Below are 57,671 nucleotides of genomic sequence, written 5' to 3' on the forward strand. Positions count from 1 at the left end.
AAACTATATAGCAGCAATCCAAATTGCCGCTATATTCTATACTTTGAGGCATTTATGAATTTTGGGATAGGTTCTTAATAATAATTGTAAATTTAACATATTTTTAGAAGGACTGCGCACAATTTCTAATGTATTTTTATCAACACGTTTTTTGTAAGTTTCTGCCCTTACAATTCCTTGCGCCAGTTGAATTATCTTGTTTATTGGAAACTTGTAAATATGCTTGAAATTATATTTTTGATATTTCAAGTAATTTCTTTGAGATCTCAACTTAAAAAATAAATAACCGGAATCAATCAATGCTAAAGCACCGATACCAGCAGTCGTTTTTCCTGGATTCTCCCTCATCCACTCAAAAATATATCGCCCTTGATTCAAAATACGTTGAAAACTTGGTAGGCTATAGCCACTAAACCAACCACCGCCAGTTGACTGTTGCTGCGCTTGTAATACTGAACTAAAAAGTAAAATAATTACCAAAATTGCTGATGTAATACGTTTTTTCATCATCTCACTCCATATAAATTGGCACACAATAAATTGTTTCAATCTAATTATAACATATGCGCAACAACACCAGTCAATATGTTAATACAAATAGAATAATATCGCATTAGGTAGGTACCATCTACCGATGCTTTTTTTATATATTTTTAAAAAAAGTAAAAATCACGTATAGTTATTTTTAGGTATAGGTTCAACAAATAATAAAAGATAACGTATTGATTTGCTATGTCACTATTACTAAACAATATTCTTGCTCTATCTATAGGATTGTTCTCAGGTTTTTTATATGCTGTACTTTTTTTATTTCAAAAACGTACAACTATGATTGCATCAGTATTATTTACAAGTATTCGCTTGATAAGTTTATCCGCATTATGGTGGTATCTATTGCAGCACACACAAATACCTCTTATACTGATGATATTATTTTTCTTACCAACATTTTGGGTAACTGTTTCTTGGTATAGGGGAATTGCATATGGAAGGTCTTGATATCCTTTCCGTTCACAAGTTAAAGCCACTCGAATATTTTGGCATTAAGCATCATTTTTTTCATATTAATACAGATACAGTTGTATACACATGGATAGTATTAGGCATTATTTTAGCATGCGTGTTACCAATCAGATGGTTATTACTGAAAAAAAACTCTATTATTTATCATGTGTTGACCACATATATCCGTTCATTTTATGGCATGACGCAACAAACGTTGGGAGAATACTTCACTTTTGGTCATTTTGCATTTATTACTGCAATATTTACATTTATCGCAACGGCAAATGCAATAGGCGCAGTGCCATGGTTGGAGGAACCAACTAAAGATTTAAATACTACACTTTCTCTTGGACTTACCTCATTTTTGTATACACAATTTTATGCAATCAAAATGCATGGTTTTTTGGCGTATATAAAAGAATATTTTGCGCCATTCTTTATCATGTTGCCACTTAATATTATTGGAAAAGTTGCTACTGTTATTTCAATATCATTTCGTTTATTTGGAAATATTTTTGGTGGTACCATGATTACTGGTATTTATACAAGCGCAATAAAGGGTTCATTAATTTTTGAAACTCTCGGTATGATTACCGGCCTCAATCTGGTTATCATACTCTTTTTTGGTTTGTTTGAAGCATTTTTACAAGCATTTGTATTTGCTATGCTTGCTCTTACGTATCTCTCTATTGGTATCAAAGGTGAGGAACCTGAAGAAGATTAGAACACGTTTTGGTAAGGAAATAATTTATGGCAGAGCTTGCAGAATTACTGCATTATTTAACGGTTGCATTAGCAGTCGCAGTCAGCTCAATTGGAGCTGGAATCGGTGAGGGATTGGCAAGTCATGCCGCAATAAAAGCAATTAACAAACAACCTGGCGCGCGAAGTGATATTTCCAAAACAATGATTTTGGGAACTGCACTCATTGAAACTGCCGCAATTATGGGATTACTTATTTCCGCAATTATGTTGTGGGGCTCAGAAAGCATTGAACGTACCACATACACAGGTATTGCTACATTGGGCATTGCACTTGCTATTTGTATCTCTGGGTTTGTCATTGGTATTGTTTCTGCATTTCCTGCACAACAAGCATGTTTAGCAATTGCACGACAACCATTCTTTGCTCAAAAAATTGTTCGCTTTATGCTTATCACACAATCAATTATTCAAACACCAATTGTATTTAGTTTTATTATCGCGATGCTCATAAAAGCGCAACTTACAACTATTGATAGCCTTGCTGATAGTTTTCGGTTACTTGGTGCTGGTATATGTATTGGTTTTGGTAGCATTGGCCCTTCAATTGGTCTCGCACAGTTTGCACGAACGGCATGCTCTGGGCTTGGTATAAATCGCGATGCATACAACAAGTTGCTTCCTTTCACTTTTTTGAGTGAAGCAATTATTGAAACACCTATTATCTTTGCATTGGTTGTGTCTATTTTACTACTAGTTACCGGTATACCAAATGGGAATCTACTAGTTGGTATCGCTATGCTTTTTGCTGGTTTTTGTACAGGATTTGGTACTATCGGCGCTGGTATTAGTTCCGGGAAAACATCTTCTGCCGCATGCCACCAAATTGCACTTGCTCCAGAAAAGTATTCATTACTTGCACGTGTAAGTATGTTTAGCCAAGGTTTGATTGATACATGTGCAATTTATGCATTGCTCATATCTTTACTTTTAATTATCACTAGTCGTTATATGGTTTAAAAAACATCTTGTAGTATGAAGCATAAAAAAAAATTACACGTTTTGTATATCATCACCAAGTTAGAACTGGGTGGTGCACAAAAAGTATGTCTTAATCTGGCGAAAGGCTTAAAAAAGTTAGGACACGAACCACTATTGCTTTCTGGTCCAACTGGTCCACTAAAAGAGGAGGCAAAAACAATTTGCCAAACAATTTTTTTAAATGATCTGACACGAGAAATCAACTCATCATGTGTATTTTTTAAAGAATTCATTTGTTTTTTTACATTAGTTGGCACAATAAAAAAACTTAAAAAAAAATATCCTGATTTAATTATACATACACACAGCACAAAAGCTGGAATCCTTGGCCGATGGGCCGCCTTTTTTGCTAATGTTAAAAAACGTATTCATACAGTGCATGGCTACGCATTCCATAAACACCAGCGTTGGTTTGTATGGCTACCCATTTATTTTTTGGAGTTGATTACAAGCTTTGTTACTACTCACTTTATATGCGTTTCTTCTGAAGATGTAAAAACAGGAATCAAACTATTTCCATACTTTACCCCTAAACATTCAATCATTCGCGCAGCAGTTGATCATAATACATTGTATATTCCTGCAACAAAAACCAATATTAATCCCGATACTGCACAAACATTTGTCTTTGGAACTATCTCTTGCTTTAAACCACAAAAAAATCTAATTGATCTATTACGTGCTTTTGCATATGTATACCAAAAAGACAATCGTGCAAAACTAGAAATTATTGGCGATGGTGTGCAACGCAAACACATAGAAATTTTCATCAAAACACACAACTTACATCAACAGATTATTCTTCATGGTTGGAAACAAAACATTACGCCCATTATGCTAACCTGGCATGCATTTGTCCTCAGCTCTCTGTGGGAAGGATTACCATGTGCAGTAGTCGAAGCGCGCTTGCTTAAGTTACCGGTTCTTGCATATAACACTGGTGGGATCAAAGATATTATTGAAAATGGCAAGAATGGTTTTTTATATCCACAAAAAAAGTGGAAACAACTTGCCAATGGCATGTTACAACTTATGAATAATAAAAAATTATACTCAAAATTATACTACAATAAAGACAATTTAATTCAATTTGACACTGATGTCATGATACAAGAACATATACAATTATATCAAACAGGTTATATAAGAATAGATACCCTTACAGATAAAAAAAGGAATAATGTATGAAAGTAGTTAGTACAAAAAAATGGTTATCAGTCATATGTATAATATTATGCGGAATAAGTTTTATTCTTACGCTACTCTTCACGTATTCATACTGGAAAACACAATCAGCAATTTTGCACTTTACTCGACAAGAAGCACACGAAAAAACCGAGCAAGCAGCAAAACACTTGGATAGTTTTATTAATATACTACAAGTAATGGTTACTACGCTCACAAAAAAACTTGAGAAAAACAATATTAAAAAAAGCACAATTATTGAACAATTGCGAGAAAAACCAGTAGAAGTTACCGGGTTTGGAGTCGCCTTCACATCTCAAGATAGTGATGAAAAAAAATCTCATTACGTTGTAGAATATGAAGATAAACAACAACTTATACAACTAGAAAAATCTCACTTCGCTCAAGCTACAAAAGACGGAAAATATGATTATACACAAGAAATATGGTATAAAAAAGCACTAAAAGGACAATCCGGTTTCTTGGGGCCAATTAATGATCCGGTTACCAAACAACCGGTCATTTTTTTTTACAAACCATTTTTTAATGGTGATATCATTGCTGGTGTTGTATTTGCAACACAATCGGTTGCTCACCTTAAACACGTACTTTCAACATTATATCTTGGGCAAGCTGGCTATTGGATTGTAACAGACAAAGATGGCACAGTACTTATTCATCCAACAACCAGTTTAATACAGACTAAAGAAAATATAATTAACAAGACACATATGCAACAGAATAATGCGATAATAACTCTTTTGTCCAAAGATGAAAATAGAACAAGAAGTGTTTTATACAAAAATCCTAAAACTAACAATGATGCCTGGCTTTCAGTTGCAGAAACATCCACAACACCTTTAAAAATCATATCAGTTTTTGATATCTATCAAGTTTTTGTAAATAATGATTTTGTTCGCCACCAATTGATTCACATTGTTCTGGCACTTTTGTGCGCGTTTCTGTTTTGTATAGCTTTTTTCATTTCTCGATCACAACTTAATGTGTCACTTTTGTGGACTTTTTCTGCCGTAACAGCGATCATACTTGCGTTAACCGTTGGCACACTATGGGCAATCACTGCTGCATATCCTGATTACAAAGAAAACATAGTACCTGTGTACAACAAGATTAGTCTATATCAATTTTTAGACAAAATAACTAACGCAAAACAAGATATCATCCCTGCAGAACCCTCACAAAGCTTAGACTATTATTTGCGCTATCGATACAAAAAGGGAAAATACATACCAACAGGATTACTGATTCACGATATTGATTTTATTTCTAAAGATCAAATTGCATTTGTTGGTATTGTATGGCAGCGCTATTTTGACGGAATTCATGACGATATTTCTCGTGGTTTTATTTTTCAACAACTTTCTGGTAAACCAGACATTGTCGAGTTAAGCAGAACAAAAGAGGGTAAACGAGAAACAATTGTATGGTTAGTACACGCAAAATTAAATCAAGTTATGACGTATTACAATTTTCCATTTGACGTAAAAGATTTACACATACAACTTTCTCACAAAGATTTTGATAAAAATATTATTCTCGTTCCAGACTTAGATGCATACGCTATTCTAAATGCTGCAGCACTGCCAGGTATAAGTAGCGATGCACATTTAAGTGGCTGGCAACTGAGTGGTAGCTATTTTGGTTACAAAATTGTTGATTATCAATCTAATTTTGGAATGTACGCATACGGCCCATTTGGCATAACTAATCAAGTTGATAAGTCTCAAGTACCAGAATTACACTTTGCTATTGCCGCTAAACGAAATTTATTTGAAACACTGACTACACATGTTATTGTCCTGCTCGCTATTGCTTTTTTATTATTTGTTCTTTTTTTAACCTATCAAAAACACGATGTTGGAGGCGCATTTACTACAATACTTTTTAGCACCATTGTTGCACAACGTTATTTTAAATCACATATCCCATCAGACGAATTTGTATACTTTGAGTGGTTTCATTTTATTATGTATATCGCAATTGTATTTGTTATGACCGTTGTACTATTAGATTTTTTCAAATTCAATTTTTGGTTCATTCAATATAAAAAAAATGTAATCAGCCTAATCCTTTATTGGCCATGTCTGCTAATGGGAATTTTATTAGTTTCCATTATATACCTTTACTAGATTCTATTTACAGACTGTTATCTACAACATGACAAATCATGTACTTTACGTTATATTTCCAGCCATATAAAAAAATCTTTACTCAGCACTAATGGAGAATGATGTTGTATAAAAAATTAACCGATGCAATTGGCAATACACCATTGGTAAAAGTTCCCTTTGATTGTCTTGGAAATTGCTATGCAAAACTTGAGTATTTAAATCCTGGTGGAAGCGTAAAAGATCGTTCTGCATGCTATATGATCGAACAAGCAGAAAAAAATGGTATCCTAAACTCCGGCGGCGTTATTATTGACGCCTCTTCCGGCAATCATGGTATTGCAGTAGCCATGATTGGCGCAATTAAAGGCTACGAGGTTATTATTACAGTATCAGAAAAAATCAGCAAAGAAAAATTAGATACTATCAAGGCATATGGTGCAAAAATTATTATGTGCCCAGCAACAGAGTTTATTGATGATCCGCAAAGTTATCACTCTCAAGCAGTAGCTTTACACAAAAAAACACCTGGATCGTTTATGCCAAATCAATATTATAATCCCACCAATAGAGATGGGCACTATCATTCACTTGGCACAGAAATATGGCAACAGACTAACGGTACAATTACCCACTTTTTTGCAGCAGCAGGTACAACTGGTACAGTAAGTGGTGTTGGCAGGTATTTAAAAGAAAAAAATACTGATATCAAAGTATTTGCTATTGATTCTATTAATTCGTATCGCGCAACTGGTGGCTTTCCTAAACCATACAAAATTGAAGGTATGGGAATGGATTTTGATACACCCGTCTTTGATGAAAGTATTGTTGATGACATCATCTGTGTGAGTGATAATAATGCACTTACAATGCTTAAACTACTTGCACAAAAATATGGATTACTTGTCGGTCCAAGCAGTGGTGCAGTTGCATATGTAGTTGATCAATACGCAAAAAACTTACAACCAAATGATTTAGCTGTTATGATTTTTGGTGATTCTGGAAGAGCATATTTGACTAAACGTTTTTATTAACAAGAACAAGGAGCGTTACATGCCGTATACAAAACAATTATATGTAGTAAGCATTACACTATCTTTGCTTGTATTGTTTCGTATTTATGCTATGGAGGAAGAAAATAAACAAGACACTGAATTTACTATCAATCATAGCCTTAATCAACACGAACTAGAAACAACTTTTAGCAATATGCTAATCATAAAGCAGCCAGTAATTATCAACTATTCCAGTGAAATTTGTTTTGCAAGCCAGAATTACCATCGATTAAAAATTGGTATGGGAGAGGATCCTAACTACAACAATCAAAGAATCACCCAAAAGTATCTTCCACCACAACAATGTTGGTTGCAAAATAGCTATTCTGCAGAAGAATGCGATAATTACTGTAGAATAGATGATGATGAAAAGCAAATAAAAACATATATACAAGCCGCTACATACTTTCCACCAAGAGAAGATGGAAAATATGACGGCAAAAAAAATATATTTGATGGTGTCAATAAGCGCGGTTTTGCCATCCTTTGTTCAAGTAAAAAAATATCATCTATAGATAATACACCTATATCCACTGGTATTTTTAAAGAAAAAGAATTAATAAGTATACTTAATCTCATTAACATAAAAGCGCCTGCCAATAGAAAGGGTTGGTTTGATGAAAGTGTTTACGAAAAATTTCACGATACAAAAAAGTACAAAAATTGGTTCATAACTTCTTGTGCACTTTCTAACGCAAAAAAAAGAAATGATAGAATATTATTATGCAGAATAAACAATAATGAAAAAAACATTCTTGATTTATTTGAAATTACAAAAAAAAACAAACTTACCTCAATTATTTCTGACCAAGTTATAAAACCACGTTTTATACGAATGTCATTTTTGACTAAACACACCGCTATTGGCCTATCTGAACAAGGTACTATTTTTACCATTGCACTAATATCAACAGCAGAAACAATAAAAACACCATTTCCTGATGTACTCCTTTCAAAGCAATTCTTTTACACAAAAGAAAATGGAAAGAAAAAAGAGATGTTCTTCAAAGATATTGCAATAGATAAAAAACACCGTCCAAGTATGTTACTACTAACAACAGATAATAGATTTTTTCATTGTAATTTAATATCTAAAAAAACAGAATATCTTTTTTGCAAGCAAGAAAAAAATATAGAACAGATATGGCTATATAACCATAGAATTGGATTTAATACCAAAAACACACAAAACAAGACAACAATAACAATTATACCATTGGCATTTTTTTTATATAAAAATAATGCAAAAAAAATACTTTCTACTCCAAGTACTGATCAATAACATCAAGTTGAACAGCCAGTGGTTTGATACAAAATAATCCATTAATAATATCAGATCCAATATGACATTTGTTCAAGTTTGCCTCTTTAAATAATTTTGTTTTTGTTTGATACACCAATGCATACCCAGCTTTCTGCAATAATTCACTTGTTCGTCTAATGTGTGTACCACCGGCGAGAGCAACAACACGCTTTTTATCTTGTGATCGCAATACAACATTGAGCATTTTCACATCAAGCAAGTTACTATCGAGTGTAAGCATTTTTTTCAGAAAAACCAATCGATTCGTTGGCCACGTCCTAATAGCCAAATAATCACCAATCGTTTTTTGCGCGTAATCAGCGATCTTAAGCTTAGTTAATTCACTGGTTACTTCATCAATGTTTTTTTTTATCAACACAGCAAGTGATTTATTTTCATAACCATGTGCTTTGATTTCTTCTACTTCTCTATTAATCTCTTCCAAAATATCTTGTACGGTGATGTGTTGTGTTGAAACAATAATACGCGGATCTGCTTTTATATTATGCAATACTGGCCCAAGTGCAACAACTCTACAATAGCGATATTCTACATTTTCAACCTCAAAACCCCGCTTCTGACACTCTTGCGTCATACTCGCTAATAATCCAGTATTTGATTTTAAAAAAAACTTATTGCATCCAAAGCTTCCACCTGCATTACGAGAGCTTAAATCTTCTAATATGATTTTAGTATCTTTAGGGTTGCAGTAACTTAATTTATCAAGCGCCTGCGCTCGCTGTGAAATACTTTCTGGAACACTTCTATCGTGAAAATCACTTAATCCAATAAAATAATGATATTTTTTTTGTTGCGGAAGCCATTTACGCAACACCCATACTTCATAGATAAAAGCTTGTGCGCCAAAAAAATAAAATAACCAAGCCAGTATAAAAACCTTTTTACTCATGATACCCCCTCATGGTGTTACATATAAGTATTATATTGAAAAATAGAAATCAAAATCAATGAATATATTAATTAGCAAATAAAAAATCTTATAAATATTAAATTCTAAAAGAATGGTCTATTTAATGTTATATTTTGCCCAACTTTAGCAATATACAGCCGCTTATTGGTTAGTAAGTGGCTATTTTCTTGCCACCAACTTTGTATACGTTCAACAGGTGTTAAAAAATGATCAACACCAAATAAAAATGTACCCCAGTGCATAGGAATAAAGTTATTGGCATCTAAATCCAAAAATGCTTGGCCTGCTTGTACTGCACTAATATGTGAATGCTGCATTGTATCTTCTGGTTCACAGGGACCAATGGGCATTAATGCAGTATCAATAGTATTAAAGTATGATTTAATTTCATAAAAATGAGAATCCCACGCGGTATCGCCCGCAAAGTAAATCGTGCTGTTAGCACTTTGTATCATCCAACTGCCCCAGAGCGATCTATTTTTATCAAATAGCCCACGCTGAGACCAATGCGTTGCAGGTAAAAAGGTAAATGTAATATTTTTTATTTTGTACTGCTCCCACCAGCCAAGCTCAGAAACATGGCTAAAACCACGGAGATCAAACCATTGCTTGTCACCAACCGGAACTAACACATAAGCTTTTGGAAATTGTTTTTTGATAGCAACCAAACTGGCAGTATCCATATGATCTCGGTGATTGTGAGAAAGTAATATTACATCAATCAGCGGTAACTGATTAAGTGCAATACCAGGAGGAAGCACACGGCGATATAACAACGAAGCATCACCGAAAATAGGATCGGTAATAATATTAACATTTTCTATCTGTATCAAAAATGTTGCATGTCCAATCCAGGTAATAACTGGTTCAACAGCACATGTAGCAGGAATACTACAGGTATACCAATCAGAAAGAACCTTAGGCACCCGTTTTGCGCGATTGCGCAACGATTGCAATACTGTCAATGCTGTTTTGAACAGTAAACTTTCTGGATAATTATGATTATTATTATAGAACCGATTGTTAATTTTCAGTGGCTGGCGATACAATACTTCTTTTTTCATTACTATCCTTTTAGAGTAAAAAAGAAACCCCCATCCTGACAGAACGTCACGGATAGGGGAAATGGAGGTTATCTTAGACTAAAAATTCTCACTATAGTCATTAATTGATGATACATTAACTTATCAACAAAATCAAATTATATATCTACTCATTTTAACTAGTATATCGATTCCGTCAGCTTTTTGAAAAGAGTATGATAATTTTTTATCATACGTTGACTACTAAAGTTTTTTAAAACTGTTTGTTGACCTGCTAGTCCATACTTCCTTTTTAAATTTTCATTTTGAATAATTTTCAAAAGTGCCTGAGCTAATCTTTGTGCATTACCAGCCTCTACAAGCAATCCATTTTTTTTATTTTCTATAACCATGTGTTTGTTATCTTTATCAGTAACAATACTGGTAATAGCCAAAGACATTGCCTCAAGTAATGCTATAGAAATACCCTCTTTATCTGACGACTGCACAAAACAATCAAAAAATGGATAGTAACCATACGCTGATTGTCCAACAACAAAAGTAACCTTATCTGCAATGCCTTTTTCCATTACAAGCATTCTCAGCTTTTGTTCCTCTACACCAGAACCAACTAGCACTAATCGTACCTTATTACATGTTTGTAGAACAATAGAAAAACTTTCAATCAATAATGGATAATTTTTTATAGGTACAAATCTACCAACAGAACCGATAATAAAATTAGAATTTTGTTTAAAACAATTATTTTGCGAAAACTTAAACTGATACATTATATTTTTTAACCATTCACCTAATCCTGCATCATTTATACGCTGTTCGTATACATTGTTTTCTTTTTTTGCACGTTGCATAACATTGTATATATCAATACCATTAGCAATTATCTCAACTGCCGGCACATTTTTTTTGTTACGCTGCTGCAAACCATTTTTAATTTCGTCAGAAACTGCAACAACTGTGCTACCAAAAAACGTTTGCATTGTTGTATCCAAAAATACACGCAATACACCGTCTTGAAATACATTATTATGATATACCGTGGCAATAGGTATCTTTAACAGCCATGCCACAACTCTGCTAAAAACATTTGCTGCCCATAGCAAGCTGTGAATGGCATTTGGATCAATCTTTTTTATCAACATATAAAAAAAAAAAAAAAAAAAAGGATCGTATAATGTAAACAATCCTCGAACACCATAAATAGGTATGCCTAATTTTTTAAATTTCTCAACATACGGCCCATGACGAAAATAAATAATATGATGTTCATACTCTTTTTTGTCTAAACCACATATAAGATCGTAGAGCACTTTTTGAGCCCCACCCCTTTCTAGATTCGTGATGATATGTAAAAGCTTCACCTCACTCACTCTGTAACTTTTTCTTATTCACCTTACCTGTTGCAGTAACTGGTAGGTCTTTTACGGTAATTATAAATTGTTTTGGTACTTTGTATGCCGCTAGGTTTTGCAAACAAATTTTTTTGAGTTCTTGCTCAATACCTTCTTGTTCTTCACGCAGTTGAACGTAGGCAATAGGCACCTGTCCTACCTGTGGATCATTTCTACCAATAACGCCAGTGCGAATAACAGATGCATGACTCATAATAATATTTTCTATTTCTTGTGGATAAATATTAAAACCCTTGTGAATAATAAGATCTTTTACGCGTCCGGTAATAACAATCGTGTTGTTTTTATCGATATATGCTAAATCACCAGTATGCAACCAACCATCAGTCAAAACCTTTGCAGTCATTTCCGACTCATTGTAATACCCAAGCATAACATTATCACCCTTTACCCACAGCTCACCGATTTCACCATTTAGCAACACATTGCCTCTTTCATCACGAATTGAGGTGGTAATACCACACACAGCACGTCCAACATTACTTGTCAGTTCTGTTTGATCTCGCAAATCAACAGAAACTAACGGTGCAGTCTCAGTCAATCCATATCCATTACAAATTTTTCTACCATAAATGAGTGCAAAGGCTGCACGAATTTTGTCCGACAATGCATCACCACCAGAAACAAAACATTTTACTGAATCTAGTGGTGCTGTTTTTAACAAACACAGCAATCCATACAACGCAGGAACGCCACAAAAAAACGTTGGCTTTTGCTCTAATCCTTGCAAAATATCTCTCCGATTAATGTTTGGAACAACAATTACCGTACAACCGACGAACAATGTCGCCCATACACAAATACTTTGCGCAAAACTATGAAATAGTGGAAGTACGCCAAAAATACGTTCTCCTTGCCATAATCCAACTCGAGCAATCATTTGTACAACATTCGTCATACAATTTTTTGAGCTTAACATCACCCCTTTTGGCAAGCCCGTTGTACCCGATGTATATAATAATACAGACATATCTTGCTCATCTAAATCAATAATAGCAACGTCTTCTATGTTCTCAGGAACCAATGGTGTAAGCTGCATATCATCTTCTGTTAATATTTTTATGCCCGTGTTCCTCAAAAACTTTGATAATTTTTGGCTAGCAATTATAAGAGTCGGTTGCGCATCATTAACAATATGCTCTAATTCTCGCTCACATAAAAATGTGTTAAGTGGCGCCACTACAGCTCCTGCTTGCAAAATGCCGTAATACCCTATATAAAATTCTAGTGAATTTTCAAAAAATAACAGTACGCGGTCTTTTGGCTTTACGCCAGCTTGACGAACTTTTTTTGTCATAAGACCAGCGCGATAGTACAGCTCTTTATAGGTAATACGTTGTTCCTTATAAATCAGCGCTACATTGTCACAATATTTTTTATATGCATACTCAAGTAACCTGCCAATATGCATTAAACGTCCATCTCGGCTTAACTCTTTTTTCAGTTTTTCATACAATGTACATTCTTGACTTTTAGTATGGCCGTATCCATTTGGCATGATTGACCTTTTTACAGACAATTTTTTTTAATCAATTATACTTAAACTAAAAAATTAGCAGAAAAATATGAAAAAAGAAAAACAGGGCTTGCTTATTTCCGTTGAAGGCATCGACGGTGCCGGTAAAAGTACACTTACACATAATGTACATTCTCTTTTATTGCAGCGGAATTACCCGGTTTTGCTTACCAAAGAACCCGGAGCAACAGATTTAGGTAAAAAATTACGTGCTATTTTACAAGAAAGAGTCATACCGATTTGTAACAAAAGTGAGTATCTGCTTTTTGCTGCTGATAGAGCACAACACTTTGAAACAGTTGTATCACCATCATTAGAAAAAAACATGATAGTAATTTCCGATCGTATGGCTGATTCTTCGTTGGTATATCAAGGATACGGACGCGGGCTTAATATTGCTCTTATCGAGATTATTAATCAATGGGCAATGAACAATATAAAACCTCATCTGACAATGTACATTCGCCTATCTAAAGAAGAGGCATTCAAGCGTTTGGCACAACGAGACAGACTCAGTACTTTTGAGAAAAAAGAATTAATAAAAAAAGTATTTACTGGATTTGAAGAAATCTACAAAAATCGTAACGATGTAATGGTTCTTGATGGTACACAACCACCAGAGTACCTTACTCAATTGGCCGCTGAAAAAATAGTTTCGCTGTATAGCACTAAAAACAGCACTTTTTCTGTCAATGTTTCAAATGATATTATAAAAAAATGGTAAAAACCAATTAACATGAATCCTTTAGAACTAGAAAATATATCTCCAGCATATCTGTGGATTGGACGGCATGATGTCATCATAGAAAAAACAGTCAATTTTTTACAAAAAGCATTATGTCCAAACAGCGGTGGTGACCATTGCGTTACATGCCAGCAAATTATACAACAACAGCATCATGCAGTTGTGTGGCTTACTCCAGAAAAACAATATACACTTGAACAGTTAGAAACAATTTCTAAACGTATTTCATTTGCATTAGAACCCGGCAACCAGTGCTTTTTTGTTTTACAGCATGCCGACTTTTTAACTCCTGCTTGTGCCAATAGCTTATTAAAATCAGTAGAAGAACCACCAAATGGCTATCATTTCATTTTTCTAGCTCAAAGAGCTGATCGTATTTTGCCTACTATTGTCTCACGCTGTGTTGTACAGTCATTTGCTTCAGAAAAACATACCACATCTCAACATCCACTCTTTCCCTTTTTAGTTCAATCAAATACTGACCCTCTAGCATTTGATAAAGAGTTACTTGTAAGCAAGATAAATGAACGGGAAAGTATTGAGTTATTAGACGATTTACTCACCTATTGGGTGAAACAATATAAAAAAAATATCAGTGAAAAAAAAGATAACATCACCGACAAGCAAATAAACGCAAAAATCACAAAAATAATCCATGTAATCAAAAAAGCATTTGAAAAACCACCAATGCCCGGTAGCGGTAAAATTTTTTGGCGTAACTTTTTTTTGCAAATTAATTCTTAAGCATATATTTTTGTACATCGGTATGAGTCACACCATCTTGGTGCAATATAGATTCTTTTAACACAAAATAAAAAACTTGCCACTCAAGCTTCTCAAGCTGTATTGCATTAACGTAATGCAGCAGTTTTTGACGATCTTGCACCGACTTGACTCGAGCAATGGTAAGATGTGGGATAAATGGCCTCGTTTCTGCTTTAACAATATCGCGTAAGTTATAATTAATTTCTCTAGCAAGCTTCACTAATTGCGGTGCAATCACATGCACAAAAATAATATTGATTTTCTGACCAGTACTAAAAACATCAACTGAGCCTAGTTTTGCTGTGCGCACAGGCATAGAAAGATATTGTAACCTTTCTTGAATATTAGTTGCCACAAATCGTTCAACCTCACCGACAAATTGTAATGTAATATGAATTGATTCGGGCGCTGTATAGCGCCCGGTAAAAAGCTTTTGTTTACGTAATCCTCTTTGAATAGCTTGTATTTCTGTTTTTATCTGCTCTGGAACATCAACAGCAATGAAAAGACGTCTGAGACTTTCCACAAATTACCACCAACCACTTTTTCTCTTTTTTTCTGCCTCAATTTGCGCTGTTTGTTTTTTTTCTTCTTGCTCTTTTTTAATGCTCTTTACATCTGTTACAAACTCTTCAACAGTTGCTTCAATAGACTTTAATCGACCATCAACGTTAACAATCTTATCTTCAACTGCTTTAAATGATATATTTAATGATTCTATCAATTTAAACAAACGTCTTTCAGTTTCTTGGTACTGCCTATCAAAATCTGCTTTTTTCTGATCAGTAATTGCGTTGATCAATTGTTCGTCAGTAGACTGTTGTTCTGCAATTTTTTGCTCAAGTTCCTTTTTTTGATTTATAATTGCCCTTCCCAAAACCCCTGACACCCTGTTTACTTTTTGATCAAGTATTTTCATCTTATCTGCTTGATGTCCTTGATACTTTCTAACACTTAATTGGTTACACGATAATATTCCTATTCTCCCAGCTAATGTTCCCATCTCTTGTTTATATGTTTCAGCTGAAACTAGATCTAGATCTTCAAGCTCTTTTACCCGACACAAAAGACTCTCTATTTTTTTTGTATTATCAACAGAAACACTATTTAAAGCCTTTAATGCCTCTCTATTTTCTATAATATAGCTTACAATATCATCAACCACACAACATTTAAGAGCTTCAATAAGGCGTCTATTCCTTACATTTACTGATATTACGCTGTCTAGTGATTCATTCAACGTTCTCTGCTTCCTGTGAATATTAAATATCTCTTCATCTTTTTTATCAATCACTGATTGGAATTTATCTATCATGCTTTGTACACCAGAAATAGAATTTGAAAGAGCCCATTCTGCAATCTCCTTTTCTGTTTTATACTGCACCTGAGATACATACTCTATAGGTAAGTCTTCTTTTAAAGCATGTAGCTCCTTTCCAACATATTCTATACTTTTGGTATTTGATTCTACTTTTAGGCCTAAATCAACACCACTCGAAGAAGTAGAATGGTTTATTGATCGCTTCCTGATTTTTTTTCCACCACCACCCCGCAACATCGCTCGTGCATCACAAACACACATTAACAATACGCATGCTAATATAAAATGGGTAGTGTTAACTATTTTCCTCATGCTTTCTCCTTTGTTATTGAATATAAAAGATCATGCACTCTTCAGATTATCCTATATTTTTTATAGTTTCTTGGCTCTCTACCATTTCATGTAATCGAATTGTTTCTTTTATAGTCACTTAGAAATTTCTGTGCCCTTTTTAATTTATTCGATTCACTATTGAATGCATTGTCAACAGCAAATAAGCACTCGTGTAGCTTACCATTTTTTACTTCTAACGAATGGATTTTCTTTGTAAGTGCTGCTATCTGCTGAGCATGCTCAAGCTGCATCTGAACCAGTTGTTCTTTTAATAATTCAATAGTGACACACGATGTAGAAATTGTATTTGCTTGCTTACTAAATTCTTCTTGCTCTTTTTTGAGTACAGATAGTTCTTCACGAAACTCTGCATTATCTTTAGCGATTTCTGCTTTAAAAATACTCAAATCATTTGCAACCCTTTTAATATCTCTTTGATTTTGTCCTATTTTGTTTTTATGTGGTCGAAAGCAACCAACCGTCAGACACTCTTGTTCTCTAAAAGATTGCTTTTTTCGACTTCCACTACCTCTCATTGCACATACATCCGCAGAAACAACAAACAAGCATACAAATAACATGACTAAAAAAATCCGCGTGATAAACGTACAAACAGAGAAGAATTCTTTTTTCATATATCTCCTTTGTATTAATCAATCTTAATGCAGGCACTCTATCAAATTTTATAAAATAAAAAAACAGAAATAATCCTTTACTTCGTGCATATCGCCAATTCATTGATGATATATAGATATATAAAGTGTTTTTATTACTTCATTGGAGCAACTTTATAGTTGCAATGAAAAGTAGACAGAGCCTATGAACAACAATAAAAAACAAAATTTTACAACAAACAAATATATATCTGAAACAAATTAACCACCTTTGATAACTGCAAGCGGTTTAACTCGAGCAACTTTACGTGCAAGTTTTGTATTGTGTACAACATTTACAACGCTATCAACATCCTTATAGGCAAGTGGCGCCTCTTCTGCGAGACCAGCATCAGAGTCACAACGAATAATAATGCCAGCTTTATTTAATTCTTTGCGAAGTTCTGTTCCACGAACTGTCTTTTTTGCTTTTGCACGGGACATCTTTCGCCCTGCACCATGGCACGAACTACCAAAAGCAGTATCCATACTTTCTTGTGTCCCTACCAGCACATAAGACGAGGTACCCATAGTTCCCGGAATTAAAACGGGCTGCCCAACCGACTGATATTTTGCTGGTGTTTGTGGTGTTTTAGGGCCAAACGCACGTGTTGCCCCTTTACGATGCATCACTACATCTTTTTCTACACCGTCAACAATGTGTCGCTCACGTTTTCCTAAATTATGAGAAACATCATATACTAATGCAAGCCATGCATCTTTGCCTAAAACTGTTTGCCATGCTTCACGTACCCAATGAGTAATTGTATGTCTATTTGCCCACGCATAATTTGCAGCAGCTGCCATTGCAGAGAAATAGTCTTGCCCTTCTTGCGATTTAAATGGTGCGCATACCAACTCTCTATCTGGCAATTGATAGCCCCACTCAGACAGTTTTGCCATCATAATTTTCACGTAATCAGTACACGTTTGATGTCCTAAACCGCGTGAACCACAGTGAATCATTACCGTAACCATACCCGGTACTAAGCCAAATGCTTGTGCTACTTTTTGATCATAAATTTCTTCCACTTCTTGCACCTCCAAAAAGTGATTACCTGAACCAAGCGTACCTAACTGATCACGCCCACGCTGCTTTGCTCGTTTTGAAATTAAGCTTGAATCTGCAATAGTCATGCGTCCATTTTCTTCACACAACTTCAAATCATTTTCTGTACCATATCCTTGCTCAAGCATATAGTATGCACCATCACGTAATACACGATCCATTTCTTGTGTATCAAATTTCAATTTTCCACCGCGCCCTACACCAGAGGGGATTGCATGAAACATGACAGTAGCAAGTTTTTCCAAATGCGTCTTAATTTCATCTGCTTTCATATTTGCAACCAACAAACGCACACCACAATTAATATCGTACCCAATACCACCAGGAGAAATAACCCCGCCTTCTTCAATTGCCGTTGCTGCCACCCCACCAATAGGAAAACCGTAGCCTTGATGAATATCTGGCATTGCAATTGCATACTTTTGTATACCAGGCAGGCTTGCAACGTTCATAAGTTGAATAAGTGAATGATCTTCTTTGATATCCACAAACATTTCTTTGTTCATATAAATACGTGCCGGTACTCGCATATGTGGTGATACCGCTTGCGGAATCTCAAATAAGTTTTCATTAATTTGCACCATATCTTCTAAGCTTATTATCCGTTCCATAAAAAATTCCTAAATATCAAAAACAATATCTGTTTGCCATACATCATCAACATGTTTAATCACTAAATCATGGTACGTAACTGCCTTGATTTCTACCACATCAAAACCAGTAATAGCAACGCCTTTAATAACTGCCTTTATGTTTGTATCTGTAAGCTGATCAATAGCTACATCAAAATATGCCTGATTATGCACATCAGACAAATATAATGCCTCTGATAAGAAATCTACTAAAAGTGCATCAATATCGGGAGCCATTACCTCTACTATATGTTTTTTCGGCAAATCATCACACACAATATACTCACCAACCTTCTTACAACTTGACGGTACATGTGGACCAACAATACTAAACATACCGTATAATGAATTACGAAATAATTCTTCTTTGGTTTTTCCATACACACGAATTTTTATATCTGCCGTATGAGGCAATTGCTCAAATTTTTTCATCACGACTCCTCAACATTTTTGAAACAATACGCTACAATTAGCATACCATGATACATTCTATTAAATCGATTTTACATTCGTTTTTCGACACACATAACACCTGGAAATCACAGCTACTTGAAGAATGGCCTTCAATTATTGGTGATTTAAAAGGCCAAGTGCAACTTGAAAAAATTAATGATGATAATCTCATATTGGGAGTTCGAGATTCTAGCTGGATGCAAGAGCTCTATTTTCTTTCTGATGTTTTACTTAAAACAATAAACAATAAGTTGGATCAACCACGAATCAAAAAAATACGATTTAAAACAATGAGTCACAATCAATGTACAAAAAAAAACATACCCAAAAAAAAGCTTGAAGCATGTAAAGTTGTAACACTATCTCAAAAAGAACAGCTTGCTCTAGAAAAAATTGGAGACGCACAACTTCGTATTGCACTTGAACTATTTTTGGTTCGTTGCTACCAAGAACAAGAATAAAAATCCTATCTTTACCTCCTTGCAATATACTATCCTACAACAAAATATCGAGTAGTAGCACTAACGGTGTACAATGAGGAGCCAAATTATGAAACAGCTTTTTTGTATTATGCTTGGACTGATTAGCATTGTTTCCTACCGCATAGCATGTGACGTCAATTCACAACAACTGCATCGTTTTTTATGGGCTAATTATTTACAATACAAAGGTAATACACACCAAGCACACCAATGGTATCAAAAAACATTTGAACATAAGGTACCAATACACATCCACGAAGGATATGTTCCTTTTCTTTTTCAAACAGGACAATTTACAAAAATTGTTCAACTCATTCCCAAACTGGACACAGAATTTGCAGACAATCCTGATATACAGCGCATCTTTGCGCTCGCATTGGAAAAAACAGGCAAACAAGAAGAAGCCGATAATCGATTCATAGCTTTGAGTAAAAAATTCAAAACAAATCAAGAAATTGTATTCCGCACAGCACAACTTTTTATTCAGCAACAAAAACTTGATGAAGCTCTTACACTTATCGAAGCCTATCTAAACAATGCACAGCGTAAACCAAATAATTTCATATTTTATTTTCTCAAAGCACAGCTTCATCTCCATCTCAAACAAATAAAAAAATCACATGAAAGTGTTAAAAAAAGCCTGGAGCTCTATCCCCAATTTGATAAAAGTTGGCTATTATATGCTATGATTGAAGAACAACTGGGAAACATTAACAATGCAATCAAGGGATACACATCCTTTTTGGAACGCACACAGCTACCAACAGCACAAATTCAGAATCATCTTCTAGAACTTGTTTTTAGACAAAAAATGGTTACTCAAAATAAACAGTCTATCAATGTTAATCGCTCATGCTTTAATAAAGCACTCCTTTTATTACAACAGAAACAATATAGCAAAGCCCTCAAACATATTGACCACTGCCTAGAAGAAAAAAACTCTGAGACGGATGAAAAAAAATTACTCAAGATTCAAATTCTTTCTTCTATGGGCAAACCGGTACACGCAGCACATCAATTACAAGCCTGGATAGAACAAAATCCAACCAAAAATTTATGGTTTGAAACATTACACCTATTGTGCCGCCAAGGGCTTTCTTATAAATCAGCAATTTTAACACTACATACTATTGAAAAAAAACAACCAAATAACATACTGCCCCTTTTGTACCAGGCCGATTTATATTTACGCATGAATAATAGTGAACAAGCACAACATTACTTACAAAAAGCGCATGGAAAAACTAATGATGCAGCACTTAAGGCAAAACTTCTTTTTCAACTTTGTTGTATTTATTATGAAAAAAAACAGTACCAAAAAATAAAAACCCTCATGAAAACAGAGAATGCAATTGACAGCGATTTCCCCCCTCTGCTCAATCTTCTAGCATACTATTATGCAACACAAGAAAAACAATGTGCAATAGCACAAACACTTATTGAAAAGGCCCTTAAACAAGATAAACAAAATCCTCACTTTTTAGACACGCAAGCCACTATTTTTTATAAACAAGGAAACTACAAAAAAGCTCTTGATATCTTACAAAAAATTGCCTCTACAAACCGCAACGATTTTAGTATTGTAAAACACTTGGGAAAGGCATTGTATAAAACAGGACAATCAACAAAAGCACAAAAAGTTATGCAACATGCAGCAGTGCTTGCAAAAAATAAGTATGAAAAAAATAAAATACACAAAATCCTTATCAGCTGGAAAAAATAATAACGCCATTGCATTTGTTGGCGGTAAATCTGGTGGCCATATTATACCAGCTCTTACTCTTGCTCAACAAGAAGTAAAAAATAATAAAACCACCCATATTTTATTTTTTTCTACCTCAAGTGCATTGGATAAAAAAATCATTAGCACAAGCGCTATTGCTCCCACGCATATTCCACTACCAATAACGCCAGTTAACGTTAAAAACCCTCTACAACTTATCTGGTGTTGTTTGTCATTTATTCTGGCATTTTTCAAAAGCCTATATCATTTGAAAAAATTTCGTGCACAGCGAGTAATAAGTATGGGTGGTCTTGTTTCATTACCTGTTTGCTTTGCTGCAAAATTATTACGTATTCCTATCAGTATTTATGAGCTTAACGCTGTACCTGGTAAGGCTGTTACCTTACTTGCAAAAACTGGTGCCGATATTTATACATGTTTCAAAAAAACAGCACAATTTTTTCCAAAAAATAAATGTCTTTTTTCTGCCTATCCAATTCGTTATTCAGCAAATACCTTAAAAATAGGTAAACAAAAAGCACTTAAAGAAATCGGTTTATCCCCGAACAAACCAACTATTTTGATTTTGGGTGGCTCACAGGGTTCAATTTTTATCAATACCCTAATAAAACAGTGGATTGTCTCACAACCAGAACAAGTAAAAAATGTCCAAATTATTCATCAAACAGGATCATATGATACAACTGATTGGAATATTTTTTATGCCACACATGGCATCTCTGCCCATTCATTTACTTATCAGGATAATTTAGGTATATACTACCAAGCAGCCGATATAATAATATGCCGCTCTGGGGCAGGCACTCTTTTTGAGAGCATCTTTTTCAAAAAGTTTATTATTACAATACCACTACAATCATCAGCAACAACAAATCACCAAGTTGATAATGCTAACGCCTTTAAAAAGCAATATCCTCACCTTATATGGGTTATGAACCAAAAAATGTTAAAAAAATTCCCTGAAGAGCTTTTTGGGGTGTTAAACTCTCTGCTAGACATTCAATATGCCTCACACACCACACAAAAAAATAAAAAGACTTTTTAAAATAAGTAACTTAATAGGCAGTAATGTTTTACAATTTTAAGTAAAATAGTACCACCTATTATTATTGGCTGAACCCACCAATATTTTGTAAATAATTCTTTCCATTGTGTACCCGAATCTGTATCTTGTTTGATAAACGTTTCATTCATTGCCGCACTAACAACATCAATGGCTGTTAAAATTTCTTCTATAGGTAATGAGTCTATTTCTTGATACAAAGCAAAAATCTGTGATATCGTTGCACTACGAGCCTTTTCCGGATATTGCTGCGTATAATTAACAAATGCATTTTTTTGTGCGATAAAAAAAGCAATCAACATCTGACGAAAAAGTTCATTATTTTCGATAAACTTAAAGTGCTTTACTTCTTTACACAAAATCCTTATTGGTCTAATATCACCAGTTTCTTCTGTTTTTTTAATTGCTGAAGCTACATGCGCTTGCGAAAAACAAATCGTACCATCAAATATATTTTTTGAAACACCCCCTCCTGTAGGCACATATTTAAGACAGCTAATCCCTTTTTTTTCCAATTTTTTAAGTAGCGTAAATGATTCTTTAAGCCGCTTGACATAATAATATCGCGTGCCCACTTCTTCAGTAACAACATGTGGTTTGATATCTGCAAGCTCACCTTTCGGTGTAATAAATTCCGTACATCTTCTGATAATACCATCTAAAAATTCATCGCAACATTCATAATAGCCAGCCAAATAGCTAGTCATATCACAAACAAGATCGATTAAAAATTCCGGAGGTAAAAAAAACACCCGGCTTAAACTATCAGCAAGCACACGAAACTTTACCTTGTTTCTTTTATTTTCAAATAATTTTTCTAAAAACGTATTTTTAGTTATTACAAAAATTTCTTTGGTAAAATCAACTACCAGTAATTCATCCTCTATAGATTTATACGAAGCAAAATCATCCCATACCATAAAAAGAGGCTTGAGACTCTTCATTTTGAATATTTGATACACCGACGATCTAATACGCTCATGAGAAAAAAGCATTTCAACTCCACCAGCCTTAGCAACATCTTTATAAAAAAAGGAATCAATATTGAGCGTTAATTTTTTAATTTTTGCTAATAGTTTCATTGTCTTAGAAAGTCGAGTAACAAAATAATAACGCCTTTTTACCATACTTGTTAGCCTTGTAATAGGAACATGCAAAGAATAATTGCGTGCACAAAAAAGCGTGTTCTGAACAGAAACACCAAGGCTTAATACTATACCAACACACAGCGCCTTTCTCACTATATTGTTCATTACTTAGCTCACTACTATTTTGCTTAATATCCAATCATACAAACGCACATACCAAGATATAGACTTTTCTATTTCTTTAACAATAACCAAAAAATGGTACGTTGCGCCATCAATTGCATCCAATAATTCCTCTGTATCATACTGATCCATATGCTTATATAAATCCATAACGTAATGCATTTGATATGCAAGTTTTTTCTTTTGCTTGGCTGTTGAAACATTACTCACAATCAAATTTTTATACGCTCCGATAAGCATTATCATGCTATCTTTTAAAAACAAATCATTACCAATATAACGATAATGAACACACTCATTCCATACCCGCAGTATTGGCTTAACACTTCCCGTTTGTACAACTTCATTAAGCACTTCTTCCATTTTTTTATCACTAATAAATGAAAAAACTTTATTCCATTCAACATCGAGCACCACATCCATCATCTGCTTTGGTTGTACAGGACAAATAAGCATTTTTTTGTCTACATATGCCAGCAACTCAAATGCATTTTTTAAGCGTTTAATCGCATAAAATCGTGCTACAATAAGGTCTGTTGGTACTTCATCAAAAGATAACACGTTCAGAGATAAGTCCTTTGCTTTATTTTTATTCAAATGCGTATCTATGACATTCAATATATATTCCATTGAATAATGACAGGGTAAGACAGCTTTTCTTTCTGATTTATTGACTATTTTTTGCAAAAGCTTTAACACTCCTTTTGCTACATCAAGCTCATAATCTTTATCTTGAATCATTTGATATGCAGCAAGAACCTTCCATTTTTCTAGCAATACAGCAACTTCATTTTTTATATCAACAAAAAAATCGTTTTTCTCCTGTTTAATTATGCTAATGGCTTCTTTTAATCGCGCAATCAAATAATATCTGTAGTGTACTGCTTGAATGAAAGAAGATATGCTTTCATTCTGTTTTTGATAATCCTCGGTTGCATCTAAATATGCATAAAAATTAATTATACAAACTAAAAAAGCTACCTGTACGGCCAAATGCTTGATTATTTTCACTACATTAAGCCCTTTTCATTTTTTTCTAAAAAAATGCACCACAAAATTCTTGACATAATGCCACCAATTATTTTGCTGCTGAATAACAATTTTTTTTAAATATGTACCTGCGTAATCTATGCCCTGCAATAAGTCAAAAGTAGAAAGTGAATTTATTTTTTTGTATATTTCTTCAATTTTTTGTACTGTATCATAATCAGACTGACTTCGTGCATAATAATTTAATAAATATTTTTCTAGTATAAAAACTAAAATCAAAAATTCCTTTTGAAAAAGTTCATTTTTAATAAATCTATACTGCTTAGTCATGTGCCAATAATAAAAAAACGGCTTTATACCACCTTCAATATTAATTTCCATTACAGCCTGATTAATTTGATAACTTTTAAATACAATATCAACTTCAAGCAAAGATCCATCTCCAATAGAATAGTTGCCCATCTTTTCAAACTGACGAAAAAGATCTACAATCCATTCAATACGCTCAATAACATAAAAACGCATCACAATATCATTACTATAAATACGGAAAACGACATCAGATAACTCTGCTCTTTGCCAATACGCCTGCAAATAATCTGTCAGATTAGTATAAAACTGTGATTCTATAAGCGTGCTTGCTACATGATCTATTACTTCCACCAGGCACTCTGCAGGTAAATAAAAAATTGCATCTGCAAACATGAGATCTTCACACACTTTGTCCAAAGAAAGAGATTTGGCAACACCGTGTATAAGTAACGTATGAGCAATGAGAAAAATCTCTTTGGTAAATTCTTCTATAAAAATTTCATCATCAATCGATTTATATGAAAAAAATTCGTCCCAAACCATCAGAAGCGGTTTTAAGTTGCCAATACGCTCTATTTCTTCCAAAGAAGTGCGAACAGCATCACATCGCCACTCCAAACTATCTGAATATGCTCGATGAAAAATAACATTCAATTGATCAGAACTCACTTTCATATTTAAAAGCATTTGTATTGGTTTCTTAAGACGCTCAATGAAATAAAATCTTCTATTGATAAGATTACTAAATAGATGTATTTGTTTAATCGATACAAGCATATCAGAAGATATAGTAGTAATTTCTTCTTTATTGATAGCAAGAATTAACCCCGGCAAAAAAATAATTCCAAACCATATAAACCTGTTAAAATAATACATACTAATGGCATCCCTTAACATACTTATTCTTTTTCCACCATGAAACAAGCTTCTGATACCAAGGCTCCGTTGCTTTCAAATGTTCGATTACCAATGCAAGATTAGCTTGCGCTTCGTTAAGATCATTCATCACTTGTTCCGTAGATAACAAATGCACAGCATTATTCATATATAATTCCGAAAACAACCCCTCTTGTGCAAACTGAGTGGGACTCTGCTTCATTTGATTACTCAAAACAAAGCTTTGACAAATAAAAATTGTCAGTATAACAACTTGCTTAACTAGAACCTCATCTGAAATATAACGATAATGCTGAAGATATTTCCACAGCAAGAGCAAAGGCTTTATAGATTTTTTGATAAATATCTGATCGATAAGACAGCGGATACGGTAATGAGTAAATACATCTTTGAGCTGTGAAGCACTAATCACTGATCTATCGTTTGCAGTAATTGGTAGAAACGCTAGACGACTTTCATAGGCTGTAGCAAGTAATTTAAACACTTTATCAAATCTTTTTAGCTGATAAAAACGCATTAAAATTACATCATAATCAATCACAGAAAGATCTTTTGCTATATCAGTAACGTCTTGTTGATAAAGACCAAAAGGCATTTTTCTTTGTCCTTTTTTTTGACCCATAACTTCCACTATATAATCAATCAAATATATTTGTTCTGCCAATGACAAAGCTGTATCTCTCTTATAATTAATCGCAACAGTATCATCCTTAAAATACCCCATACATTCGGCTAAGTTACACAAGGTATCACAAGATTTCTTTATAAATTGCAAAACAAACATTTTATCTTCAAGAAACTTGAATGAACGTATGTCATCCCATAGGCTCATTAAATCATCTATGCTATGATTCCAAAAATAAGACGGAACAGTATCTAAAGTAAGCGGTATTTGCTGAAAACGGGCAATAAAATAGCCTCGCTTAACTATAAGTTCAACTAACGGAGAAATAAGCAAGTGCTCTATATCAACTTTTTGCTCTTTACTCAATCTTGAGTAGTTGTTCAACTTCTCTTTACCAAATAAGGTTAATATATGTATCAAGAAACAGCACCACAATGGAACACCATACCATCGCATATTTCCCTTTTTTATTTTAACAATAGCTAAAACATTGCTCTACGACGAATGATACCAATAAGGTTATAGGTAAACAAATACCTTTTTATATTATCCGCTCATACAATTCTAAAAAGGAAATATATGAATCCGCAATGCCTTTTTTTTAATCTATCAATATTACTAATACTCTGTTTTGTGTGTTCATCTAAAAGTTACGATTATGACCTTGTTATTATTGGCAGCGGCGCCGCTGGAATTACCGCAGCAAAACTTGCTTATGATCGCGGAAAACGAATTGCAATTATTGAAAAAAATAAACCCGGTGGAAGCAAAATATGGTTTGGTGATATTCCAACAAAAACATTTGCTCAAGCAGCTAGAGAACTGAAAAAAGTTAACGAAAAATCATATATTAAAGAATTATCCTACACATTTGATACTTCAAGCTTATTATCTCATATCAGAAAAATCAGCAATGATATCTACGAATTTTGCTCCATAGAAGAACTTACCAAAATGGGCATTGAGATCATCATTGGTACAGCTCGATTTATCGACAACCATACCCTCACTATTAATGGTCGTACTATCTGCACAGATAACGTAATTCTTGCAACCGGAACTCGTCCACATATCACTCATATTGAAGGCATTATCTCTGTACCCTATTTAACCCCAGAGACGTTTTTTACACTCAATGTATTACCAAAGTCGATTATTATTATTGGAGGAGGATTTCTTGGAGTCGAGCTAGCAGAAACACTAGGCATACTCGGGGTAAATGTAACAATAATTATGAAACATGGTTTATTGCTTCCCACTTTTGATTTTGAACTCGTTGGTATGTTAACAGAAAACCTACAACAACTCGGTATTTCCGTGTTATGTAGCTCTCTAGCTACAAAAGTAGAAAATGACAAAGACCTTGTAAAAGTAACATATCTCGACCGCTTTGATATGTACCATACAATAACAGCAGAATCACTTTTTGTTGCGACAAATCGCATTGCTAATATTGAGAATCTCGGCCTTGAAAACACCAATGTTACTTTCAACAAAAAGGGAATAGAGGTAAAAAAAACTATGCAAACAAATGCCAACAATATTTACGCTTGTGGTGACGTTGTTGGCCAGACCTTACTCAGCAGAGTTGCTCATTTTCAGGCAAAAATAGCAATCCAAAATATGTTTCGTCCATGGTGGCAAAAAGAAATAAAACCAAATTATATAAATCTTGCTAGAATGGTATATACATATCCACCATTTGCTTCCATCGGTCTAACAGAACAAGAAGCATACATCGTTCATGGATCAAGCCTCCGTATTTATCGTTGTCCCTATACACTACTGGACAAGGCGCACATTGATGGAACCACAGAAGGCATTGCTAAGTTTATCTGCACTAGTGATGGAACCATTGTTGGTGCGCACATATTCGGTGAGTGCGCTGGAGAATTGATAGAACTTGTTAAAATTGGACATAAATTGTACAACCTTGAAACAGAATATATCTTTAAACAACATGCAGTATTGCCAAATTACAAAGAATTAATATGGCATGCAAATCAACTTTGCAAAAAGGACCTGGAACCATTAGTAAGTAATAAAAATATTATCCAATACTACGCAGAGAAAGTACTTTCATTCTTATCACGTTAAAAAAGACTTTAATTTTATGATCTAAATTAAAATTTCTATAATACCTTTTTTACTTCCGCTCACGACAATCTCACCAGTTTTCTCATCAATAAATAGTGGCCTCAATGAAGGGTCATAAGAAAAATGCTTTTTTGAACATACAATTTTTTTGTTAAGCTCAAGCCAAATAGGAAACGCCGTTCTAAGTGGATACACATTTTTCCCCATTTCACGGTTATCATCACACCCAATATATACCGCAGTTGTTAATTCTGGAGTTGAACCAGTAAACCAACATGTACGAGAATCATTAGTTGTACCTGTTTTGCAAATTACCTCATGCTGCAGCCACTCATCTTTTGTTTTCCCAAGCATTGCCTGATAGCGCTCTATACCAATACTTAAAACCTTTGACACTTGCCCACTAATACGAGGTCTCATAACATGCGATTTTTTTATATTGACTTTAATAATTTTATTTCCCAACTGGTTCTTAACCCAAGAAATAATATGTGGCTCAACATACATTCCATTATTAGCAAAAACATTAAACATGCCAGCCACCTCTTTAAGGGTTGCATCAACACAACCCAGCGCAAGAGAGGGATATGGATACAGTGGCCCGCTCAAACCACTTTTTTTTGCAAGCATAATAATTGTCTCAGAACCAACATCCAAAAATGTTTTTATCGATGCAATATTATTTGAATGAGAAAGTGCATAAGCTAAAGTAACCTCGCCTACAAATTTTCCGTTATAATTTTTTGGTTGCCATAATTTACCATTTTGCTCAAGAAAAAATGGCTCATCAACTTTGGTGTCAGAAAACTGTTTACCTGATTGAACCGCTGCGGCATATAAAATAGGTTTAAATGTAGAACCCATTTGCCGACGAGCCTGCAATGCACGATTAAATTTTGATGATGCAAAATCATAACCTCCAATAAGCGCTTTTATTGCGCCTGTTTTTCTATCAATAGAAATAAGACCACCATCAACATCAGATATATTACCACGCAGTATGGTTATTTGTTTTTTTAAAATTTTTTCTGCACTTTTTTGTATATCAATACTAAGTGTTGTTTTTATTACTAAGCCACCACTATATAGTTGCTGTTTACCAACTCTTTGCTCAAGTAATTGGCGTATGTATTCTTTCACATATGGAGCACAACACAATTGTATATTTTTTTCTACTGTTATGTCATTACTCACTGCAGTCATGTATTCATTTTCTGTAATAAATCCAAGATACTTCATTTTAGACAAGACGCTATCTCGTCTCTTTTGTGCAGAAAGTGGATAAACCAATGGGCAATAATAACTTGGCAAACGAACAATACCACCAAGCGTTGCTGCTTGATCTATTGTTAAATCACTAACATCTTTATTCCAAAATCGTTTGCTTGCAGCTTGTACCCCATAAATTCCACACCCAAAATAAACATGATTTAAATATGTTTGTAGAATTTGCTCTTTACTAAATTGTTGCTCAACTAATAATGCATATAGTTGCTCTTTAATCTTGCGAGAGAATGTTTTTTCCAAATCAAGAAAGAGAAGCTTTACCAATTGCTGAGTTATAGTGCTTGCTCCCTGTACTTTTTTACCGTGGTATACATTAACTAAAATAGAACGCAATATTCCTTTCCACGAAATACCATGATGTTTAAAAAAATGCCAATCTTCTGCTGCTACAAATGCATTAATTAAATGCTGAGGCATTTTCTGCATGGAAATAGGATCACGTATATCTAGTTGAAATCTTGCCCATTCGATACCACGCTCATCGAGCACAATTGACGGTCGCCCTGGATCGTAATGCGCAAGCACAGAAAAATCAATCACCTTATGATGCATTACATACAAAGCAATTCCCGTTATTATAGAGAACAACAGAATAAGTGCTATGATGATTCCATAAAAAAAAAATCGCAAAAAATAAATCATTTTTTTTCGTATTAAATAACAGAAACACACAAAATAACGTAACAAATAAATAAACCCGCACATTTGGTGCGGGTTTATACTAGCATGAAATATCAAATAATACGCGTTTGAGCTATTTATTCATGCACGCCCTCAAATAGGGGCAACCGTCTTCATAATCTTTCAGCAAATTCATAAGCACCTTTAAAAACGGACATGTAGACAGGTGTTCTTCTACTAAGCGCACACCACGTTTTTTAGTATGACACCATTTACAAAATCTTCTCATTTCTTTTTTCATCATACCTTTTTGCCACGAATAAGAATTACTGCAACTGCATCCTTTGCGATCTTTTCCACATGGGCAATTACCTTTTACCAAACACGCACAGCCACGAGATACACAATCACACAACAATTCACGCTGCTCTCGATTTTTCTTAATCATTTCTCGCTTAACTGCTTCAACAACCGCTTCATTTCTGAGTACATTACTCAGCATATAAAATAGTGTTCCCATAAATGCCGCCAATCCTGATATACTCAAATATGGATGTCCAGCAGCCTGATCAAACAGCCATGTATACCAGTTATCGAGCGTTTGATGCCAGTCACCATCAACCACAGCATCAATACCAACCGCCTCATCTGTAATGGACAAATTATTATCTGTTACGCCTACATCGACAGTATTGCTCTCAACACCTGTAGCAATGACTTCATTTATTGTTCCGGCATCATCAGCCTGTATAAACGATACTGCACCATATAAAAAAGAAAAAATGAGCAAACAACTATATAACATTTTTGTTCTCATGAAAGTCTCCTTCTTTTTTGAGAACGTACCAATAAACGTACAAGACCACACATACTTGAAGCTTATCCATTGTCGATATAGACTAACAGATACCATGCTTATTTTTATTCTATTTTTACTAGATATTTCTTTTTTTTATATTTCTAAAAAACCAGTGATTTCATTGTCACTCTGTTACTATGTTCTACATCTTTTACACAAACCGGTCAACTGGCCCCGAATAACCTTAGCCGGAACACTTTTTATGTTAAGCTCATTTATGTACCATGGAAATTTCGGTGTTGATATCGCATACTTATTACCAGTAACTTTTTTAAGTTTCACTATAAGATATTTTTTCTCATATCAAATATGGCAAGCGTGTCTACTGGTAACTCTATGTACTCTGTGTCAACTCCTTTTATCCTACTCATTCAGCTACTACTCTACATCCCTTATTTTATATACAATAAGCAAAATTTTTGTTATGATAGTAGCAATAGTTATCCTTTCTTTGATATATCAATGGTGCGGTACACAAGGCAATCGCTTGTAGTACTTAAAACAATACAAGAGGAAAGTCCGGACTCCTAGCGAACATGGTACCTGGGAAGATAATCCAACCCATGGAGAGCGCAAGCTCATGGAAAGTGCCACAGAAAATAACCGCCGTTATTTTACTATAACGGTAAGGGTGAAAATGTGCGGTAAGAGCGCACAAACTAGTATAGCAATGTCCTAGTTGGGTAAACCCTGCCAGGAGCAAGACAAAGCAGCATGTATTGATCGTTCGCTTCATTAAAGCATGCGGGTATGTCGCATAGATAAATGATTGCCACATTATATCATTAGATAATGACAGAATCCGGCTTATTGTGTACCGTTTCATCATGATAAAAAATTCATTATGGCCCCTACCATTTATTACTTTTGTTTTTGGTTACTACAGCGTTAGTTACTTTCATCAAGTAACAAAACTCACAACACCTGCAATTGTTGGCAAAAATATCGCTCAAGCATGCAAAATATTATCAGACCATAATTTGTATCCACAACTGTTACTTCAAAAGGAAGAACCCGATTTGCCCGATGGAACTATTTTAAGTCAAAATCCCATTGCAGGAAGCATGATAAAATCACACCAAACCATATATTTTATTGTTTCGACTCAACCACAACCCATCATTGCCGACACAATACTAAATAAAGAAATAGAACAAGCAAAAAAAATATTTGCTAAAAGAAATATGGCATTACGAACTTATTATCTGCAAAGCAGTAAACCAAAAAATTATTGCATAGCACAACTACCACAACCTGGTAATCCCATAAAAGAGCATACAATGATCGCCTACGTTTCTCGGGGAAATAGCAAACCCGTTATATGCCCATCTTTTATTGGAAAAAATCTTCAGCATACTATAGAGTTTCTTAAAAGTTATAACATAACTCCTGAAATAACACATTTTAAAAATCAGAAAATCTGTCCAAATACGGCACACATTACCGATCAACGCCCACGACCAGGATCACTCATTTATTTTAATCAATTAAATATACAATTAAATGCTCAAAATATTTCTATTTGAGTTTTCGCCATTCACTGATAGTGTAATTGCTAATTAAAAATAAATATATTATACTTAGGCAATAATAAATGTTATTGCTCAGATAATTATTAACTAGGAGACTATAAATGCAACATCTTCGTACATACGTAGCGCTTTTTGTTATTGGTTGTTTTTTCTTTCTTACAAGCTCCCATCTATACGCATCGTTTGTGCAAAGAACACGGAGGATATACACACACACCAGTATGGATATTGAACTTATGGAAGGTGTTCCCGTAAAAATTTCAGTAAAAAATCATGATGGTTCTCATTATGAAACCATACTTGCTCCTACGACGGTGGAAATAGCTTTAGACATGGATGGCGTTGCTTTAGATCTCGATATAACAAAACTCGTATGGAACAATCGATATGAAATAGCTCAATTTGCTATCCAATGGATCAAAGAAGGTGCTCAGTACCTCTATAACAACGAAAAAGGAAAAGCGCTTACTTTGGCATCGACTATAGATTTTAGCAATGGTACCACCAGTAAAAAAGCATTAGAACAGTACCAAAAAGGCCTGGGAAAGCTCGTTGACAATGCAATTGATAAAAAACAAATCAAGCATGGTATGATAAAAGTAGTATGCGCACTAAAAGGTAACTCTTTCGTTATTCGCCCCGCAACTAACCAACCAATTGAAGAGTATAATTCAATTGCACATCGTTTGCCTGATTTTTTTGAGATGATTTCTCCGGGTTCCTATTGTTTTTTTAATAAAAAGCAAGAACTGATACGTAAGCCAAACTGTGATTACTTTAAAGCACATATACGCACGTATAATATTAAGTCACCAGTGTACAATAAAGACGGTCAACGATTGGCAGTATTTATTGACAATGAAATAGAAAACATACAAGCTGCAGCTCAGGCTGGCCTGATAGCTATTCATTTTGTTGACATTAACAAGCTAATTGAAGATTTAAATAGCCTTGGTTTACCAACGCCATCCAGCTTAAATAATTTTTAATTTTTGATATATTTGATTACGTAAGAATTCCCGCATATTGTTTGTTTTCTAACTCAACAATGTACGGGAACTGTTTTTTTTATTTTTAATAAGGGATTTTCTATGAAAAATCGTATTTTATTTATTCTAGTTTTTTTATCTATTGTTACATGTGAATTATATGCAAAAACTATTGACTCAGAAGACAGTCAAGCATATCGAAAGTATGAAAGTGCACAGCTAAGCAAAGACATCAATGAAAGAAAACATAAGGTGCTAACAAAAAAAAATAAGCAAGCCCTTAAAGAGGGAAAAATAACAAAAAAGGAATACAAAAAAAATAAAAAACAAGAAAACAAAAGGTATAAAGAAACCCAAAGACTTGTTAAGCAGATGAACAAAGAAGCTCTTGATGCTATGCTTTTTGAAGAAGAAAATGACTAAAGTTAGTCATATTAAAATTTAGAGGATTTTCCTATGAAAAAAATCAAAAGTATCGTTTTTCTTTTGCTTGCTGGAATATTTAGTCACATATATAGCATGAGTCATACCCTGAGTACAAATAACTCTAAAAGTATAAATAATAACTCTGAACTAGAACAATTTATTGCTGAGTTTAAATTAGCAGTGTATTTCGTACAGCTAACAGATGATCAAAAGTACCTACTATTAAAAAAAATTGGTACACCTAGTCAAGACTTAGAAAAAGTGAAGCATCGTTTAGAGGTGATAGGTGCAGCTATTGCTGTAGTTAGCATCACACCAGAACAGGAGCAAGAACTTCTGATCCAACAACAACTTGAAGCTCTTTCACCAGAACAAATAGATGCATTAGAACAAAAAATAAAAATCATGGTACAGAGTTCTGGGTTGGATAAAGCCGAAAAAGAATTACAACAAGCAGCAAAAAATCTCAAGAACGGATGGCATGCATGTGATAATACAAAGCTACAATTTCAACACAGAAACGGCCTATTGTCAGATTTTGAAAATACTAACAGAAAAGTAAAAAACATACACTCTCTCATTAAAAATAAAAAAGAACTGTTGATAAAACAGGCATTTTCGGAAACTGCAAAATATAAAAAAATACTTAACAATCCTAATACTAAAGATCCAATTACTCGGTTAGAAGAAGAAACAGGTATTGTATATTCTGAGGAAAAAATAAACTAAAGAGAACGTTTACATTCAACTTCAAGCGGACGACGTTGCATTAAATTAGCAAGCATATCTTCAAGTTTTTTATCCTGAAAAATAACCTGGTAAATCCCATCACAAACAGGAAGATCCAGGTTATTTTTTTTAATATACTGATGCATTGCCTGCACGGTATTTACTCCTTCAGGAATATACCCAGTTTCCTCTAGAATATTTTGCAGTTTTTCTCCTTTGCCCAGACGTCTGCCAACCGTTAAGTTTTTACTGTGTTTACCCATTGCCGTCAGCACTAAATCACCAATACCGCACAAGCCATACAACGTATCACATTGTGCGCCAAGCAAGGTAGCGATAGTTACAATTTCATGAAAGCCGCGTGAAAGTAAAAACGCTTTTGCGTTATCAGTATACCCAGCACCATCAAGCATACCAACACCTAATGTGATTACATTTTTGAGTGCACCACCAATTTGCGCACCAATCACATCAAGACTGATATAAGGCCTAAAATAGTTATTTGCAAGCAACTGAGAAAGCTGCTGCCCAGTTTCACAATCATCTGCAGCAATAGTTACTCCAGTAATTTGTTTTTCTGCTAAGTCTTTAGCAAAACTTGGCCCAGAAAAAATTGCTTTTTTCACCCTTGTTGCAAACACAGCATCAATTACTTGACTTGGCAATAAAAATGAGCCTTTCTCTATCCCTTTGCTCAGCACAACCCATGTTTGTTTTAGATTAAAACAACGTTGTGCTTGCTCCAAAATTGATCGCAAATATTGTACTGGTATTGCTTCAAAAACCCAATCAACATCACATAATGCTTTTTCTATATCAATAAACGGAACAATATTTTTATCTAATGCAATATTTGGTAAATAACGAGAATTACTCCTATTCTCTTTAATATCTTCGGCAACTTCTTTATGATAACACCATACATGTACTGTATGTCCATTGTTGGCAAGTAAAGTAGCTACTGCAGTGCCCCAAGCACCTTCACCAAGTATACAAACTTTCATGTTCCAAAATTTCTTTGACGGCCAGTAAACTCATTAACCATAGTAATCAAATGATGCATTGTTATTTCTGGCCACAAACAATCTAAAAAATAAAATTCACTGTACGCTGCCTGATAGAGTAAGAAATTACTCAAACGTTTTACACCACCAGTACGTAAAATTAAATCAGGTTCGGGAATATCACCAAGCCACAAATATTTTTTAAAAACTGATTCATCAATATCATCTGGAGATAGTACCCCGGCCTGCACCTGCTTAATAATCTTTTTCACACCGCCAATAATCTCTTGTTGAGCACCATAACAAAATAAAAAGTTTAAGCTTAGGGTATTTAGATGCGCTGTTTTTTCTTCAACTGCTTTACATGCAGAAATCGTCGAAGATGGAAAAAGTAAACGATCCCCAATAAAACGAACTCGAATTCCTTTCTCCACAAATTCTTGAACACCATCATGTGCTTCTTTTACCAAAAGTTGGAATAAATATTTTTTTTCTGTTACCGAACGTTTAAAATTTTCTAGCGAAAATGTATAAAGAGAAAGGTGGGAAATTTCCTTTTCTAGACAAAACTGAATCACTTTTTTGACTGCTTCAACACCTTCTTTATGACCATACCATGGAACTCTATTTTGTTTTTTTGCCCAACGACGGTTACCATCCATTATACAGGCCAAGTGTTTAATCATACTATTCCAATAGTTATAGCTAAAACGAAGATCAATAAGTCAAAATACGTGTTACCCATTTGTTTTGAAACTTTTGTAAACAGACAAAAAATCGCTGTATCCACCAAAAAGTGTCAACTTCTTATAAACATTGCGTATACCGTTATACACCACAACCATACCAAGTGCAAATGCAAAGCGTTCAACCGCAACAACAGGAATCAACCTATACCAATCAAAAACAGACATAGGAACACTATATATCCAAATTACTGAACCAACTGCATGTGCAATTAACGTACTGCACAATGCTTGCAAAAATACGCTTTTATTTTGTACAAAATACAAAGTAATTGGAATCAACCAATAACATGCATATGGCGCAGCCCAAAAACCAACTGGATGTGCAATAAAAAGTATCATGCATAGCAGCGGTAACAATAGTCTGCTTAATATATTATTACTTACCCAGTATAACGATGCACAATAACCAGGCACAAAATAGGAAAAGTGTTTAAATGGTAAAAACAATCCATAACTAAAAAACCTAATAAGCGCACATAAGCTAAATACACCCGTTGCGCCAGCAGCGCCGCCAAACAAACCTGCTAGCGGTGTAATAATACTAGCACCCCCAAAAAACATGGTATGTGAACCAACAACAAAGCTCATCTTCAATAAGGAAGCTAATTTAATTAAACTGAAAAATCCAATAATAAACGCTATATTTTTCACTATTTTTTTTGTATGAATCATTATTTAACTCTTTTGAAATAACATACGGCACTGACTGTTGGGCCAGTATATCGCATGAAAAAAAAAGATAAAGAATACTTTATATATTAACTCATCTTTGGGTGTTGTAGTATTATCTTATTTCATGCTATTATAAAAAAAGTAAATTTTATTAAATAACCTCAAATATTTTTTTGGGAGTTTCCGCGATGGTAGTTCAGCAAAATATTCGTTTCATTTTTGACTTTGCACAAGTTCATATCTTCATGACTTTGGATATCCATCATTTTATCCATGGATAATATCCATCGGATCGCATTTTATCTTTCATATCTTATTTTTTAACATTGAAGCGTTTATTGCATATAGTATAAGATATACCCATTCCAATTTTTATTATTGATACATACCCTCAAGGATTTTCAATGAGTATGACATTATTTTTAACTGTATTTTCTGGCCTAAGTATTATCTATTTACTGCTAGGCTATTTTGCTTCTCGTAACATCAAAACAACCAACGATTACTTCCTTGCAGGCAGAGATCTAGGTATCGCCTCAGTCACGTTCACTTTGATTGCTACACAACTTGGTGGTGGCATGCTTTTGGGTACATCACAGGAGGCACACAGCGTTGGACTTTACGGTATTTTATACACACTTGGCATGGGGTTCGGTTTTCTAATTCTTGGACTTGGTTTTGCGCAAAAATTACGCTCGCTCAATGTAGCAACAACTGCCGAACTTTTTGAAACAAGGTATGGCTCACCAATACTCAAAAAGTTTGCATCGATTCTTTCCATTGTAACATTATGCGGTATTCTAATCGCTCAGATTGTTGCAGTAAAAGGGCTACTTGTTGGACTTGGCATCACAAACGAATTTCTTTTTATAGCATTTTGGGTATTTGTTATTTTATATACTATGCTTGGTGGCCTCAAGGCAGTCGTCATTACAGATATATTTCAAGTTTTATATATTATTTTTCTTTTTGGCTTCATCTTTCTGTACAGCTTATGGCAAGAGCCAAGCAACTTTTTTACACTTGCAAATATTGGACAAGCACAATCGATGTTTGGCACAACTGCTATTACTATGAGTAGTTTTACTGGTACATTACTAATGCCCGCTTTATTTTCATTAATTGAACAAGATTTGGCACAGCGCTTCTTTGCTGCACGTACCACGCGTATTGCAGCTATCTCTGCACTTCTTTCTAGTTGTTTTTTATTGTTATTTTCTTTAGTCCCTATTTATTTCGGCATGAAGGCACAACTTCTTGGTATCACTCTGCCAGATAGCGCAAGCCCATTATTACCTGTGATAGAATTTTTAACAAACAACATTATTTCTTCACTCGCGTTGTGTGGTGTTATCGCAGCAATAACCTCTACTGCAGACTCTTTGCTGTGTGCCATTAGTTCTAACATTGCACAAGACTTTGATTTCCCGTTTATTGATAATAAAAATAAACTATGGCTCTCACAAGCTATTACACTCATAACCGGTTGCGTTGCTGTTGCTGCCTCGTATTTTGTACCACAAAATATTATTAGTATTTTGATTGGCAGCTATGAGGTTTCAGTCTCATGTTTGCTAGTCCCCCTTTTATTTTGCTACTTCAAAACTCGCGTTAAAAAGCAAGCAGCAGTTGGTGCAATTGTTTTTGGATTAGCGGGTTTTGTTCTATTTAGAATACTCCCATTACCACAAAGCATACCCCGTGAATTAGCAACACTAGCTCTTTCAGTCATTGGCTATTTAATTGGAAGCAAAAAGTTTTAACGGTAATCTCTGTTTCATCAGCGCAACCGCTTCATCAATAGAATCAGTCAACACAAAGAAATGTTTACTTGTTTCTGTTGCATAATGCTGAGCAACCATCGTATTCTCTAGCCAATCAAACAATGGCTGCCAATATTTTTTACCAACAAAAATTATTGGTTTGCGCTGAATTTTCTCATGCTTTAAACGATCAAATACATCAAAAACTTCATCTGCAGTACCAATACCACCCGGTAGTGCAATAAAACCAATTGAATGATACATAAGCAAATATTTTCTTGTAGCAAAAGAATCAACTCTGATAAATCGCGCACATGGATTATGAAAATGCTCATCAACTCCTTTTAACCCAATACCTACAGACCACAAAGATTTTTTTTCTTTGATATTACCCATATGCATCGCACCGCAATTTGCGGCCAACATAATACCAGGACCACCACCAGTCAAAACCGCCATGTTTGATTCAACTAACTTTTTACCAAGCTCATATGCTTGTTGTGCATATATATTATTTTGTTCAACACGCGAGCCACCAAATACGGTAACAATTGGCACCCTAATTTTAGACAGAAGACACACGCCATGAACCAGCTGTATACTCGATCTAAAGCAACTCATCCACAAAAATAGACCATCTTTAAAGCAGGAAGGCATGATGAATCCTTTTTCAAACCATTTTACATTTATTTCGTACAGAGCAAAACGCTTTTTCAAGGTCATCAGTTAAAGTAAATAAATTTAAATCTTCTTTATCAATCAGGCCGTGCTCAAGTGCTTCTTTTTTGACCCACACCATAAAATCATCCCAATATTCAACACCAATTAAAAAAATAGGAACACGTGATATTTCTTTTGTTTGAATAAGTGTAAGTACTTCTGCAAGTTCATCCAATGTGCCAAAACCACCAGGAAAAACAATAAATGCTGCTGAATAATGCGTTAACAACCACTTTCTAGCAAAAAAATAATTAAGTTCAATATAATCCTGCACACACGGATTGCGACCCTCGTTTAAGTCTTTAACACTAATACCAACAGATCGTGCTTTTTTTCCCGTCTGTTTAACCATCGCTCCACAACTTGCTGCTTCCATGACGCCAGGTCCACCACCAGTTACTACTGAAATATCAGCATTAACTAATCGTTGAGCGAATTCATGCGCTTTAACAGCATATGGATCATCTTGATTCAAACGTGAACCACCAAAAATAGAAACCATCGGTTTAGGAATATTAAGAATCTTCCAGGCACCATACATCAACTGAAAAAAAACATGTAAATGACTAAAAAATAATACTAACCATGCAAAAAGCCTTTTAGAAAACATGCAACCACTCCTTTTTACAAACTTTTTTAACAGAATAACCTTATAACTTTTTTCGTTTTAATCGTAATGCATTTAACACAACTGACAAACTGGAAAGTACCATAGAAGCACCTGCAAACATTGGATTAATCGTAATGCCAAACAATGGATATAATACTCCCATGGCTATTGGAATTAACAAAATATTATAACCAAATGCCCATACTAGGTTTTGTCTAATATTACGCATAGTTGCACGAGAAAGCATAATCAACTTTTTTATCACCATCATATCTGTTCGTAATAATGCGGTACCTGCAGTTTCTAATGCAACATCTGTACCACTACCAACTGCAATACCAACATCTGCAGCTGCAAGTGCTGGCGCATCATTAATGCCATCACCAACCATTGCAACCGTATATCCTTTTTGCTGAAGTTCCCGCACTTTTTTTTCTTTATCTACAGGCAAAACTCTTGCATAAAAATGTTCAATACCAATATCTTGGGCAACAGCACGAGCAGCCCTTTCATTATCTCCCGTAATCATAACCGGCTGTATGTTTTGTTGTTTCAACCATGCAACAATCTTTTTTGCCTCAGGGCGAGGCATATCTGCTACACAAAAATACGCAACTAGTTCTTTTTCTATTGCTACAAATGAGACACTCATCGATCTTTCTAACCAATCAGCCTCACATGTATCAACCTCGCGTGCTAATGTAACTTCTTCCATTTCCATCAATTTGCGTGAACCAATTAACATTTCTTGATTATCTATGTGAGCTCTCACACCAAAACCTGAAATACTTTCAAAATTTTTTATAACATGTTTATTTTTTTTCTTGGCATTTTTTTCTAAAAATTGAAAAACTGCCTGAGAAACTGGATGATTAGAGCGTTGCTCCACAGCAAAAATTAAAGAAGAATACTCCGCTTGTTTTTTTGCATTTTGCTCCACAAAAGTAAATTCATGAACTGATGGCTTGCCTTGAGTTAAGGTTCCTGTTTTGTCAAAAATTATACAATCAATTTTACCGGCAACCTCTAATGTTTGCACATCTTTGATCAAAATACCCTCTTGTGCACCTCGATCCATGCCAACCATGATAGATGTTGGTGTAGCAAGGCCAAGTGCACATGGACACGCTACAATTAAAACAGATACCGTCCTAAGCAATGCATATAAAAATGGTGGTTGTGGTCCTACAAAAAACCATACAAAAAAAGTCAATATAGAAAGTACAATAACAATTGGTATAAAAATGCTAGAAACTTTGTCTACAATTTTTTGTACTGGCGCTCGAGACATTTGTGCTTGTCTAACCAACCGAATAATATGAGCAAGCGTAGTATCTTTACCAATTTTTGTTGCACGCATTTGAAACGAACCAGTTATGCTTATCGTTGCGCCAACTACCGTTTCACCCTCTTTTTTGATCACTGGCATACTTTCTCCAGTTACCATACTTTCATCAATAGTTGATGAACCGGAAATAATGAAACCATCAACCGGAATTTTTTCTCCTGGTTTGATCAAAAGTATATCATCTACTTTTACACGCTCAGCAGGTACAGTTATCCATTCATCATCCCGCTCAACAGTAGCTTGCTTTGGCTGCAAATTAATTAATTTTTTTATTGCAACAGATGCACGTCCTTTTGCACGAACTTCTAAATAGCTACCTAATAAAATAAAAGTAATAATAGTTGCTGATGTCTCAAAATATACATGTGTCGGCAATGTAATTTTTTTTAGGTAATCAAAAAAAAATACCACAAAAACAGAATAAAAATATGCAACAGAGGTTCCAAGGGCAATCAATGTATTCATGTTAGTACGCCTGCTTTTCAGCCCATACCACGCGCTTGAGTAAAAATACCATCCTATCCAAAATTGTACTGGTGTTGCTAACAACCACATAACCCAACGATTTTTTAAGAACGTCGGTGCCCATGGTAGCATTGCACCAATTATTAACAAACTCGATAAAATTGTACTTACAATTACTCTAAAACGGATAATGTCAATCTCATGTTTATGCTCAACCTCTAAATTTTTTTCTTTTTCATTCACACTCAGCTCCTTTAATCACAATAAAATCGTTTGTCCTCATACTCCACTGTTGCATTTGGCGATAATTCAACATGTTGGTTACCAAACATATCAGTCATATAATAATCAATAACAGATTTAGCGAGTTGACCAGAAATCTCAGTTTTTTTACCCCCTATTGTAAACACAAACAGTGGATCTACAATACCAAACTCACGCGTAAGCCCACAAGAAAATGACTCATTACCATGCATCAGTTTTCGTACATTTTGTATAAGTTGTGCAGCAACAATCTTTGTAACTACACTTGTCTGCTTTCTCACTTTTTTAAGCAATACTTGGTACTCCTGCCCTTTTTGTTCTTTTTGTTTATAGCAATTTCCTAATTGTTGATAGGAAACTCCCAAAACATACCCCAAAATAATATTCTGAACTTCTTGCGGAAGAACCTCGTAAGTAATAATTTTATTTCTGCACGTTGGTCCTTTTAAATTTTGTATAAACCAGATAATTTTTTCAGGACCCATATGAAATGATGATGGTATCTTTTTTATCAACTCACTATATTTTTGATAAGAAATACATTGTTTATTAGCCAAAATTAATTTTTTAATTATTAATTTTTCATCTTTACCCAACATCAATTTTTCTTGCGGATCAATTCCAGGAAATAATTGATTTTTTTTTACATAATAATCTTTTTCAGCCGTTGTACAAATACCATAACGTATAGCTTGACTAAGTTTCCAGCATGTATATACCGCCAACGGAACACCAATACCACTGGTAATAATATTTAAACCCTCACCTTGACCACACATTTCGGGGCTTATATAACAAGACGCTTGTAATTCAGCAAATTGTAACAAACTCAAACCAAGATCAACCAGTTCTTGTTTAGGCACTTTGAGTAACTCTTGCCTAAGTGTTACCTGTTTACCTTTATTAGTTTTATAAGAAATATCAACCCCTGAAGGAAATATCCATTCAACCGTATTATTAATTGCTTTAATAGTAGAATTATTTGCAATTGCTAAAACACGTCCGCCATTCATTGCACAAAGCTGATTCTCCATCAATGCTAGAGCAATAGCACAACTAAATAAAGTTAACACTTTGTTCATAGCTACTCCCCCTGAAAAAAATGTTTTTTACTTCAAATTTCATTATGGAGCTTACCATATCTAACTGAAACTGGTATACTAATAAATCTTTTATATAGGGAAAAAAATCAAGCAAATCTTTTCTTCTTGAATTTATATTCATACATGATACAGTTATTAAACAAAACAAGTCGACACATAAAATTTCAATTTGAAGTACTGCAAAAAATGTTTAAAAGCAATATAGATAGAGTACGCACAAACATATACATATACTTGGGTATTATTATTGTTTGCTGCTTGTTTGCCCCATTAGGATTGGCCGAGCAACGGCCAATGATAAAAAAACAAAATGACCACGAGATATGGGTAACCATTTTTGTACACGGCATTTCTAGTACACGCCCCCATTTAAATATCAGCAATATCTGGCGCTTTATCAAGAATGAAATTAGCGATACCCACTATAAAGAAACAGTTAATACTATACGCAGAAAAAAGTTTTGTCACAATGGACAAGCAATGCAAGAAATTGGGCTTAAAAAGATTGATTGCACCCAACCACTAAATACCAATAGTGCCTGCGCAATTGCAAGATTATTGAATAGTATCGACGTATATAGACAAAACGAATATTACACATTTGGTTGGTCAGCTCTCATTGGTGTAAAAGAAAGAAAACAGGCAGCGCAAGATTTATATAATTCGCTTATTACACTAAAAAATAACTATGACCAACAAAATAAAAAAATAAAAATACGAATTATTGGGTACAGTCATGGTGGCAATGTCATACTTGCGCTAGGTTCACTTAAAAAAAATAAAAAAAAGCCCCTAATTATAGATGAAGCAATCACTTTTGGCACACCAATACACCAAGAAGAGCATAAATGGATTCATAGTGCATTATTTAAAAAAATATATCATATATATTCACGTTCTGATCATGTACAACGTCTTGATATCTTTACACACCCAGGTCATCTAGGACATAAACACTTTAGAAATTATGGTAGTCTTAAATTGCCACAAAAACTTATGCAAATAGAAATTAGATCGACCAGGCCAACACAGGGTACCAAAAAAAACAAAACCGCTTTCTATCACAAGCCATCAATTATTATGGGTAAAGGTAAAACGCTACGCAATATGTCACCTGGTCATATCGAATTATGGTTTTTCGGATGGGCTGCTGATTTTTATAGGCAAGATCTGCCATTATATCCATTACCTTATATTATTTTTATGCCATTTTTTCTTCATCATGCAACACAACTGATACATAAAAACCCGGAACAACCAGTAATTTTCGATATAAGACCATACGATGAACACATGATTATTCGACAAAACAGTTCGTACAAATCAGCTCAAATTGTACCTTTTATTCCACTATCAAAACTTGAACAAATGCGTGTTTTGGCTTATAAAGCAAAACCACTCGATTATGACTTAAAAAAGCATAACAAAAAAATAAAAAAAATATCACACACGGTACACCTTGAACGAAAACGTAGAAGTAAAGGGCAAAAAAGAATAGACGAAATTACAGTAAATGGTGTAACGTTTTATAATGTATATCTCTAATTATTTCCTTACTGCATCCCAAATACCCAATAAGTCATTCATATTCATTTGTTGAGCACGTAACACAAGCTGTTCATCAGAAAGTTTACTCAAATCAAAATGTGCTTGTTGTAAATTATTTCTCAGCGTACGACGCGGCTGCCTGAAACACATTTTAATGAACTTCCAAAATTTCTGCTCCTCTGGTATATACTGCACTTCTTGTTTAGGCTTAAAATACATCAAACGAGAGTATACTTTTGGCGGCGGTAAAAATGCCGATGGCGGAATTTTATCAAGTAATTGCCATTCAAAATAATGTTGAAAAAAAAGTGATAGAAATCCATAACCTCGCCCACCTGTTTTGACAATTTTTTGTGCTACTTCTTCTTGAACCATGATCACGCCCTCCTCGAGCAATGCGCGATTAAGTTGTAAAAGGTGTAAAATCGGAAAAGTAATTTGATATGGCAAATTTGCAAGCAATATCCACGGCTTATATTTTTCAAATTGAATAAAATCAACATCCAAAATATTTTCTAAAAAAATAGTCAGACGTGAATCTCTAATATTCTTTTTAACAAAGTTCGCCCATTCTGGATCAATTTCAAAAACCCATAACCGCGCACACGAATGCTCAAGAATTGCTTGTGTTAAAAAACCATCACCACAGCCAATTTCAAAAACTGAGCTTTTATCATTTAAATCAACTGCATCAAAAATAGTGCGCAGCACAGATGTACTGCGCAAAAAATGTTGTCCATATTTTTTTTTGATTCTAATATTCTTTGTCTTGGCCACGCATTAATCCATTAACGCTTCTTTGAAGAAATCCAATTCTTCTAAAACTTTACCAACGCCGCGAACAACACAAAACAATGGATCCTCTGCAACACGTACCGGTAAACTCGTCTCTTTCGAGATAAGATTATCTAGGCCCTTGAGCATAGAACCACCACCAGCCATAACAATCCCTTTATCAACCAGATCCGAAGAGAGCTCAGGCGGTGTATTTTCTAGTGCTACACGCACGACATCAATAATACTCGCAATAGTTTCCAGAAGTGATTCATTAACTTCTTGCGCACTCAGGGAAATTGTTTTTGGTACTCCAGTCACTAAATCTCTTCCTTTTACTTCAACGCTTTCTTTTGCATTTTGCCCCTCAAGCAACGCAGCCCCAATTTCTATTTTGATTCGTTCGGCAGTACGTTCACCAATTAACAAGTTATATTTTCGCTTCACATATTGCACAATAGCACGATCCATCTCATCACCGCCCACACGCACTGAACGACAAAATACAACAGATTTTAACGAAATTACTGCAACTTCCGTCGTTCCGCCACCAATATCAACAATCATACTACCAGAAGGATCTTGCACCGGAAGCCCAGCACCAATTGCTGCAGCCATTGGCTCAATAATAGTATACACCTCACCACGCGCACCCGCTTGTTTTGCAGAATCCTTTACTGCTCGTTTTTCTACCTGTGTAATGCCAGAGGGCACACCGATAATCATGCGTGGTTGTACCAATGTTCTACGATTATTGTGCACTGCACGAATAAAGTAACGCAACATACTTTCTGTTAATTCAAAATTTGCAATTACCCCATCACGTAGTGGACGGCACGCAACAATTGTTTCTGGAGTTTTACCAAGCATATTTTTTGCACTTTTACCTGCAGCTAACACATGATTTGTATTTGATCTAACAGCAACAACAGAAGGTTCATTTAACACAATACCTTTGTTACGCACATACACCACCGTATTGGCAGTCCCTAAATCGATAGCCAAATCATTAGAAAAAATGCTGAACAAACGTCGTGCTGGAAAAAATTTCACAATCGCCCCTCTCCTTTATCATTAAAAATTAAACTCTATACCAAAAATGATTCGGTGAGATTTAACAACTCGATCTGCAACTACCAACAAAGATGGAATATCCCATGAAATCGTTACAATAGGAAAAAAACCGCGATCTAATTTCATCTTACCAAAATCATAAAATGCGGCCACTGTTACATAATCTGAGGACCATTTGGAAAAACGTGCCATTTCTTCTAAATTGCTTGGCATTTGGGCCTGACACTCATACAAACGTCCATCACGTATGCGATCATTATCATGATGCAACAGCGTATATTGCAAACGAACACCCAATCCCTCACGTAAATTTTCAAGCAAAATATATGGTGAGAATACGAAAGTTATACCAGGATTTATTTGTATCGGCGCTATCAATAAGCCAAAATTATATGGTTCATCCTTTACCGAAATACGTCGCTCCATCGTCCTTCTAAATCGTTTACTCAAGCGTAACAATAACCCAACTTTCCAATCTTCTTTTACTTCAAACTCCCCATCGACTGCCCCATACATACCATAGTGCCCGTCACCTCCAAAAGGTACTGAAAAAGGAACACTATTTTCTTTTTTTCTACCTGTTGGAACCAGCGCACCGACACGTATACCACAATCAATATGCCTAAACTTTGCTGTGTAATCCCATGCACAACCAAAACGTAAATAAAAATCTAAATCACCAACTCCACTTTGTGTATTTTTATTGCAACCCATACCAAGATCTTGTAACATTTTGCGCCTGATTTCATCAAGCTGACATTTTTCTGATCCTGTCATTGGAATACTATTCTCTTTTAACAAAAACTCACAACGTGTGTGCACACGCATTGCCAACCAAGTTGCACCAAAAGAGAGACAATCAGTTATGGATTGATAATAGACAAATGAAATACCTTGTGTTTGCTGCTTGCCGTTTACAATCCATAAGAAAGTACCATCTTGCCATTCTGGCCTACCATACGTGACAAAAGGATTTGATTTACCAATAACAGAAAATGAACGCGCCATTTTTCCTTGATCAAATTCACCAAAAAGCTCACACAACGGAATTTCTTTTTCATTTGATCCAATTGCCTTACTTGCCGTTTGTAAAAAAAGATCCGATATCAAATGTGATGGTCTGCCTTCAATACTTGTAAACGGCCGTTGCGCCAAAAAGATATAGCGATTATCATATACCATGCCAAATAATTGGCTTACACCACAAAATAGTACGAGTGAAATAAAAAACAGTTTAAGCTTGTTCATAGCAAATCCCAATCAATTATTTATCTGTAATGTATATAATCGCTTGCAACACAGCAGCCTAAGCTACTTAATCATCTTTAGCTATTAAGATGAGAAATTAATATGTATATAATACTCAATTGTACGTTTTTTAAAAGGATGCTTTATTCAAGGTACTTATCTTGTATAAAATTAACGCGTATAATGCTATATATTTTATATACATAATGCCTTAAATCAAACTATAGACCCCATGTTGCATCTGTGTTACACTTCATCTACTTAATTTACACTATTAGAAGTTCGCTATCTATTCATGATTTTGTTAGCATTTTTTGACAAAAAGGAGTTGGCATGCAAAAACTACAAGCAATTGTTCTTGCTGCTGGTAAATCCATCCGTTTTAAAACAGGAAAAAGTAAGCTGCTAGAAAGAATCTGTGGTCAAGAGATGATTACTTACCCAATTAAAGTACTCTCTCAGTTGAATATTGATATAACAACTGTTGTAGGTTATGAAAAAGAAAAAATACAAGAAATTCTACAAACAGCCAGTAATACTTACATACAATTTATCACACAAGAAAAACAGCTTGGTACCGGGCATGCACTGAAGTGCACCAAGCAATTGTGGAACAAAGAATACATATTAGTGCTCAATGGTGATATTCCACTTATTACTAAAGATATTATTAAAAAATTATATGATAAACATATAGAAACAAAAGCTGCCATTAGCTTTGTAATCGCACATAATCCAGATCCTTCGATGAAGAGTTATGGTAGAATTGTCAAAACACAAAATACAATACAAATCGTAGAAGCACGCCATTTTTCAGGCGATACACACGAGCATTGTTGCATCAATGCCGGTATTTATATCATCTCAAAAGATTTCTTACTAAAAAGCATTGATGATATTGAAGAAAATAGATCTGTTAAAGAATTTTATCTAACTGATTTAATCAAAATTGCAAGTGATCACAATAAAACAATATCGACACTTTCAGCACCATTTGATCGAATTCGCGGTGTAAATACACACGAAGAACTCTGGGCGGTAGAGCAAATTCAACGCTCAGACTTAGTTCGCTACTGGATGGAACGTGGTGTACGTTTTTCTGTTGCACAAAATGTGCATGTTGATTTAGATATAACTATTGGATCTGGTACCTATATTGGATGCGGTATACATTTACTTAAAGGTACAACAATTGGATCAAATTGTATCGTTGAAGAGTTTACCTCGCTCGAAAGCGTCATACTTGGCAACAATGTTAGAGTAAAACCATTTTGTGTTATTAAAAACTCAATCATTGAAAATGATACAGTAGTTGGACCATTTGCGCACATTAAAGAGAACACAACCATCGGGCAAGCAAGTATCATAGGCAATTTTGTTGAAGTAACACGTTCAACTATTGGTGCAAACACAAAAGCAAAGCATTTAACCTATATTGGTGACGCAACTATTGGCAATAATGTTAACATTGGTGCTGGAACTATTTTTTGCAATCATAACGGTACAACTAAAAACAAAACCGTTGTTAAAGATGGCTCATATATTGGCAGCAATAATACATTATTAGCCCCCATTACGGTAGAAAAGAATGCATTTACTGCGGCAGGCTCAGTCATCACCAACACAGTACCAGAAAACGCGCTTGCCATTGCACGCAACCGGCAAATAAATAAAGAAGGTTATGCGCAAAAATTACGCGAAAAATATACACATGAAAGCCAATCTGATAAAAAAGACTCACTTTCTTTTACTGGTGCAAAAAAAACAAATTTAAAAAACAGTGCTGCATACTAATGAATCACCGGTGCACATAAGGCACGCCGGTACAACACAAACATGATACGTTTTATACACACAGCCGATATTCATTTTGGCATGGAAAATTATGGAAGGATTGATCCAGAGACAGGCATCCATACCCGTCTTTTAGATTTTAAGCGTGCACTCGATTATTGCATTGATGTCGGTATTGCACGCGAAGTTGATTTCTTTCTGTTCGCTGGTGATGCATACAAAACTGCGCATCCTACACCAACACAACAACGATTATTAATACAATGTTTTTTGCGATTGTATAAGGCCAACATCCCTGTTGTTATTATTATTGGTAATCATGACCATCCATTAAGTTTTGGCAAAGCACATAGTCTTGATTTGTTTGACACACTACCTATCGATGGTTTTCATGTTATTGCAAAACCAACAACAATTTCTTTGGAAACAAAAAGTGGTCCAGTCAATATTGTTGGTATTCCCTGGCCAACACGTAACACCATAGCACTAGCCAAAAAAAATCAATATCAAACTGCTGCGCAGATTACGCAATATATTTCTGATTCAGTCAGTACCATTATTGCTGATATGGCAAACAAACTGGACCACAGTATTCCTGCAGTACTGGCAAGTCACCTAACCGTAAGTACTGGCATTTTTTCAGGATCGGAAAAGCGTGCTATTTATGGCAATGATCCAGTCTTGCTCCCATCTCAACTTGCTATTCCACCATTTGATTACGTTGCACTGGGACATTTACACCGCTATCAAAATTTAAATCAAAAAGGGTATCCTGCAATTGTATATTCTGGTTCAGTTGAGCGTGTTGATTTTGGTGAACGTAGAGAAGATAAAGGTTTTTGTTTAGTCTCCATCAAGCATAAAGGTGACACACATCATGAATTTATCAAAACACCACAGCGGCCATTTATTCAAATTGAAGTCAACTTGCAACCAAATAAAAACCAAACACAACAAGTCATTGATGCCATTAAAAAAAATGATATCAAAGATGCTGTACTCAAAATTTTGTATCATATACCAGAAACAGAAAAGGATTCTATTGATTTGAAAATGATTCAAAATTTCTGCAGAGACGCAATCTATATTGTCGGCGTCATCCCTATTCGCAAACTCAACTCACGTAATCGCCGTGCAGTAATAAAGGTTGATATGAAATTATCAAAATTGCTTGACGTGTATTTTGATTCCAAAGAAAAGCTAAAAAGCAGAAAAAAAGAATTAATAGAAAAAACACTACAAATCGAACGCGAATTGCAGCAAGAAAAGTAAAATAATTCATTCTCAGGAGCTTGAAAAACTACGGTTTTCTGACTACGTAAAATAAAGCACTGCACCGTTATCTAGTAGCTCTTTTTTGTAATCACTTAATGCTTGTTGAAATTGTGGACGGCGTAAGATACCAATAATATCCATACGTCGCTCTTCAAGGCTCAACAACCGCTGTTCACGCTTACTTTTAAGCTTAAAAAGTTCAAAACCATCATCAGATTTTAAAATATCAGATGTATCGCCGGTATTCATAGCACAAATAAATAGCTTATCATCTGCAATGCTCTCCTGCTCTATCCAGAATGCTGCTGACCATGTCAACCTTTCAACACCCCGCTCAATATTTTGTTTTAGTTCACCTTGTGTAACACCAGATTTAAACGGTATAAATGCACGCTGCAATTCATACGCAGCTTGTTCATATTCTGGGTGTGCATCATAGTACTCTTTAATCTTCTTTTCAGGAATAACTAAGCGACGTGGCCCAATTTTAAAATCAATTAGCGAATTAACCGCTGTCATCACCTCAAACTGCTTTTTTCCCTCTTGGAACGTATATCCCGCCGATTCAAAAATTTGCTGCATTTGCTCTTGCGTTAAATTGTTTTCTCGTTGTACCGTTTTCAAATGCTTGTCAATACCCTCCTCATCAGGAACAATTTTATATTTTTTCGCATCATCATACATAAGTTGTTCTAACACCAAATCATCACGTGAACGTTGCGAACCATCAATACCTGGACGAGCAATATCAGATTTGGTAATTACTCGCGTATTTTCATCACCAAACACAACTGCTTCGATGCTATCAACCACATACAGCTTTGACTTATCAATTTTTATTTTTTTGTTTTTGAAATATTTAGCATTGTTTCTTTGATGAACAATTCTATTCTTAATGGCACTGATATCTATTGAGGTTAAAATATCATCTTTTTTTGATACAGATTTTTTTTTACATCGGATACTTTCAATCTGCTTTTTAGGAACAATTTTTTCTATCTCTTTAGCAGTACAACAGTCAGAAAACAAAAAAATAACCAATAGAACAGATAAAAAATACCAATAATATTGAGAAAAAACGTTTTTTTGCAACATAACCAACCCTTAGAATAATATGCACTATCAACCCTTTAGTAAAAGAAAAGGGAATATGCTAATAACCTAACATATTCCCAGTATTTTGACTATCGTGTTTTATAACACTAAGCAGTTCGTGTTGCTGGTACTGGTGCTTTTGCGCTACCTTCAGATTCAGGATCATCCACTGGCATTGCAGGTACCTGAGTTTGCTCACCAGTTTGCAATGGTGCTTTATCAACAGCTACAGAATATTTGTCACGTAATTTACCAATTTCTTTTTCTAGCACTTGCATACGCTTTTCTCTCATAACATACTGCTCAACTGTTGATTTTACCTGCTCAAACGGACGGCATTCTGCTTGCTTTTTCTCCTTTGCGTATACAACCCAGCATGATTTATCATCTACTTTAATAACTTCAATTTTTGGAAAACGATCATATGAAACAATTTTGTCGCGTACTGCTGGATCAATTCCTGGACTTTGCTCACTAATTAATTCAAAATTTTGTACTTTACCATCCAATTTAGCCTCTTTTGCTGCTACAGCAAAACGAGATGGATTATTTTTTACTGTTTCAAAAAATGCTTGTGCTTCAGAATCTTTTGTAAAGTTAATACCAAGTGCATTAACACCACCACGGGAAATTAAAATATCTGGCAGCTGCTCTTTGTGTTCATCATAAAATTTTTTCATAGATGCGTCAGAAATCTCAACTGGATGCAATTCTGCAAAATATTTCGTATTGAGCATTTGATGTGCTGATTTAACGATTTGATCCATTTCTTTTTTATAGTTTTCTTGCTGATCAATACCAAGCGCTCGAATTTCTTGATCAATCACATGCTGACTAATCAAGCCATCTAAAAACTTGTCTTTTGCATCAGGCATAAACTGAATGAGTGGTCGTAAGCGATTTTTATCTACAAAATCATCAAATTCTCTTTGAAACACATCCATCGTGATAATTGGCTTGCCACCCATAGTAACAAGTACAGGACTTCCATCGTCAACACCTGCAACTGCTTCTGCTTTTTTCTCTGTTTTTACCGAAAGTGCTTCTTTCTTCTTAAACCAATCACACTGTGGTAAAAAAACGAGTAATGAAAATATAACAAAATACCCTAAACCGCTTTTTTTACAAACTCTATCCTTCATAAGTATCCTTTTGTAGAGTTAAGATTAATTAGACAAATACCGTATTTTAGATATATATATAATGTAAAAAACACAATCACGCAAGCATCAATTTTAACCTTGGAGACGTTATTATGAAAAAAAAAATTTTTTTATTTATTTATATCTTTGTATGTCTTTATATAAATAAGCCTATATTTTCGATGCACTCCAACACAAAGGATAACGATCCATTAAGTAGAATAGAACAATTGGAAATTCAAGAAAAAAGAATACCAATAAAAATAGAAAATATCACGTTTCCGAGAGAAACAAAAAAAAAAAGAATAACATATGAGAACTACGAAACAGAAGATACAGAAGATGTAAATAAGTTAAAGTGGGCAAATTTAATAGTAAAAAAACCTAACCTACATCCCAAAAATATAGCTCTTGCAAACAAAGAACAACTTCGTAGCTCTCTAAAATTAATGGATTCTGGCTGCTTTTCAAAACAACTAGAGAAATTAAATGAAACATTACCAGAAGAAAAAAAATTTGAAATAACTAAAGTAGAGCTAACCCCATCACAATGGATGGCAGTAAACATGCTTGTCGTTACCAACATTTTACCACTAAAAGATACAACTAATCCTGTAAGCCTAACACAAGAACATTTTCCTACTTGCTCAACAGGATTCTCTTCATATCCAGGAAGTGGAACATACCAAAGTCAAGCAGAAACATTATTGCTCAATTCTGGATTTGTAAATAACTTTCGCGCAAAAGGTGAAAAAGAAGGAGCAATGTCTTTAGTTCTTGGAGAAACAAATTCACAACTTAATGAGTCATCGCTTAAATACATTAAACGAGCGCATTTTTTTCTGCAGAAAGCACATCAACTCAACATAAAGCTAAATTATAATCAAGTTGACAACATTTCCAAAACACTCGACCAAATGTCTAGACTCATTGTTGAAACAAAACTTATTATTGAAAAATCAAAATCAGAATATCAAATAACATATGGCAACAAAAAGGAAATATAATGAAACTACATATTTTTTTATTGATATCTCAAAAAAATAGTGTTTACACAACTCTGCCTGCAACAACAGCAATAATAGATGCTGGTTTAAATTTGATAAGTTCTCTTGCAGCCGCATGCAATGTAGCTCCAGTTGTAAATAAATCATCTACTAATACAATGTGTTTGTTGCTATATAAGCTATAGTCAATGTTTTTGAGAGCAAATGCATCACTCACGTTTTCTATACGCCCTTGCCCTTTTAGCGTTGATTGAAATACAGTCTTTTTATTTCGTCTCAATATATTCGCAACAGGTGCACAACCGCTGTTGCTGGAAAGAATATTTGCCATTTCGTTTGATTGATTAAAACCTCGCCAAGCATATCGGCTCCAATGTAATGGAATTGGCACAAAATAATCCACTTTCCTATCTTTTATATATGTCATATCCCAAATAAGCTGCCCTAATTGTTGCGCAACAACTATATCTGATCTACATTTTGCTAAAATTAATGAACGCAATGGCTCTTTATAAACACCAGCAGATAACACCTTTACTGTATATTTTTTGGTAATTTTTATTTGAGTTGAAACAATTGGTTGAATAAGAACAAGACAATCACTGCATAATGTAGTCCGCATTGCTAAATATATACAACAATACGCACAATACGGTGGGTACACAAATAATAAAAAAGCATCTATACTATCACCAACTATGCTTTTTAGTTTATTAATTGAAAATAACATAGTACCATGTATTTTACATAAAAGTTATTTTAAGTAAATTTTTTATATGACATAAAAGTAATACTAACATAACACATTTTATGTATATGTTAATAATAAAAATCTAACACGTATACACATGTGGCCTTTAACTATGAAAACATTTTCACCTGTAAAAAATTGCTTTCTTACATCAACAATTTTATCATGTTTTTTTCTGGTACTTCAGGCACATTGCATGGAGCAAGGAATCACTCAACTGCAAACTATTAATAGAAATATAGCACTTGCCTTTGCATTTCCAGATAATAAAGGACTAGAGCAAAAAGCACTTAATAATTATAATACACTTTACCAACAAAAGGCTGAATTTACCTTTGCAACCAAAATCAATGAAATAGATAAAATTTTTTTAGCAAAAGTTCAAGGTGCAAAAGAAGATGATTTCAACAAAAACCTAGAAAGAGAAATTGCATATTGCAAAAAATTATACTCCTGTAAATATGATCATCAGCATACCGCTATAAACGTACAACGCTCAAATAATAATTCAAGTATAGTTCTTTTCAGTACCCCACAGCAACAAAAAAAAGCCAAGTTAACACCACATTCTTGTGTAGAAGCTATTATAGATCGCATTAAGATAAAACGTAAAAAATAATAATCCTTAATAATAAAGCACTTATAAGACCTGCAGCAATATCATCACCTATAATACCAAGTGCGCTGTTAAGTTTTTCTAATTTTTTGATGCCAAGCGGCTTTACAATATCAAAAAAGCGGAATAAAAGAAAACCAATTATCATCGTTTTTATATTTAATGTAATACCAGCAAATGTAATAAGAGTCCCAACTACTTCATCAAGAACAATTTCTGATGGATCGTTGTTTTTGAATATGTTTTGTTGCAAAACATAATAAATCACAAAATATGATATAAAACAAAATAATCCAATAAATAGATAGAATGTATCTGAGCACGTGAAAAGTGGTTGTAGGAGAAATAACAAAGCTATTATTATGATGGTTGCTGTAGTACCAGGAGCTGGTAAATGACCAATGATGCTAAGTGTTGCGCAATTTTTTAACAAAAAAGCAATCATTTCCTATACCAAAATAACATAATAAATACACCACATACTACTGATATATCAGCAACATTAAATACTGGCCATGACCACTTTCTAAATGAAAGCATAATAAAATCAATAACACCGTTAAATATAAAACGATCAACAATATTTGAAAACGCACCGGCAAGCGCTAGTATATGTCCAATAATCAGCTTTTCTTTTTTATACACAATATATGTATACCATATTAACATACCAGTAATACAAATAATGATAGCGCTAACAGCTATAAACATAACTGTATCTTGGCTGCTAAGTAACCCCAAAGAAATACCACGATTAAATACAAGGTCAAACGAAAGAAATTGATTAATTCGCATACCATTTACTGGCAGCATCAACGCCCATGCTTTTGTAAGTCGATCAATAATAACAACCACAAAAAAAATAATGCTATACAACAACCATGATACTTTTTTTTTCATCGAATAGTTGCTCCCAATTTCTCTATAGTATGCGTTACTTTACTAATAATCACTTCTATCTCACTGCCAGTCAATGTCTTTGTGTCATCAGTAATAATAAGCGTAAATGCTAATGATTTTTCATTCACCCATTTATCTTTTTCAAAATGGTCAATAAGTTTTACTGCAGTAATACGATTATCAATAGAAGTAATTGTTTCTCGTATTTTTTGCACAGTCACACTTAACGGTACCATCATACTAATATCACGATATACTGCAGGGTATTTTGGAACTGGCTGATATTTAACCCTTGGTACAGCCACATTCACTAGATAATCTGCATCAAGCTCAAAAATAAATACATCACCCTCAATAACATTGTGTAGCAATGTTGTATTTATTTTTCCTATGCAGCCAACTATGTTACCCTCGTGAATCAAGTCAGCTTTTTGATATTGGTCAAAAAAACTACTTTCTTTCTTTTCTTGATCTATTTTTTTGCGATATTCAAAATCAATACTTAGCATACTGCACAATTTACACAGCAGTA

The 57,671-nt window shown here is 34.4% G+C and carries 54 protein-coding genes and 1 other RNA gene (1 of these 55 running past the window's edge); 23 read left to right on the forward strand and 32 right to left on the reverse strand.

All coding sequences use genetic code 11. The annotated features are described in order from the left end of the window. Positions 1-36: 36 nt before the first annotated feature. A complete protein-coding gene (locus tag KC460_02765) occupies positions 37-510 on the reverse strand; it encodes a hypothetical protein (GenBank protein ID MCA9770265.1) in 474 nt (157 codons plus the stop codon). Between the two features lie 475 nt (positions 511-985). Here KC460_02765 and atpB point away from each other — a divergent pair, with 475 nt between their 5' ends. The 6 genes from atpB (at position 986) to KC460_02795 (ending at position 8,399) form a co-directional block, all read left to right on the forward strand. Next, a complete protein-coding gene (gene atpB, locus KC460_02770; protein ID MCA9770266.1) occupies positions 986-1,729 on the forward strand; it encodes a F0F1 ATP synthase subunit A in 744 nt (247 codons plus the stop codon). Between the two features lie 26 nt (positions 1,730-1,755). Next, the gene (locus KC460_02775) at positions 1,756-2,727 is read left to right on the forward strand and encodes a hypothetical protein (GenBank protein ID MCA9770267.1); all 972 of its coding nucleotides are present in this window, start codon (positions 1,756-1,758) and stop codon (positions 2,725-2,727) included. A gap of 15 nt (positions 2,728-2,742) precedes the next feature. Next, positions 2,743-3,936, forward strand: coding sequence for a glycosyltransferase (locus KC460_02780; protein MCA9770268.1), 1,194 nt, complete (start codon positions 2,743-2,745; stop codon positions 3,934-3,936). Further along, on the forward strand, positions 3,933-6,083 hold the full coding sequence (locus tag KC460_02785) for a hypothetical protein (GenBank protein ID MCA9770269.1): 2,151 nt from the start codon (positions 3,933-3,935) through the stop codon (positions 6,081-6,083). Before KC460_02780 ends, KC460_02785 begins: the two co-directional genes overlap by 4 nt. A gap of 101 nt (positions 6,084-6,184) precedes the next feature. Continuing rightward, on the forward strand, positions 6,185-7,096 hold the full coding sequence (locus tag KC460_02790) for a cysteine synthase family protein (protein ID MCA9770270.1): 912 nt from the start codon (positions 6,185-6,187) through the stop codon (positions 7,094-7,096). 19 nt (positions 7,097-7,115) lie between these two features. Next, on the forward strand, positions 7,116-8,399 hold the full coding sequence (locus KC460_02795; GenBank protein MCA9770271.1) for a hypothetical protein: 1,284 nt from the start codon (positions 7,116-7,118) through the stop codon (positions 8,397-8,399). On the opposite strand, the gene KC460_02800 is transcribed toward KC460_02795, so the two are convergent. From KC460_02800 to KC460_02815, 4 genes are all read right to left on the reverse strand, one after another. Next, on the reverse strand, positions 8,377-9,330 hold the full coding sequence (locus KC460_02800) for a hypothetical protein (protein MCA9770272.1): 954 nt from the start codon (positions 9,328-9,330) through the stop codon (positions 8,377-8,379). The genes KC460_02795 and KC460_02800 overlap by 23 nt on opposite strands. 104 nt (positions 9,331-9,434) lie before the next feature. Then, positions 9,435-10,415 carry an MBL fold metallo-hydrolase gene (locus tag KC460_02805; GenBank protein MCA9770273.1) on the reverse strand — a complete coding sequence of 327 codons (981 nt, stop codon included), beginning with the start codon at positions 10,413-10,415 and terminating at the stop codon, positions 9,435-9,437. Positions 10,416-10,573: 158 nt separating this feature from the next. Beyond that, positions 10,574-11,755 carry a glycosyltransferase gene (locus KC460_02810; GenBank protein MCA9770274.1) on the reverse strand — a complete coding sequence of 394 codons (1,182 nt, stop codon included), beginning with the start codon at positions 11,753-11,755 and terminating at the stop codon, positions 10,574-10,576. Position 11,756: 1 nt separating this feature from the next. Beyond that, positions 11,757-13,304: an AMP-binding protein gene (locus KC460_02815; GenBank protein MCA9770275.1), complete on the reverse strand. Its 1,548-nt coding sequence runs from the start codon at positions 13,302-13,304 to the stop codon at positions 11,757-11,759. Between the two features lie 67 nt (positions 13,305-13,371). Between KC460_02815 and tmk the strand changes: the two genes are divergently transcribed. Together tmk and KC460_02825 are read left to right on the forward strand one after the other, a co-directional pair. Further along, positions 13,372-14,046, forward strand: coding sequence for a dTMP kinase (tmk, locus tag KC460_02820; GenBank protein MCA9770276.1), 675 nt, complete (start codon positions 13,372-13,374; stop codon positions 14,044-14,046). Positions 14,047-14,058: 12 nt separating this feature from the next. Then, positions 14,059-14,811, forward strand: coding sequence for a hypothetical protein (locus KC460_02825; GenBank protein MCA9770277.1), 753 nt, complete (start codon positions 14,059-14,061; stop codon positions 14,809-14,811). On the opposite strand, the gene thpR is transcribed toward KC460_02825, so the two are convergent. From thpR to KC460_02850, 5 genes are all read right to left on the reverse strand, one after another. Further along, a complete protein-coding gene (gene thpR / locus KC460_02830) occupies positions 14,801-15,358 on the reverse strand; it encodes an RNA 2',3'-cyclic phosphodiesterase (protein MCA9770278.1) in 558 nt (185 codons plus the stop codon). The genes KC460_02825 and thpR overlap by 11 nt on opposite strands. 3 nt (positions 15,359-15,361) lie before the next feature. Further along, the gene (locus KC460_02835; GenBank protein ID MCA9770279.1) at positions 15,362-16,465 is read right to left on the reverse strand and encodes a hypothetical protein; all 1,104 of its coding nucleotides are present in this window, start codon (positions 16,463-16,465) and stop codon (positions 15,362-15,364) included. Between the two features lie 86 nt (positions 16,466-16,551). Beyond that, entirely contained in the window at positions 16,552-17,121 is a 570-nt protein-coding gene (locus KC460_02840) for a hypothetical protein (GenBank protein ID MCA9770280.1), read from the reverse strand. Between the two features lie 240 nt (positions 17,122-17,361). After that, the gene (locus KC460_02845) at positions 17,362-18,792 is read right to left on the reverse strand and encodes an RtcB family protein (protein ID MCA9770281.1); all 1,431 of its coding nucleotides are present in this window, start codon (positions 18,790-18,792) and stop codon (positions 17,362-17,364) included. A gap of 36 nt (positions 18,793-18,828) precedes the next feature. Next, positions 18,829-19,272 carry an archease gene (locus KC460_02850; protein ID MCA9770282.1) on the reverse strand — a complete coding sequence of 148 codons (444 nt, stop codon included), beginning with the start codon at positions 19,270-19,272 and terminating at the stop codon, positions 18,829-18,831. A gap of 47 nt (positions 19,273-19,319) precedes the next feature. Between KC460_02850 and KC460_02855 the strand changes: the two genes are divergently transcribed. The 3 genes from KC460_02855 (at position 19,320) to KC460_02865 (ending at position 22,564) form a co-directional block, all read left to right on the forward strand. Then, positions 19,320-19,754 carry a DUF721 domain-containing protein gene (locus KC460_02855; GenBank protein ID MCA9770283.1) on the forward strand — a complete coding sequence of 145 codons (435 nt, stop codon included), beginning with the start codon at positions 19,320-19,322 and terminating at the stop codon, positions 19,752-19,754. 88 nt (positions 19,755-19,842) lie between these two features. After that, positions 19,843-21,498 (forward strand): tetratricopeptide repeat protein, encoded by a 1,656-nt coding sequence (locus KC460_02860; GenBank protein MCA9770284.1) that lies wholly within the window; start codon positions 19,843-19,845, stop codon positions 21,496-21,498. Next, complete coding sequence (locus KC460_02865; GenBank protein MCA9770285.1) at positions 21,452-22,564, forward strand: UDP-N-acetylglucosamine--N-acetylmuramyl-(pentapeptide) pyrophosphoryl-undecaprenol N-acetylglucosamine transferase; 1,113 nt, start codon at positions 21,452-21,454, stop codon at positions 22,562-22,564. The genes KC460_02860 and KC460_02865 overlap by 47 nt, the downstream gene beginning before the upstream one ends. Here the strand turns inward: KC460_02865 and KC460_02870 are convergent. Genes KC460_02870 through KC460_02885 form a run of 4 tightly spaced genes read right to left on the reverse strand, consistent with a single transcriptional unit; the run spans position 22,561 to position 27,133 of the window. Next, a complete protein-coding gene (locus KC460_02870; GenBank protein ID MCA9770286.1) occupies positions 22,561-23,835 on the reverse strand; it encodes a hypothetical protein in 1,275 nt (424 codons plus the stop codon). The two genes, KC460_02865 and KC460_02870, sit on opposite strands and share 4 nt — an antisense overlap. A 3-nt stretch (positions 23,836-23,838) precedes the next feature. Continuing rightward, positions 23,839-24,864, reverse strand: a complete 1,026-nt coding sequence (locus KC460_02875; GenBank protein MCA9770287.1) for a hypothetical protein — start codon at positions 24,862-24,864, stop codon at positions 23,839-23,841. A 15-nt stretch (positions 24,865-24,879) separates the two neighbouring features. Next, positions 24,880-26,031 carry a hypothetical protein gene (locus KC460_02880; protein MCA9770288.1) on the reverse strand — a complete coding sequence of 384 codons (1,152 nt, stop codon included), beginning with the start codon at positions 26,029-26,031 and terminating at the stop codon, positions 24,880-24,882. A 1-nt stretch (position 26,032) separates the two neighbouring features. Next, positions 26,033-27,133 (reverse strand): hypothetical protein, encoded by a 1,101-nt coding sequence (locus KC460_02885; protein MCA9770289.1) that lies wholly within the window; start codon positions 27,131-27,133, stop codon positions 26,033-26,035. A 123-nt stretch (positions 27,134-27,256) separates the two neighbouring features. On the opposite strand from KC460_02885, the gene KC460_02890 reads away from it, so the two are divergent. After that, on the forward strand, positions 27,257-28,774 hold the full coding sequence (locus tag KC460_02890) for an NAD(P)/FAD-dependent oxidoreductase (GenBank protein MCA9770290.1): 1,518 nt from the start codon (positions 27,257-27,259) through the stop codon (positions 28,772-28,774). Positions 28,775-28,795: 21 nt separating this feature from the next. On the opposite strand, the gene KC460_02895 is transcribed toward KC460_02890, so the two are convergent. Then, positions 28,796-30,703 (reverse strand): PBP1A family penicillin-binding protein, encoded by a 1,908-nt coding sequence (locus KC460_02895; GenBank protein MCA9770291.1) that lies wholly within the window; start codon positions 30,701-30,703, stop codon positions 28,796-28,798. Positions 30,704-30,815: 112 nt separating this feature from the next. Continuing rightward, positions 30,816-31,499, reverse strand: coding sequence for a hypothetical protein (locus KC460_02900; protein MCA9770292.1), 684 nt, complete (start codon positions 31,497-31,499; stop codon positions 30,816-30,818). Between the two features lie 509 nt (positions 31,500-32,008). On the opposite strand from KC460_02900, the gene rnpB reads away from it, so the two are divergent. The 5 genes from rnpB (at position 32,009) to KC460_02925 (ending at position 35,217) form a co-directional block, all read left to right on the forward strand. Continuing rightward, positions 32,009-32,366, forward strand: an RNA gene (rnpB, locus tag KC460_02905) — RNase P RNA component class A. Between the two features lie 2 nt (positions 32,367-32,368). Then, the gene (locus KC460_02910; GenBank protein ID MCA9770293.1) at positions 32,369-33,067 is read left to right on the forward strand and encodes a PASTA domain-containing protein; all 699 of its coding nucleotides are present in this window, start codon (positions 32,369-32,371) and stop codon (positions 33,065-33,067) included. Between the two features lie 107 nt (positions 33,068-33,174). Further along, positions 33,175-34,062 carry a hypothetical protein gene (locus KC460_02915; GenBank protein MCA9770294.1) on the forward strand — a complete coding sequence of 296 codons (888 nt, stop codon included), beginning with the start codon at positions 33,175-33,177 and terminating at the stop codon, positions 34,060-34,062. A 102-nt stretch (positions 34,063-34,164) separates the two neighbouring features. Further along, the gene (locus KC460_02920) at positions 34,165-34,485 is read left to right on the forward strand and encodes a hypothetical protein (GenBank protein ID MCA9770295.1); all 321 of its coding nucleotides are present in this window, start codon (positions 34,165-34,167) and stop codon (positions 34,483-34,485) included. Positions 34,486-34,518: 33 nt separating this feature from the next. Beyond that, the gene (locus KC460_02925; protein MCA9770296.1) at positions 34,519-35,217 is read left to right on the forward strand and encodes a hypothetical protein; all 699 of its coding nucleotides are present in this window, start codon (positions 34,519-34,521) and stop codon (positions 35,215-35,217) included. On the opposite strand, the gene KC460_02930 is transcribed toward KC460_02925, so the two are convergent. The 3 genes from KC460_02930 to KC460_02940 are packed head-to-tail and all read right to left on the reverse strand — an operon-like array spanning position 35,214 to position 37,642. Beyond that, the gene (locus KC460_02930) at positions 35,214-36,221 is read right to left on the reverse strand and encodes an NAD(P)-dependent glycerol-3-phosphate dehydrogenase (GenBank protein MCA9770297.1); all 1,008 of its coding nucleotides are present in this window, start codon (positions 36,219-36,221) and stop codon (positions 35,214-35,216) included. The genes KC460_02925 and KC460_02930 overlap by 4 nt on opposite strands. Continuing rightward, the gene (gene uppS / locus KC460_02935) at positions 36,218-36,907 is read right to left on the reverse strand and encodes a di-trans,poly-cis-decaprenylcistransferase (protein ID MCA9770298.1); all 690 of its coding nucleotides are present in this window, start codon (positions 36,905-36,907) and stop codon (positions 36,218-36,220) included. Before uppS ends, KC460_02930 begins: the two co-directional genes overlap by 4 nt. A gap of 51 nt (positions 36,908-36,958) precedes the next feature. Beyond that, positions 36,959-37,642 carry a hypothetical protein gene (locus KC460_02940; GenBank protein MCA9770299.1) on the reverse strand — a complete coding sequence of 228 codons (684 nt, stop codon included), beginning with the start codon at positions 37,640-37,642 and terminating at the stop codon, positions 36,959-36,961. A gap of 404 nt (positions 37,643-38,046) precedes the next feature. Between KC460_02940 and KC460_02945 the strand changes: the two genes are divergently transcribed. Continuing rightward, complete coding sequence (locus KC460_02945; GenBank protein MCA9770300.1) at positions 38,047-39,405, forward strand: sodium:solute symporter family protein; 1,359 nt, start codon at positions 38,047-38,049, stop codon at positions 39,403-39,405. Here the strand turns inward: KC460_02945 and KC460_02950 are convergent. The 4 genes from KC460_02950 to KC460_02965 are packed head-to-tail and all read right to left on the reverse strand — an operon-like array spanning position 39,382 to position 43,894. Then, entirely contained in the window at positions 39,382-40,062 is a 681-nt protein-coding gene (locus KC460_02950) for a TIGR00730 family Rossman fold protein (GenBank protein MCA9770301.1), read from the reverse strand. The two genes, KC460_02945 and KC460_02950, sit on opposite strands and share 24 nt — an antisense overlap. 13 nt (positions 40,063-40,075) lie before the next feature. After that, positions 40,076-40,735 carry a TIGR00730 family Rossman fold protein gene (locus KC460_02955; GenBank protein ID MCA9770302.1) on the reverse strand — a complete coding sequence of 220 codons (660 nt, stop codon included), beginning with the start codon at positions 40,733-40,735 and terminating at the stop codon, positions 40,076-40,078. Between the two features lie 40 nt (positions 40,736-40,775). Then, the gene (locus KC460_02960; protein MCA9770303.1) at positions 40,776-42,791 is read right to left on the reverse strand and encodes a copper-translocating P-type ATPase; all 2,016 of its coding nucleotides are present in this window, start codon (positions 42,789-42,791) and stop codon (positions 40,776-40,778) included. An 11-nt stretch (positions 42,792-42,802) separates the two neighbouring features. Then, positions 42,803-43,894: a hypothetical protein gene (locus KC460_02965; protein ID MCA9770304.1), complete on the reverse strand. Its 1,092-nt coding sequence runs from the start codon at positions 43,892-43,894 to the stop codon at positions 42,803-42,805. A 315-nt stretch (positions 43,895-44,209) separates the two neighbouring features. Here KC460_02965 and KC460_02970 point away from each other — a divergent pair, with 315 nt between their 5' ends. Then, positions 44,210-45,460 (forward strand): hypothetical protein, encoded by a 1,251-nt coding sequence (locus tag KC460_02970; GenBank protein ID MCA9770305.1) that lies wholly within the window; start codon positions 44,210-44,212, stop codon positions 45,458-45,460. Here the strand turns inward: KC460_02970 and rsmA are convergent, their stop codons facing one another. From rsmA to KC460_02985, 3 genes are read right to left on the reverse strand one after another with little or no spacing between them, the layout of a single operon-like run. Beyond that, the gene (rsmA, locus tag KC460_02975; protein ID MCA9770306.1) at positions 45,461-46,240 is read right to left on the reverse strand and encodes a ribosomal RNA small subunit methyltransferase A; all 780 of its coding nucleotides are present in this window, start codon (positions 46,238-46,240) and stop codon (positions 45,461-45,463) included. A 3-nt stretch (positions 46,241-46,243) separates the two neighbouring features. Further along, positions 46,244-47,266 (reverse strand): rod shape-determining protein, encoded by a 1,023-nt coding sequence (locus tag KC460_02980; GenBank protein ID MCA9770307.1) that lies wholly within the window; start codon positions 47,264-47,266, stop codon positions 46,244-46,246. 45 nt (positions 47,267-47,311) lie between these two features. Continuing rightward, entirely contained in the window at positions 47,312-48,559 is a 1,248-nt protein-coding gene (locus tag KC460_02985) for a hypothetical protein (GenBank protein ID MCA9770308.1), read from the reverse strand. Positions 48,560-48,892: 333 nt separating this feature from the next. On the opposite strand from KC460_02985, the gene glmU reads away from it, so the two are divergent. Together glmU and KC460_02995 are read left to right on the forward strand one after the other, a co-directional pair. Continuing rightward, positions 48,893-50,353, forward strand: coding sequence for a bifunctional UDP-N-acetylglucosamine diphosphorylase/glucosamine-1-phosphate N-acetyltransferase GlmU (gene glmU, locus KC460_02990; GenBank protein MCA9770309.1), 1,461 nt, complete (start codon positions 48,893-48,895; stop codon positions 50,351-50,353). 42 nt (positions 50,354-50,395) lie between these two features. After that, the gene (locus KC460_02995; protein ID MCA9770310.1) at positions 50,396-51,625 is read left to right on the forward strand and encodes an exonuclease SbcCD subunit D; all 1,230 of its coding nucleotides are present in this window, start codon (positions 50,396-50,398) and stop codon (positions 51,623-51,625) included. Positions 51,626-51,667: 42 nt separating this feature from the next. On the opposite strand, the gene KC460_03000 is transcribed toward KC460_02995, so the two are convergent. After that, positions 51,668-52,723: a hypothetical protein gene (locus KC460_03000; GenBank protein MCA9770311.1), complete on the reverse strand. Its 1,056-nt coding sequence runs from the start codon at positions 52,721-52,723 to the stop codon at positions 51,668-51,670. Between the two features lie 107 nt (positions 52,724-52,830). Continuing rightward, positions 52,831-53,865 carry a hypothetical protein gene (locus tag KC460_03005; GenBank protein MCA9770312.1) on the reverse strand — a complete coding sequence of 345 codons (1,035 nt, stop codon included), beginning with the start codon at positions 53,863-53,865 and terminating at the stop codon, positions 52,831-52,833. Positions 53,866-53,978: 113 nt separating this feature from the next. Here KC460_03005 and KC460_03010 point away from each other — a divergent pair, with 113 nt between their 5' ends. Next, the gene (locus KC460_03010) at positions 53,979-54,872 is read left to right on the forward strand and encodes a hypothetical protein (protein MCA9770313.1); all 894 of its coding nucleotides are present in this window, start codon (positions 53,979-53,981) and stop codon (positions 54,870-54,872) included. Between the two features lie 43 nt (positions 54,873-54,915). On the opposite strand, the gene KC460_03015 is transcribed toward KC460_03010, so the two are convergent. Further along, complete coding sequence (locus KC460_03015; protein ID MCA9770314.1) at positions 54,916-55,602, reverse strand: ComF family protein; 687 nt, start codon at positions 55,600-55,602, stop codon at positions 54,916-54,918. Between the two features lie 217 nt (positions 55,603-55,819). Here KC460_03015 and KC460_03020 point away from each other — a divergent pair, with 217 nt between their 5' ends. Beyond that, positions 55,820-56,242 carry a hypothetical protein gene (locus KC460_03020; GenBank protein ID MCA9770315.1) on the forward strand — a complete coding sequence of 141 codons (423 nt, stop codon included), beginning with the start codon at positions 55,820-55,822 and terminating at the stop codon, positions 56,240-56,242. Here KC460_03020 and KC460_03025 read toward each other — a convergent pair. The 3 genes in view from KC460_03025 to pheT are tightly spaced (each overlapping or abutting the next) and all read right to left on the reverse strand, a layout consistent with a single transcriptional unit that may run on beyond the window. Continuing rightward, positions 56,220-56,684 carry a phosphatidylglycerophosphatase A gene (locus KC460_03025; GenBank protein MCA9770316.1) on the reverse strand — a complete coding sequence of 155 codons (465 nt, stop codon included), beginning with the start codon at positions 56,682-56,684 and terminating at the stop codon, positions 56,220-56,222. The two genes, KC460_03020 and KC460_03025, sit on opposite strands and share 23 nt — an antisense overlap. After that, positions 56,681-57,139, reverse strand: coding sequence for a signal peptidase II (gene lspA / locus KC460_03030; protein MCA9770317.1), 459 nt, complete (start codon positions 57,137-57,139; stop codon positions 56,681-56,683). The genes KC460_03025 and lspA overlap by 4 nt, the downstream gene beginning before the upstream one ends. After that, positions 57,136-57,671 carry the final stretch of a phenylalanine--tRNA ligase subunit beta gene (pheT, locus tag KC460_03035; protein ID MCA9770318.1) on the reverse strand. The gene runs 1,792 nt beyond the window's last position, so the window shows 536 of its 2,328 coding nt (coding positions 1,793-2,328); its start codon lies beyond the right edge, outside the window — the gene reads right to left on this strand; its stop codon occupies positions 57,136-57,138. Before pheT ends, lspA begins: the two co-directional genes overlap by 4 nt.

The sequence above is a fragment of the Candidatus Dependentiae bacterium genome, from assembly GCA_020431705.1.
GTDB lineage: Bacteria > Babelota > Babeliae > Babelales > Vermiphilaceae > JAGQHQ01.

Coding starts and splice junctions, on each gene's coding strand:
- KC460_02765 (MCA9770265.1), bottom strand. CDS start 510: ATGATGAAAAAACGTATTACATCAGCAATTTTGGTAATTATTTTACTT.
- atpB (MCA9770266.1), top strand. CDS start 986: ATGGAAGGTCTTGATATCCTTTCCGTTCACAAGTTAAAGCCACTCGAA.
- KC460_02775 (MCA9770267.1), top strand. CDS start 1,756: ATGGCAGAGCTTGCAGAATTACTGCATTATTTAACGGTTGCATTAGCA.
- KC460_02780 (MCA9770268.1), top strand. CDS start 2,743: ATGAAGCATAAAAAAAAATTACACGTTTTGTATATCATCACCAAGTTA.
- KC460_02785 (MCA9770269.1), top strand. CDS start 3,933: ATGAAAGTAGTTAGTACAAAAAAATGGTTATCAGTCATATGTATAATA.
- KC460_02790 (MCA9770270.1), top strand. CDS start 6,185: ATGTTGTATAAAAAATTAACCGATGCAATTGGCAATACACCATTGGTA.
- KC460_02795 (MCA9770271.1), top strand. CDS start 7,116: ATGCCGTATACAAAACAATTATATGTAGTAAGCATTACACTATCTTTG.
- KC460_02800 (MCA9770272.1), bottom strand. CDS start 9,330: ATGAGTAAAAAGGTTTTTATACTGGCTTGGTTATTTTATTTTTTTGGC.
- KC460_02805 (MCA9770273.1), bottom strand. CDS start 10,415: ATGAAAAAAGAAGTATTGTATCGCCAGCCACTGAAAATTAACAATCGG.
- KC460_02815 (MCA9770275.1), bottom strand. CDS start 13,304: ATGCCAAATGGATACGGCCATACTAAAAGTCAAGAATGTACATTGTAT.
- tmk (MCA9770276.1), top strand. CDS start 13,372: ATGAAAAAAGAAAAACAGGGCTTGCTTATTTCCGTTGAAGGCATCGAC.
- KC460_02825 (MCA9770277.1), top strand. CDS start 14,059: ATGAATCCTTTAGAACTAGAAAATATATCTCCAGCATATCTGTGGATT.
- KC460_02835 (MCA9770279.1), bottom strand. CDS start 16,465: ATGAGGAAAATAGTTAACACTACCCATTTTATATTAGCATGCGTATTG.
- KC460_02840 (MCA9770280.1), bottom strand. CDS start 17,121: ATGAAAAAAGAATTCTTCTCTGTTTGTACGTTTATCACGCGGATTTTT.
- KC460_02845 (MCA9770281.1), bottom strand. CDS start 18,792: ATGGTGCAAATTAATGAAAACTTATTTGAGATTCCGCAAGCGGTATCA.
- KC460_02850 (MCA9770282.1), bottom strand. CDS start 19,272: ATGAAAAAATTTGAGCAATTGCCTCATACGGCAGATATAAAAATTCGT.
- KC460_02855 (MCA9770283.1), top strand. CDS start 19,320: ATGATACATTCTATTAAATCGATTTTACATTCGTTTTTCGACACACAT.
- KC460_02860 (MCA9770284.1), top strand. CDS start 19,843: ATGAAACAGCTTTTTTGTATTATGCTTGGACTGATTAGCATTGTTTCC.
- KC460_02865 (MCA9770285.1), top strand. CDS start 21,452: ATGAAAAAAATAAAATACACAAAATCCTTATCAGCTGGAAAAAATAAT.
- KC460_02870 (MCA9770286.1), bottom strand. CDS start 23,835: ATGAACAATATAGTGAGAAAGGCGCTGTGTGTTGGTATAGTATTAAGC.
- KC460_02880 (MCA9770288.1), bottom strand. CDS start 26,031: ATGTATTATTTTAACAGGTTTATATGGTTTGGAATTATTTTTTTGCCG.
- KC460_02885 (MCA9770289.1), bottom strand. CDS start 27,133: ATGCGATGGTATGGTGTTCCATTGTGGTGCTGTTTCTTGATACATATA.
- KC460_02890 (MCA9770290.1), top strand. CDS start 27,257: ATGAATCCGCAATGCCTTTTTTTTAATCTATCAATATTACTAATACTC.
- KC460_02895 (MCA9770291.1), bottom strand. CDS start 30,703: ATGATTTATTTTTTGCGATTTTTTTTTTATGGAATCATCATAGCACTT.
- KC460_02900 (MCA9770292.1), bottom strand. CDS start 31,499: ATGAGAACAAAAATGTTATATAGTTGTTTGCTCATTTTTTCTTTTTTA.
- KC460_02910 (MCA9770293.1), top strand. CDS start 32,369: ATGATAAAAAATTCATTATGGCCCCTACCATTTATTACTTTTGTTTTT.
- KC460_02915 (MCA9770294.1), top strand. CDS start 33,175: ATGCAACATCTTCGTACATACGTAGCGCTTTTTGTTATTGGTTGTTTT.
- KC460_02920 (MCA9770295.1), top strand. CDS start 34,165: ATGAAAAATCGTATTTTATTTATTCTAGTTTTTTTATCTATTGTTACA.
- KC460_02925 (MCA9770296.1), top strand. CDS start 34,519: ATGAAAAAAATCAAAAGTATCGTTTTTCTTTTGCTTGCTGGAATATTT.
- KC460_02930 (MCA9770297.1), bottom strand. CDS start 36,221: ATGAAAGTTTGTATACTTGGTGAAGGTGCTTGGGGCACTGCAGTAGCT.
- uppS (MCA9770298.1), bottom strand. CDS start 36,907: ATGATTAAACACTTGGCCTGTATAATGGATGGTAACCGTCGTTGGGCA.
- KC460_02940 (MCA9770299.1), bottom strand. CDS start 37,642: ATGATTCATACAAAAAAAATAGTGAAAAATATAGCGTTTATTATTGGA.
- KC460_02945 (MCA9770300.1), top strand. CDS start 38,047: ATGAGTATGACATTATTTTTAACTGTATTTTCTGGCCTAAGTATTATC.
- KC460_02950 (MCA9770301.1), bottom strand. CDS start 40,062: ATGCCTTCCTGCTTTAAAGATGGTCTATTTTTGTGGATGAGTTGCTTT.
- KC460_02955 (MCA9770302.1), bottom strand. CDS start 40,735: ATGTTTTCTAAAAGGCTTTTTGCATGGTTAGTATTATTTTTTAGTCAT.
- KC460_02965 (MCA9770304.1), bottom strand. CDS start 43,894: ATGAACAAAGTGTTAACTTTATTTAGTTGTGCTATTGCTCTAGCATTG.
- KC460_02970 (MCA9770305.1), top strand. CDS start 44,210: ATGATAAAAAAACAAAATGACCACGAGATATGGGTAACCATTTTTGTA.
- KC460_02985 (MCA9770308.1), bottom strand. CDS start 48,559: ATGAACAAGCTTAAACTGTTTTTTATTTCACTCGTACTATTTTGTGGT.
- glmU (MCA9770309.1), top strand. CDS start 48,893: ATGCAAAAACTACAAGCAATTGTTCTTGCTGCTGGTAAATCCATCCGT.
- KC460_02995 (MCA9770310.1), top strand. CDS start 50,396: ATGATACGTTTTATACACACAGCCGATATTCATTTTGGCATGGAAAAT.
- KC460_03000 (MCA9770311.1), bottom strand. CDS start 52,723: ATGTTGCAAAAAAACGTTTTTTCTCAATATTATTGGTATTTTTTATCT.
- KC460_03005 (MCA9770312.1), bottom strand. CDS start 53,865: ATGAAGGATAGAGTTTGTAAAAAAAGCGGTTTAGGGTATTTTGTTATA.
- KC460_03010 (MCA9770313.1), top strand. CDS start 53,979: ATGAAAAAAAAAATTTTTTTATTTATTTATATCTTTGTATGTCTTTAT.
- KC460_03015 (MCA9770314.1), bottom strand. CDS start 55,602: ATGTTATTTTCAATTAATAAACTAAAAAGCATAGTTGGTGATAGTATA.
- KC460_03020 (MCA9770315.1), top strand. CDS start 55,820: ATGGAGCAAGGAATCACTCAACTGCAAACTATTAATAGAAATATAGCA.
- KC460_03025 (MCA9770316.1), bottom strand. CDS start 56,684: ATGATTGCTTTTTTGTTAAAAAATTGCGCAACACTTAGCATCATTGGT.
- lspA (MCA9770317.1), bottom strand. CDS start 57,139: ATGAAAAAAAAAGTATCATGGTTGTTGTATAGCATTATTTTTTTTGTG.